At 61.8% G+C, this 57,026-nt stretch carries 53 protein-coding genes and 1 pseudogene (1 of these 54 running past the window's edge); 32 read left to right on the forward strand and 22 right to left on the reverse strand.

What is annotated here, in order from left to right; genetic code table 11:
- The 4 genes and pseudogenes from R6254_RS20915 to R6254_RS20930 all read right to left on the reverse strand — a co-directional run.
- A pseudogene (locus R6254_RS20915) lies at positions 1–111 on the reverse strand (IS110 family transposase); the annotation flags it as partial.
- 847 nt (positions 112–958) lie between these two features.
- The gene (locus tag R6254_RS20920) at positions 959–1,159 is read right to left on the reverse strand and encodes a carboxymuconolactone decarboxylase family protein (RefSeq protein ID WP_318409618.1); all 201 of its coding nucleotides are present in this window, start codon (positions 1,157–1,159) and stop codon (positions 959–961) included.
- A gap of 118 nt (positions 1,160–1,277) precedes the next feature.
- A complete protein-coding gene (locus R6254_RS20925; protein WP_318409619.1) occupies positions 1,278–2,567 on the reverse strand; it encodes a lytic murein transglycosylase in 1,290 nt (429 codons plus the stop codon).
- A gap of 79 nt (positions 2,568–2,646) precedes the next feature.
- Positions 2,647–3,198: a carboxymuconolactone decarboxylase family protein gene (locus R6254_RS20930; protein WP_318409620.1), complete on the reverse strand. Its 552-nt coding sequence runs from the start codon at positions 3,196–3,198 to the stop codon at positions 2,647–2,649.
- Positions 3,199–3,270: 72 nt separating this feature from the next.
- Between R6254_RS20930 and dapF the strand changes: the two genes are divergently transcribed.
- The 3 genes from dapF to R6254_RS20945 are packed head-to-tail and all read left to right on the forward strand — an operon-like array spanning position 3,271 to position 5,900.
- Complete coding sequence (gene dapF / locus R6254_RS20935) at positions 3,271–4,158, forward strand: diaminopimelate epimerase (protein WP_318409621.1); 888 nt, start codon at positions 3,271–3,273, stop codon at positions 4,156–4,158.
- 45 nt (positions 4,159–4,203) lie between these two features.
- A complete protein-coding gene (locus tag R6254_RS20940) occupies positions 4,204–4,902 on the forward strand; it encodes a DUF484 family protein (RefSeq protein ID WP_318409622.1) in 699 nt (232 codons plus the stop codon).
- A 14-nt stretch (positions 4,903–4,916) separates the two neighbouring features.
- Positions 4,917–5,900 (forward strand): tyrosine recombinase XerC, encoded by a 984-nt coding sequence (locus R6254_RS20945; protein ID WP_318409623.1) that lies wholly within the window; start codon positions 4,917–4,919, stop codon positions 5,898–5,900.
- Between the two features lie 31 nt (positions 5,901–5,931).
- Here R6254_RS20945 and R6254_RS20950 read toward each other — a convergent pair whose 3' ends face one another.
- Entirely contained in the window at positions 5,932–7,704 is a 1,773-nt protein-coding gene (locus R6254_RS20950; RefSeq protein WP_318409624.1) for a sensor domain-containing diguanylate cyclase, read from the reverse strand.
- A gap of 65 nt (positions 7,705–7,769) precedes the next feature.
- Here R6254_RS20950 and R6254_RS20955 point away from each other — a divergent pair, with 65 nt between their 5' ends.
- The 21 genes from R6254_RS20955 (at position 7,770) to R6254_RS21055 (ending at position 32,567) form a co-directional block, all read left to right on the forward strand.
- Complete coding sequence (locus tag R6254_RS20955; RefSeq protein WP_318409625.1) at positions 7,770–8,951, forward strand: class I SAM-dependent rRNA methyltransferase; 1,182 nt, start codon at positions 7,770–7,772, stop codon at positions 8,949–8,951.
- 235 nt (positions 8,952–9,186) lie between these two features.
- Positions 9,187–10,236 (forward strand): CobW family GTP-binding protein, encoded by a 1,050-nt coding sequence (locus R6254_RS20960; RefSeq protein ID WP_318409626.1) that lies wholly within the window; start codon positions 9,187–9,189, stop codon positions 10,234–10,236.
- Positions 10,237–10,548: 312 nt separating this feature from the next.
- Positions 10,549–11,661, forward strand: coding sequence for an RNA polymerase-binding protein DksA (dksA, locus tag R6254_RS21990; RefSeq protein WP_412103205.1), 1,113 nt, complete (start codon positions 10,549–10,551; stop codon positions 11,659–11,661).
- Between the two features lie 32 nt (positions 11,662–11,693).
- Positions 11,694–13,481, forward strand: coding sequence for an STAS domain-containing protein (locus R6254_RS20970; RefSeq protein WP_412103206.1), 1,788 nt, complete (start codon positions 11,694–11,696; stop codon positions 13,479–13,481).
- 440 nt (positions 13,482–13,921) lie between these two features.
- Complete coding sequence (gene mraZ, locus R6254_RS20975; RefSeq protein ID WP_318409628.1) at positions 13,922–14,350, forward strand: division/cell wall cluster transcriptional repressor MraZ; 429 nt, start codon at positions 13,922–13,924, stop codon at positions 14,348–14,350.
- Between the two features lie 9 nt (positions 14,351–14,359).
- The gene (gene rsmH, locus R6254_RS20980) at positions 14,360–15,313 is read left to right on the forward strand and encodes a 16S rRNA (cytosine(1402)-N(4))-methyltransferase RsmH (RefSeq protein WP_318409629.1); all 954 of its coding nucleotides are present in this window, start codon (positions 14,360–14,362) and stop codon (positions 15,311–15,313) included.
- On the forward strand, positions 15,310–15,603 hold the full coding sequence (gene ftsL, locus R6254_RS20985) for a cell division protein FtsL (RefSeq protein ID WP_318409630.1): 294 nt from the start codon (positions 15,310–15,312) through the stop codon (positions 15,601–15,603). Before rsmH ends, ftsL begins: the two co-directional genes overlap by 4 nt.
- The gene (locus tag R6254_RS20990) at positions 15,596–17,329 is read left to right on the forward strand and encodes a peptidoglycan D,D-transpeptidase FtsI family protein (protein ID WP_318409631.1); all 1,734 of its coding nucleotides are present in this window, start codon (positions 15,596–15,598) and stop codon (positions 17,327–17,329) included. Before ftsL ends, R6254_RS20990 begins: the two co-directional genes overlap by 8 nt.
- Complete coding sequence (locus R6254_RS20995) at positions 17,329–18,798, forward strand: UDP-N-acetylmuramoyl-L-alanyl-D-glutamate--2,6-diaminopimelate ligase (protein ID WP_318409632.1); 1,470 nt, start codon at positions 17,329–17,331, stop codon at positions 18,796–18,798. The genes R6254_RS20990 and R6254_RS20995 overlap by 1 nt, the downstream gene beginning before the upstream one ends.
- Entirely contained in the window at positions 18,795–20,186 is a 1,392-nt protein-coding gene (locus R6254_RS21000; protein ID WP_318409633.1) for a UDP-N-acetylmuramoyl-tripeptide--D-alanyl-D-alanine ligase, read from the forward strand. The genes R6254_RS20995 and R6254_RS21000 overlap by 4 nt, the downstream gene beginning before the upstream one ends.
- Entirely contained in the window at positions 20,176–21,354 is a 1,179-nt protein-coding gene (gene mraY / locus R6254_RS21005) for a phospho-N-acetylmuramoyl-pentapeptide-transferase (RefSeq protein ID WP_318409634.1), read from the forward strand. Before R6254_RS21000 ends, mraY begins: the two co-directional genes overlap by 11 nt.
- A complete protein-coding gene (murD, locus tag R6254_RS21010) occupies positions 21,351–23,126 on the forward strand; it encodes a UDP-N-acetylmuramoyl-L-alanine--D-glutamate ligase (RefSeq protein WP_318409635.1) in 1,776 nt (591 codons plus the stop codon). Before mraY ends, murD begins: the two co-directional genes overlap by 4 nt.
- Positions 23,123–24,379, forward strand: a complete 1,257-nt coding sequence (gene ftsW / locus R6254_RS21015) for a putative lipid II flippase FtsW (protein ID WP_318409636.1) — start codon at positions 23,123–23,125, stop codon at positions 24,377–24,379. Before murD ends, ftsW begins: the two co-directional genes overlap by 4 nt.
- Positions 24,376–25,452, forward strand: a complete 1,077-nt coding sequence (murG, locus tag R6254_RS21020; RefSeq protein ID WP_318409637.1) for an undecaprenyldiphospho-muramoylpentapeptide beta-N-acetylglucosaminyltransferase — start codon at positions 24,376–24,378, stop codon at positions 25,450–25,452. Before ftsW ends, murG begins: the two co-directional genes overlap by 4 nt.
- Positions 25,449–26,885 carry a UDP-N-acetylmuramate--L-alanine ligase gene (gene murC / locus R6254_RS21025; RefSeq protein ID WP_318409638.1) on the forward strand — a complete coding sequence of 479 codons (1,437 nt, stop codon included), beginning with the start codon at positions 25,449–25,451 and terminating at the stop codon, positions 26,883–26,885. Before murG ends, murC begins: the two co-directional genes overlap by 4 nt.
- A 5-nt stretch (positions 26,886–26,890) precedes the next feature.
- Entirely contained in the window at positions 26,891–27,859 is a 969-nt protein-coding gene (locus tag R6254_RS21030) for a D-alanine--D-alanine ligase (RefSeq protein ID WP_318409639.1), read from the forward strand.
- Positions 27,860–27,867: 8 nt separating this feature from the next.
- Positions 27,868–28,641, forward strand: coding sequence for a cell division protein FtsQ/DivIB (locus tag R6254_RS21035; RefSeq protein ID WP_318409687.1), 774 nt, complete (start codon positions 27,868–27,870; stop codon positions 28,639–28,641).
- Between the two features lie 4 nt (positions 28,642–28,645).
- Positions 28,646–29,875, forward strand: a complete 1,230-nt coding sequence (ftsA, locus tag R6254_RS21040) for a cell division protein FtsA (protein WP_318409640.1) — start codon at positions 28,646–28,648, stop codon at positions 29,873–29,875.
- A 144-nt stretch (positions 29,876–30,019) separates the two neighbouring features.
- On the forward strand, positions 30,020–31,255 hold the full coding sequence (gene ftsZ / locus R6254_RS21045) for a cell division protein FtsZ (protein ID WP_318409641.1): 1,236 nt from the start codon (positions 30,020–30,022) through the stop codon (positions 31,253–31,255).
- A 145-nt stretch (positions 31,256–31,400) separates the two neighbouring features.
- Positions 31,401–32,324, forward strand: coding sequence for a UDP-3-O-acyl-N-acetylglucosamine deacetylase (lpxC, locus tag R6254_RS21050; RefSeq protein ID WP_318409642.1), 924 nt, complete (start codon positions 31,401–31,403; stop codon positions 32,322–32,324).
- A 66-nt stretch (positions 32,325–32,390) separates the two neighbouring features.
- A complete protein-coding gene (locus tag R6254_RS21055; RefSeq protein WP_318409643.1) occupies positions 32,391–32,567 on the forward strand; it encodes a hypothetical protein in 177 nt (58 codons plus the stop codon).
- A gap of 27 nt (positions 32,568–32,594) precedes the next feature.
- Here R6254_RS21055 and R6254_RS21060 read toward each other — a convergent pair whose 3' ends face one another.
- The 5 genes from R6254_RS21060 to R6254_RS21080 all read right to left on the reverse strand — a co-directional run bounded on the left by R6254_RS21060 (position 32,595) and on the right by R6254_RS21080 (position 36,142).
- Entirely contained in the window at positions 32,595–32,897 is a 303-nt protein-coding gene (locus R6254_RS21060; RefSeq protein WP_318409644.1) for a putative quinol monooxygenase, read from the reverse strand.
- Positions 32,898–33,068: 171 nt separating this feature from the next.
- On the reverse strand, positions 33,069–33,617 hold the full coding sequence (gene ruvC, locus R6254_RS21065) for a crossover junction endodeoxyribonuclease RuvC (protein ID WP_318409645.1): 549 nt from the start codon (positions 33,615–33,617) through the stop codon (positions 33,069–33,071).
- A gap of 42 nt (positions 33,618–33,659) precedes the next feature.
- Positions 33,660–34,640 (reverse strand): phosphatidate cytidylyltransferase, encoded by a 981-nt coding sequence (locus R6254_RS21070; protein ID WP_318409646.1) that lies wholly within the window; start codon positions 34,638–34,640, stop codon positions 33,660–33,662.
- Positions 34,640–35,251, reverse strand: coding sequence for a lysophospholipid acyltransferase family protein (locus R6254_RS21075; protein ID WP_318409647.1), 612 nt, complete (start codon positions 35,249–35,251; stop codon positions 34,640–34,642). The genes R6254_RS21070 and R6254_RS21075 overlap by 1 nt, the downstream gene beginning before the upstream one ends.
- Positions 35,252–35,299: 48 nt before the next feature.
- Positions 35,300–36,142, reverse strand: a complete 843-nt coding sequence (locus R6254_RS21080; protein ID WP_318409648.1) for an IclR family transcriptional regulator — start codon at positions 36,140–36,142, stop codon at positions 35,300–35,302.
- Between the two features lie 107 nt (positions 36,143–36,249).
- Here R6254_RS21080 and R6254_RS21085 point away from each other — a divergent pair, with 107 nt between their 5' ends.
- Genes R6254_RS21085 through R6254_RS21100 form a run of 4 tightly spaced genes read left to right on the forward strand, consistent with a single transcriptional unit; the run spans position 36,250 to position 39,982 of the window.
- Complete coding sequence (locus tag R6254_RS21085) at positions 36,250–37,050, forward strand: enoyl-CoA hydratase-related protein (RefSeq protein ID WP_318409649.1); 801 nt, start codon at positions 36,250–36,252, stop codon at positions 37,048–37,050.
- Between the two features lie 2 nt (positions 37,051–37,052).
- Positions 37,053–38,204 carry a CaiB/BaiF CoA transferase family protein gene (locus tag R6254_RS21090; RefSeq protein WP_318409650.1) on the forward strand — a complete coding sequence of 384 codons (1,152 nt, stop codon included), beginning with the start codon at positions 37,053–37,055 and terminating at the stop codon, positions 38,202–38,204.
- Between the two features lie 27 nt (positions 38,205–38,231).
- Entirely contained in the window at positions 38,232–39,197 is a 966-nt protein-coding gene (locus R6254_RS21095) for a Bug family tripartite tricarboxylate transporter substrate binding protein (RefSeq protein ID WP_318409651.1), read from the forward strand.
- The gene (locus R6254_RS21100; protein WP_412103207.1) at positions 39,194–39,982 is read left to right on the forward strand and encodes an enoyl-CoA hydratase/isomerase family protein; all 789 of its coding nucleotides are present in this window, start codon (positions 39,194–39,196) and stop codon (positions 39,980–39,982) included. Before R6254_RS21095 ends, R6254_RS21100 begins: the two co-directional genes overlap by 4 nt.
- Here R6254_RS21100 and R6254_RS21105 read toward each other — a convergent pair whose 3' ends face one another.
- From R6254_RS21105 to cyoA, 12 genes are all read right to left on the reverse strand, one after another.
- On the reverse strand, positions 39,983–40,732 hold the full coding sequence (locus R6254_RS21105) for a transglycosylase domain-containing protein (protein ID WP_318409652.1): 750 nt from the start codon (positions 40,730–40,732) through the stop codon (positions 39,983–39,985).
- Positions 40,729–41,571: a shikimate dehydrogenase gene (aroE, locus tag R6254_RS21110; RefSeq protein WP_318409653.1), complete on the reverse strand. Its 843-nt coding sequence runs from the start codon at positions 41,569–41,571 to the stop codon at positions 40,729–40,731. The genes R6254_RS21105 and aroE overlap by 4 nt, the downstream gene beginning before the upstream one ends.
- Before the next feature lie 6 nt (positions 41,572–41,577).
- Positions 41,578–42,429, reverse strand: coding sequence for an energy transducer TonB (locus R6254_RS21115; protein ID WP_318409654.1), 852 nt, complete (start codon positions 42,427–42,429; stop codon positions 41,578–41,580).
- A 16-nt stretch (positions 42,430–42,445) separates the two neighbouring features.
- The gene (locus R6254_RS21120) at positions 42,446–44,509 is read right to left on the reverse strand and encodes a ribonuclease catalytic domain-containing protein (protein ID WP_318409655.1); all 2,064 of its coding nucleotides are present in this window, start codon (positions 44,507–44,509) and stop codon (positions 42,446–42,448) included.
- 80 nt (positions 44,510–44,589) lie between these two features.
- Positions 44,590–45,174: a YqiA/YcfP family alpha/beta fold hydrolase gene (locus tag R6254_RS21125; RefSeq protein WP_318409656.1), complete on the reverse strand. Its 585-nt coding sequence runs from the start codon at positions 45,172–45,174 to the stop codon at positions 44,590–44,592.
- A 139-nt stretch (positions 45,175–45,313) separates the two neighbouring features.
- Positions 45,314–45,850, reverse strand: coding sequence for a response regulator transcription factor (locus R6254_RS21130; RefSeq protein WP_318409657.1), 537 nt, complete (start codon positions 45,848–45,850; stop codon positions 45,314–45,316).
- A complete protein-coding gene (locus R6254_RS21135) occupies positions 45,840–47,177 on the reverse strand; it encodes an ATP-binding protein (protein ID WP_318409689.1) in 1,338 nt (445 codons plus the stop codon). Before R6254_RS21135 ends, R6254_RS21130 begins: the two co-directional genes overlap by 11 nt.
- Positions 47,161–47,970: an SURF1 family protein gene (locus R6254_RS21140; protein WP_318409658.1), complete on the reverse strand. Its 810-nt coding sequence runs from the start codon at positions 47,968–47,970 to the stop codon at positions 47,161–47,163. Before R6254_RS21140 ends, R6254_RS21135 begins: the two co-directional genes overlap by 17 nt.
- 187 nt (positions 47,971–48,157) lie before the next feature.
- Positions 48,158–48,583 (reverse strand): cytochrome o ubiquinol oxidase subunit IV, encoded by a 426-nt coding sequence (gene cyoD / locus R6254_RS21145; protein WP_318409659.1) that lies wholly within the window; start codon positions 48,581–48,583, stop codon positions 48,158–48,160.
- Positions 48,580–49,242, reverse strand: a complete 663-nt coding sequence (gene cyoC, locus R6254_RS21150; RefSeq protein ID WP_318409660.1) for a cytochrome o ubiquinol oxidase subunit III — start codon at positions 49,240–49,242, stop codon at positions 48,580–48,582. The genes cyoD and cyoC overlap by 4 nt, the downstream gene beginning before the upstream one ends.
- Entirely contained in the window at positions 49,235–51,238 is a 2,004-nt protein-coding gene (gene cyoB / locus R6254_RS21155) for a cytochrome o ubiquinol oxidase subunit I (protein ID WP_318409661.1), read from the reverse strand. The genes cyoC and cyoB overlap by 8 nt, the downstream gene beginning before the upstream one ends.
- 50 nt (positions 51,239–51,288) lie before the next feature.
- A complete protein-coding gene (gene cyoA / locus R6254_RS21160) occupies positions 51,289–52,368 on the reverse strand; it encodes a ubiquinol oxidase subunit II (RefSeq protein WP_318409662.1) in 1,080 nt (359 codons plus the stop codon).
- A gap of 153 nt (positions 52,369–52,521) precedes the next feature.
- Here cyoA and R6254_RS21165 point away from each other — a divergent pair, with 153 nt between their 5' ends.
- The 4 genes from R6254_RS21165 to R6254_RS21180 form a co-directional block, all read left to right on the forward strand.
- A complete protein-coding gene (locus R6254_RS21165; protein ID WP_318409663.1) occupies positions 52,522–53,862 on the forward strand; it encodes an MFS transporter in 1,341 nt (446 codons plus the stop codon).
- Positions 53,863–53,935: 73 nt separating this feature from the next.
- Positions 53,936–55,090 (forward strand): rod shape-determining protein RodA, encoded by a 1,155-nt coding sequence (rodA, locus tag R6254_RS21170; RefSeq protein WP_318409664.1) that lies wholly within the window; start codon positions 53,936–53,938, stop codon positions 55,088–55,090.
- Between the two features lie 96 nt (positions 55,091–55,186).
- Positions 55,187–56,722 carry a metalloprotease TldD gene (gene tldD, locus R6254_RS21175; RefSeq protein ID WP_318409665.1) on the forward strand — a complete coding sequence of 512 codons (1,536 nt, stop codon included), beginning with the start codon at positions 55,187–55,189 and terminating at the stop codon, positions 56,720–56,722.
- 11 nt (positions 56,723–56,733) lie between these two features.
- Positions 56,734–57,026, forward strand: the 5' portion of a protein-coding gene (locus tag R6254_RS21180; RefSeq protein ID WP_318409666.1) for a hypothetical protein. Its footprint extends 289 nt past the window's final position; the window shows 293 of its 582 coding nt (coding positions 1–293); it begins with the start codon at positions 56,734–56,736; its stop codon lies off the right edge, out of view.

The raw sequence follows: 57,026 nt of genomic DNA on the forward strand, positions 1-57,026 counted from the left end.
GAACTGGGCGCGAGTGAGGCGATGCGTTTCAAGGATGCGCCAGTGTTCATCGGCCACGGCCAGTTGAAAAACGGATTTTGCGAGATCGACGGCAACGGTAGTAGCATTCATGTCGGACTCCTTACGTTTGAAAGACCTGATCCCCATGCCCATGACGACCAGAGCGCCACTGTCGCGCAAACAAACGGGGGAGTCCATCCCATCATTCAAGCGGACCTGCCTTCTGCAGTTCGCTTAAGTCAAACGTTAGGCAGCAGACACCTAGATGGCCAGCGAACTGACGGTTACGATCTCAGTCGGTTTGAACCAGGGCAGAGCGTGGCCGAATGGGAAGCCAGTTAAGTCTGAGTCGATGAGCGACGGTCGCATGCGCCACATCTTGGAGGACGGTCGAGTTATGACCGTTGGCTCCGCTAACTACTGCTTGGATTACTTGTCCACTTGGGTAGACGCAGAGGAGGGCGAAACGTACGACATACGGATAGCAATTGCCGGCCTGTCTTCCATTAAAGGCTTCTTCGAGGCTTGGAACTTCGACATTGGGGAAGTGCGCAACTACGCTTTCGCAAAGACGGTCCGAATAACTCACCTTCAGACCGGTGAGATTTTCACTGGGGCAGAGTTGGAAGCTTCACTAAGATCGAAAGGCATAGATGAAGCTGAATAACAGGTTGCTCGACACGGAAACACAACTGCAGGCTGCGGCTCCGCCGCGTGGGTTGTGTTCTGGTCAGCTCCGACAAGGGATGACTGCTTTCATAGTCTGCTACCACTGCTCTGGGCACTGAATAGACAAGTACCGGTCCCAAAACAGGTTGATGCGTTCGCCATTGACCCAATGTCCGCTGGATATCCGGGCAATCGTGTTTCTGCATGGATGCCTCTACGCTTCCGGCGACACGCCCTGCGCCACCAGAAAACGCGCGACCATGTTGTAGGTGGCGATGGCGCTTGTCAGCTACACCAATTCGGTGATGTCGAAGTGCTGGCGCAGCGCCTCGAAAACCTCGTCGCTGACCTTGACGTCCAGCGTCATCTGCGCGGCGTACTGAATCACCAGTTGCTCGACGGCGCCCAGCGCCGGGTGGGTGGCGGTTTGCCGCGCATCGTCTTTCATCAGATCATCCAGTGCATCCAGCTCGGCCTGGATGCCCCGCAATCAGGAAGTCCGACGCGTGGTTTTTGTCTCCCCAGGCCCTGGTGGTCAGTGGTGCGATGAGCCGGGTTCATCTTTTGCAACCTGCGACGTGACTTGGCAAGGCCAGAGGCCCGCACCCTCACTGCAGCCGCTGCAGCAACTCCAGCGTTGGATACCCATCCGCCGGCAGCCCCACGCTGCCCTGATAACGGCGAATACCGCTTTGCGTGGCTGGGCCCATCATGCCGTCGGGCGTGCCGCTGTCGAAGCCGCGCGCATTCAGCGCCGTCTGCAGCGCCAGCAACTGGCTGCGGGACAGCGGCTGCATCTCACGCGGCCAGGATGCCTGCACCACCGGGCCGCCGGCCAGTGCCTGCGACAGCAGGCCGACGGCGAGTGCATAACTGGTTGAGTTGTTGTAGCGCAGGATGGTGCGGAAGTTGGCACCGACGATGAAAGCCGGCCCGCGCGCGCCGGCCGGCAGCAGGATGGCGCTGTCATGCAGCGCGGGCAAGGGCGCGCCGTCCACAGAGCGCACGCCCAGCTCCGACCAGGCCGAGGCCGGCTGCCGCGTGGCCGCATCGGCGAGCGCGTAATCGAAGCCCGGCGGCAAACGTACTTCCATGCCCCAGGGCTGGCCGGCCTGCCAGCCGGAGCGTGCCAGGAAGTTGGCGGTCGAGGCCATCACGTCGGGCAGGCTGCCCCAGATGTCGCGTCGGCCGTCGCCGTCGGCATCGACCGCATAGGCCAGAAAGTTAGAGGGCAGGAATTGCGTCTGGCCCATGGCGCCGGCCCACGACCCGATCATCTGCGCGCGGTCAATGTCCCCGTTCTGCAGGATCTTCAGTGCGGCGATCAGCTGGGTGCGCGCCCAGGCCTCGCGCCGGCCTTCGAAACCAAGCGTTGCCAGGGCGTCGATGGTCGGGATGTTGCCGACATGGCTGCCGTAGTTGCTCTCCATGCCCCAGATCGCCGCCAGAATTTCTGCCGGCACACCGTAGCGCGCTGCAGCGGCATCGACTGCGGGCCGCGATTGCAACAGTTTGTCCTGACCACGGACGATGCGCTGTGCCGACACCGCGCTGTCGAGGTAGTCCCAGACGGCGCGGGTGAACTCGGGTTGTGCGCTGTCGAGCTCGGTGACGCGCGGAATGAAATGGATGTCGTCGAAGGCGAGCCGCAGCGTTTCATCACTGATGCCGGCCGCGCGGGCAGTGGCGCTGAATTCGCTGACCCAGCGCGCAAATCGCTGGCCGGTGTCCGGCTCGACGGCGGCGGCGGGTGCAGGACGGGTCGCCACCGTGACGGTGGCGGGCGCGCCTGATTCCCGCACGGGTGCGACAGTGCACGCTGTCAGCGCCAAAACGGCCAGCAGCGCTGGAATGAGCTTGAGGCCCTTGGGCACAGGTAAACGGAGCAATGTTGGCATGTGTTTCATTTTCGGCCTTTCAGGGCCGATGGATGATCTGGGAGATTTAAGACCCCCGCCTTTACTGCGCGTTATTTGTCTATGCCTGTTCCTCGGGCGACACGCCCAACGCGACCAGAAACCGCGCGACCATGTTGTAGGTGGCGATGGCGCTGGTCAGTTCCACCAGTTCGGTGGTGTCGAAGTGCTGGCGCAGCGCCTCGAAGACCGCGTCGCTGACCTTCACGTCCAGCGTCATCTGCGCGGCGTACTGAATCACAAGTTGCTCGACGGCGCCCAGCGCCGGGTGGGTGGCGGCTTGCCGTGCATCGTTTTTCACCAGCTCATCCAGCGCATCCAGCTCGGCCTGGGTGCCGCCTGCGACCAGGAAGTCGGGCGCATGGTGTTTGTATTCGTAGGTGGCGCCGGTCAGCAGGGCCACCGTGCAAATACCCAGTTCGCGCAGCTTGCGGCTGGTCGGCAGGCCGGTGCGCACCGCGCCCAGGTAGACGTTCCAGGCGCGTGCCAGGGGCTCGCTCCAGAGCAGGGCCTTGTCCAGGTTGATCAGCGTGCCGCCGCGGCGTTTCAGGATGGCGTCCACCAGGTCCTGCGGTTGGGTCTTGAGGGCGGGGCTCCAGTCGGCGATACGCATGAATTGTCTTTCTCGGGTGAGTTAGGGTGAAGAGGAGGGCGGCGAGGTGAGGCCTCAGCGGATAATGCCCAGATGCTAATCCGATTTACCAAAATGCAGGGCGCGGGCAACGATTTTGTGATGCTCGACGAGACCCGGAAACGCCTGAACCTCACGCCCGGTCAGTACCGTTTTCTGGCCGACCGCCACTTCGGTGTGGGTGCGGACCAGATTCTGTCGGTGCGGCCGGCGAGCGATCCCGGCATCGACTTTGAATACGTGATCCACAACGCCGACGGCGGCGAGGTCGAACAATGCGGCAATGGCGCGCGTTGTTTTGTGCGTTTTGTGCGCGAGCAGGGCCTGACCACGAAAGACAAGGTGCGTGTCAAAACCCTGAGTGGTGTGATCGAGCCACGTCTGCAGCCTGACGGCCGCGTCACGGTGGACATGGGCGCGCCCATCTTCGATTTGCCGCGTGTGCCTTTTGACGACGCCGGTTTGACGCCCCAAGCCGTTCATTCATGGCATAAATGGCCTCTAGCCCTTGAGGGGCGGGCGCAAGCAGCTCCTGTTTTTGTAGCGGTTCTGTCCATGGGCAATCCGCATGCGGTGCAACTGGTGGACGATGTGGACACCGCGCCCGTGCTTGAAGTCGGGCCGCTGATAGAAAACCACGCACGTTTCCCGCGCCGCGTGAACGCCGGTTTCATGCAGGTGGTGTCGCGCAGCCAGATCCGCCTGCGGGTTTATGAACGCGGCGCCGGTGAAACCCTGGCCTGCGGCAGCGGGGCTTGCGCGGCGGTGGTCGCTGGCATACGCTTGGGCCTGCTGGACGCGCGAGTCGACGTGTGGACACGTGGCGGCACCTTGACCATCGAGTGGCAGGGCGGGCTGGACGCCAGCGCCGCACCGGTCTTGATGACCGGGCCGGCCACCACCGTGTTTGAAGCCGAGATCAACGTCCCCGACCATTTGTAGACTTGCCCGAACCGACGCACCTGATTTACTGGAAACCACAACAACATGAATCCAAGCGAACACTCCATCCAGAACCCGATCACCGAAGAAGACATTGCCAACTTCCTGGCCAACACGCCCGATTTTTTTGAACGCCATGCGGAGCTGCTGGCCACGGTTCAGCTCTCCAGCGGCCATGGCGGCCGGGCGGTGAGCCTGCAAGAGCGCCAGGCCGGCATGTTGCGCGACAAGATCAAGGGCCTGGAAGGCAAGATCGTCGAGATGATCCGTTACGGCCAGGAAAACGTGGGCATTGCCGACAAGCTGCAGCAATGCACGCTGAACCTGCTGCTGACCGCCCATGCGCGTGATTTGCCGGACACCATCGTGAATGAACTCAAGGCGGAGTTTTCGGTGCCGCAGGCGGCGATCAAGGTCTGGCACGTCAATGGCATTTTTTCTGACGAAAACTTTTCCACCGGTGTCAGCGAAGACACGCAAACCTTTGCCTCCTCGCTGAGCACGCCTTATTGCGGCGTCAACTCCGGCTTCGAGGCCGTCAACTGGCTGCCCGAGCCGGCGCAGGCGATGTCGGTGGCGCTGATTCCCTTGCGTCCCGGCAAGTCGCCGCAGGCGTTTGGCATGCTGGTGCTGGCCTCGCCCGATCCCGAACGTTTCAGCAGCAGCATGGGCACGGATTTCCTGGAACGTATTGGTGAACTCGCCGGCGCCGCCTTGTCGCGCCTGCGGCCCCAGGCCAGCTAGGTTTCACCGCCGCCATGGCCGAGCACGCCCCACCCGGACCGGTGCCCGACACCGACCCGCTGGTCGAGCGTTACCTTGAACATGTGCGTGTCGAAAAACGCCTGGCCCCGCGCACGGTCGAGCTGTATGCGCTGGACTTGCACAAGCTGCAGGCGCATTGCCTGCAGGCCGGCGTGGTACTGACTGGCGTACAAAACCAACACATGCGGCGCTGGGTGGCGCAAATGCACAGCGGCGGCCGCAGTGGCCGCGGCATCGCCCTGATCTTGTCGGGCTGGCGCGGCTTTTACACCTGGCTGGGGCGTGAAGGCCTGGTGGCCAGCAACCCGGTGCAGGACTTGCGCGCGCCCAAAGCCGCCAAGCCGCTGCCCAAGGCGCTGAGTGTGGACGAGGCGGTGCAACTGGCGGCCTACCAGGGCGATGAGGCATCCGATGACCCGGCCTTGCAGGCGCGGGACAGCTGTATCACCGAATTGTTGTACGGCTGCGGCCTGCGTATCGGCGAGCTGATCGGCCTGGATGCCGTCGCCGGCCCGCGGGCGCGTGGCTGGATCGATGTGCAGGCGGCCGAGGCGCATGTACTCGGCAAGGGTTCCAAGCGGCGCAGCGTGCCGGTGGGCAGCAAGGCGCTGCAGGCGCTGCAGGCCTGGCTGGCGTTGCGCAGCGCCTGGGCCAGGGACGATGCGGCCTTGTTCATAGGCCAGCGCGGCACACGCCTGACGCCACAGCACATCCGTGTGCGCCTGAAACAGCGGTCGCTGCAGGCCGGGCTGGCCACACCGGTGCATCCGCACATGTTGCGGCATTCGTTTGCCAGCCATGTGTTGCAGTCCAGCGGCGATTTGCGTGCGGTGCAGGAGTTGCTGGGCCACGCCAACATCAGCACCACGCAGGTTTACACCCGGCTTGATTTTCAGCACCTGGCCAAGGTTTACGATGCCGCCCATCCGCGCGCAACGCTGGACCGTGGCAAGCCGACGGACAAGCGTAAAGGCTGAGGGACTGGCGCAGGGACGGCTGCCCCTGCGTTCAGGCTGTAGCCAGGTAGTCCGGCACCATGAACACCGCGCGTTTGCTCGCGGCCGGTGTGCCGGCCAGGCGCTGCGCCAGCCGGCCCAGCACGATCTCGGCGTTAGGCCCCTGACGCGGCACCAGCGCATAGGCCACACGCACCTGGGCCACACAATCCACCGGCAGGCCTTGGTAAGGCATCAGGCAACGCGCGACGATGCGCGGCCCCAGGGAGGCGGCCTCTTCGGCCGAAAACGGGCCTTCCACCAGCATGCCAAAACGCTGCTCCGACAGGCGCGCCGCGCTGTCGATGTCGCGAGCCGTCGACAAGAGGCGTTCGGCCACACGCAGCGGCAAGTCCTGGGCGGCCTTGCGGCCAAAGTCGCGCTGGATTTGTTCGGTGTTGACCAGGTCGATCATCAGCACCGCGCCCTGGTGTTTGAATCGGCCCGAGCGCGCAATCATGCGTTCCATACGTTCGGCAAACACCGAGTCGTTGATCAGGCCGGTGGACGGGTCCACCCGGTCCAAGCCCTGGATGCGGCGCTTGTTTTCACGCTGCTGCTGGCTGCGCACCATCAGCACGACCAGCATGGCGGGCATTTGCAGCGCCATGCAGGCCAGGGCGGCCTGTTCGGTCAGCACACTCAGCGGCAGCCATTGCAGGTAACGACCTATGGCCAGTGCCAGGCTGAGGACAAACGGCAGGCTGCAAAGCAGCAGCCAGCCGCCAAAACGATCGCCGCGGCGCCAGGCCCAGAGGTTGACCCCCAGCATCAGCAACTGCGCCAGCACCAGGTAAGGCACGACCAGCGGGATGCGCAATTCGCTGTCGGTGATCAGCAGCGCCACCGACAAGGCGGCGCCGGCCAGCACGGCGGCCCAGACCAGGTGGTGGAGAAAGCGGGAGCGCTGAGCCAGCGACACCAGGGAGGCATTCAGCAGCAACAGCGCCATCAGCATCCAGGTGCCCAACACCACCAGCGAGCGGTCGGCCCAGCCCGGCGCGTCCGGCCACAGGTGCAGGGCCGCGACGCCGGTGATGGCGGCCTGTGTCAGGCCGATCAAGGTGGCGCAGAGGGCGTAATACAGATAAGCCCGGTCGCGCAGCCAGAGCGCGCCGGCCAGACCCACGGCGCAGCCCAGCAAGGCCAGGCCGAAATAAACCCCGAGAAACAGCGACACCTGCTGCTCGCCGCGCAAGACATGGCCGGAGCTGACAAAACGGATGGGCGCGCTAAAACCCTGGACGTTTTCCAGGCGCAACATGTATTGCGTCGGCTCCTCGGCATTGAATTCGACGGTCAGCAGCGGGTGGCGATGCGGCGTCGGCCACTGGTCGACCGCCGTCAGGTCGCCGGCACGTTGCTCGCGCCACAGGTCGGCGCGGTCCAGGCTGTAGAGCGAGGCCCGGTCCAGCGCCGGGTAGGGGATTTCAAGCAGCCAGCGTTCCGCGTCGGGCGCCGGCGGCACGGTAAAACGAATCCATAACGCCTGCCCGGGCTGCAGCGGGTAAATGCCCTTGAGCAAGGTGGGTTGCCAGTCCCGTTGCGGCTTGCTGGCGACCTGTTCGGCTGTCAGCGTGGCCTGCGTATCGATCCAGTAATCGCCCCAGTCCGCCAGGGCCACGGGCTGGGTTTTCGCGTCGAACTCCAGCACCTGGCGGGACTGGGCCGTCGGGCTCAGCAGGCCCAGCACCAAGCCCAGGCAGAAGCCGGTCAGCAAGCTGCGGGGCGACACCAGCCAGGCCCTGATGTTTGCAAGATGTGCTGAAAAGTGGCTAAAAATCATCAACTTATTGTCGCAAAATTCCTGGCTGTGACCACTGGCGGAGCGCCAGCCGCGACAATAGGGCCATGAAATCAATAAGCTTAAGAGAAGGCAAGGAGCGCTCCTTGCTGCGCCGCCACCCCTGGATTTTTGATGGGGCGATTGCCAAAGGCGGCGCCGACGCCGGTGAAACCGTGCGCGTCGAAGCGCATGACGGCCGGTTTCTTGGCTGGGCCGCGTTCAGCCCCAGCTCCAAAATCCGCGCCCGGGTCTGGAGTTTTGACGAGGCGGAACGTATCGACGCTTCATTTTTTTCAGCGCGTATCGCTCAAGCCATCAAGGCCAGGGGCTTGTTTGACATACAAAGCAATGGCCTGCGCCTGATCCACGGGGAGTCTGATGGCTTGCCCGGCCTGGTGGTAGACCGTTATGCCGACACCCTGGTGGCGCAGTTTTCCAGCTGCGGCACCGAGCGCTGGAAAAGCGTGATTGTCGAGGCCTTGTTGGCGCAAACCGGGCTCACACGCTTGTATGAGCGCTCCGACGCCAGCGTGCGTTCACTCGAAGGTTTGCCCGAAGCGACCGGCTGGCTGGCCGGCTCGGGGGGTACAGCCATCACACTCACCGAACACGACTGGCAACTGAGCCTGGATGTGGCAGAAGGCCACAAAACCGGTTTTTACCTGGACCAGCGCGACAGCCGTCGCAAGTTTGCCGACTACACACGTCGCCTGAAATTTCAGCGGGTGCTCAACTGTTATTGCTACACCGGTGGTTTCACGGTGGCGGCGCTGGCCGGCGGCGCGGCGCACGTGACCTCGATTGATTCCTCCGGCCCGGCGATAGAGCGGGCCAAAGAAAACGTGGCGCTCAATGGTTTTGATGCAGACCGAACCACCATGCTGGACGCCGACGTTAATGCGTCGCTGCGCCGGTTTCTGGCCGAAGGCAAAACCTTCGACGCCATCGTGCTCGACCCGCCCAAGTTTGCGCCGACGGTGGCCCATGCCGAACGTGCCGCCCGTGCCTACAAGGACATCAATCGCATCGCCCTGTCCATCCTGGCGCCGGGCGGCGTCTTGTTCACGTGTTCGTGTTCGGGCGGCATCAGCGCTGATTTGTTCCACAAAATTGTGGCCTCGGCGGGTATGGATGCGGGCGTGGATGCCTTTATCACCGAACGTCTGGGCGGTGCCCCGGACCACCCGATGACCGTGACTTTCCCGGAAGGGGAGTACCTGAAGGGCCTGGTCTTGCTCAGGAAGTGAATTTATTAAGAAAAAAAGGCCTGTAGCCCAGAAGGGGCGGGCGCAAGCAGCTATAAAAACAGGAGCGACGAGAGTGCTGGCAGCGCCGCCGGGCTTGACAGCGCCTGTAAAGTGCCGGATGTCAGGGGCGCCTATTCATGTCTTCGCATCAGGGCCTTGACTTGACCGCTAAACTCCCCACCTTTGGCAAGGCGCCACGGCGGTTTTTTCACCTGTTTTTCTTGAGGCAGACACCATGAGTTTGATTCCCGTAACCATCCTGACCGGCTTTCTGGGTTCCGGCAAAACCACGCTGCTCAAGCGTATCCTGACCGAGGCCCATGGCCAGAAAATTGCCGTGATCGAGAACGAGTTCGGTGAAGAAAACATCGACAACGAGATCCTGGTCAACGACACCCAGGAAAACATCATCCAGATGAACAACGGTTGCATCTGCTGCTCCATCCGTGAAGACCTGCGCGACACCTTGCAGTTGCTGGCCGAGAAAAAACGCAAGGGTCTGCTGGACTTCGACCGTGTGGTGATTGAAACCACGGGCCTGGCCGACCCCGGCCCGGTGGCGCAGACCTTTTTCATGGACGAAGAAATCGCCGAGCAATACCTGCTGGACTCGATTTTGACCCTGGTGGACGCCAAACACGCGGAAGGCCAGCTCAACGACCGCCAGGAGGCGCGTCGCCAGGTTGGGTTTGCCGACCAGATTTTCATCAGCAAGTCGGACCTGGTGGCCGAGGACGACGTCAAGGCGCTGATGCACCGCCTGACCCATATGAACCCGCGCGCGCCGCAAAAAACCGTGCATTTCGGCGAGGTGGCGCTGGCCGAGGTGTTTGACCTGCGCGGTTTCAACCTCAACGCCAAGCTCGACATCGACCCGGACTTCCTCAAGGCCGACGAACATGACCACGCCGGGCACGACCATGAACATGGCGAGCACTGTGACCACCCGTCGCATGCGCCTGAGCAAGGCCATCACCATCACCACGATGACGACGTCAAGAGCTTTGTGTTTCGCTCCGAGCGTGCTTTTGACCCGGCCAAGCTGGAGGACTTCCTGGGCGCCGTCGTCAACATTTACGGCCCGCGCATGTTGCGCTACAAAGGGGTGTTGAACATGGAAGGCACCGAGCGCAAAGTGATTTTCCAGGGCGTGCACCAATTGATGGGCAGCGATCTGGGGCCGGCCTGGGCCGAGGGCGAGATAAAAAACAGCAAGATGGTGTTTATTGGCATCGATTTGCCGAAAGATATTTTTCTCCAGGGTCTGGAGCAGTGCCTGGTTTGAGGTAGGCTGTCCGCACATTGCCTTTGAAAGGCGGGAGGGTCCTATGTTTGTCTCCATTCTCCAACGTTTAGACCTGCGAGCGTCACCGCACCCCGGTGTGCCGCTACAATCGCGCGCCGACTCCAATCCCAGGACGTCCCCATCAGGACGTCAGGGAGGAAAAGTCAGGGTAAGTACTGGCCTTGAAACTGCAGGGACGGCGGCAGACAAACCAGGCTATCAGGTAAAAGACAAGGCGGGGCCGACGAAAATCGGCCCAGTCCGGGGCCAGCATAAGGGCCATCCCGAAGCGGCCTCCCGAGGAGACACGAAGTGAAAGCTCAAGCCAAGAAGTCCAAGCTACCGGTCAAAGCCGCTGGAAAATCCGCCAGCAAAGCCAAAACCATGGTGAAAGCCGTGGCCAAGCCCGCGGCCTCAAAACCTGCTGTTAAAAAGCCGGCGTCGCCTGTAGCAAAAGCCAAAGTGAAGGTGGCGGTCAAGCCGGTGGCAAAACCACAGGCCAAACCCGTCGCCAAGTCCGCACCCGCTAAAAAAGCCCCGCCTGCCGCCAAAAAACTGGCGCCCCCCCAAGCGGCTAAAAGTCGTCCGGTCGCTCAACCTTTAAAAGTTGATAAATCGACCCGACCTGTTGTTAAACCCGCGGCAAAAGCCGCCAAGCCTGTCGCCAAACCAGTCGTCCTGAAACCGGCTGCGGCAGGCAAGGCCACCGCAAAATCTAAAGAAGTCATCATCAAAACGAGCAACACCCCGGCTGCCGGCAAAGCGGCGCCCAGCCCTGTAACCATCGCCGCAGCGCCAGCGCCGCTTCAGACCCCGGCGCTCAAGCCGGGACGCCGGGCTTCCCTGAGAAGTTCGTCGTTTGCCCCGCCGCCGGCGCCCATGGTGCCCACCCATTCACCGGATGCCGCCAAAGCCAGCTACTCGACCATTGCCGAACGTGTGATCGCGCCGCCTCCCCACGTGGCGGCCAAAAAAGATCCCAAGCTCGCCAACAACTGGAAGACCACGCCGGCCGAAGCCTTGACCGACGAAGAAGTCAAGGCCATGCCTGATTCGGAATACATGAACGAAAAGCAGCTGGCGTTTTTCCGTCACAAGCTGTCGCTTCTGAAGCAGGACATCCACAACAGCGCCGGTGAAACCACCGAACATCTGCGTGAAGACACCGTGGTGGTGCCGGATCCGGCAGACCGCGCGACCATCGAGGAAGAACACGCGCTTGAGTTGCGGACCCGCGATCGTGAGCGCAAGCTGCTCAAGAAAATCGAGCAGTCGATTGCACGCATCGACTCCGGCGACTACGGTTACTGTGACGAAACCGGCGAAGCCATCGGGGTGGGGCGTTTGATTGCCCGTCCCACGGCCAATCTGTCGCTGGAAGCGCAGCAGCGCCGCGAACTCAAGCAAAAAATGTTTGGTGACTGATTCTTTTCACCACCCGTTCTGACGCTTCACTCATGGCCAAAGAAGACACCACACCAGGCTTGCTTTCAAAAGTCGTGAAATTCGTTCGCAATCCAGCGACGAACTGGTCGGATCTCGATAGCAAAGGGGCCGATCGTGAAGATGCCTTGAGCAAACAATTGCTCAAGGAAATGATTGAGCGCAAACGCCGCAATGACTTCGTGCGCAAGCGTGAATTCGACATGTTGCGGAAAATGCGCAAACGTGAAGCCCTGACCGGGCAGGATCCGGCAGGCAGGCCGTCCTTCTTTCAGAGCAGCATGCCGTCCAAGCCGGACGACCGTGCCGTGACCCTGAAGAAAATCGACGAAATTGAAGCCCAGATGTCCATGCAATGGTGGAAAACCAAACATGGCGCCAGCTCTTCCATCAGTTCGGTTTCCTCATCCCTTCCTACATCCCGCAGTGCGCATGTGCCGCTGCTGGACAACGCCTTGCCGACCAACTATGCGCCTACAGCGCCTAGCGAGTTGACGGCGGCGCTGTCCAAGGTGAGGACGGTGCAGGTCGCGCCTGCTGCACCACTGAATCCGCCACTGAGTCCTTTGCCGGACCTGCCGGCCATCAAGCCGGCCGAAGTCGCCAAGCCCCTGGCCAGCCTGGGCATGCCCGCCATTTCCCTGGACAGCATTTCTTCGGGGTTTTCAGCCTCCAAATTTTCCGTGGTGGATGGCGCCGAAGTGGCGCATGACCCCGAGCTGGAAGAAGCGTCCATCCGTTTTGCCAATGGTGATGACGCAGGCGCAGAGTCTGGTCTGCTTGACACGCTGGGGCCGCAGGGCAGCCGGGCGCAGCATGCGGACACCTGGCTGGCGCTGTTCGATTTGTACCGCGCGACCGGCCAGCAGGAAAAATTCGAAAACCTGGCGATTGAGTTTGTGGGCCGTTTTGACCGTTCTGCGCCGCAGTGGTTTTCCATGCCGGACATGATGCAGCAGTTGTCCCGGCCGGCCGGCCAGAGCCCGGGCAATGGTCCTGCGGCCGACTGGATCTGTCCTTCTGTCCTGGGCATCCAGACTGTCGCGGCGCTGAGTGCCGCCTTGACCCGTGCGCCCATGCCGTGGCGTCTGGACTGGCACAACCTGAAATCGATCGATGCCAATGCCGTCGAGCCCCTGTGCAAGGTGTTTGGCGGCTGGTCCGCGCAGCCTGTGCAGCTGCGTTTCATCGGTGAGTCGCAGTTGCAGCAGGTGCTGCTGGACGCAACGCCCTCCGGTGTGCGCGATACGCCCCAGGCGTGGTGGCAGTTGCGCATGGAGGCTTTGCGGGTGGCGCACCAGCCCGACGCGTTTGAATTGACGGCACTCGATTTCTGCGTGACCTACGAGGTGTCGCCGCCGGCCTGGGACAGTGCACGCTGCGAATACAAGTCACTGGACCTTCATGGCGATGCGGTCACCGGGCACATCATCATTGGCGATGTCTACCGCGACTCCGCACCGTCCAGCCTCAGCGGGATGGAGGGCGACACCCAGATGGACGGCAATTCGCAAATGACCAATCTGTTCGCGGTGGAGCTGGCCGGTCAGATCCAGGGGGATGCCATCGAGGTGCTGGACAAGCTGGAGGCCAAGCTGATGGGTGCGGACATCATGGTTATCTCCTGCGCCAAATTGATCCGTGTTGATTTTTCTGCCGCAGGCACCTTGCTCAATTGGGTCTCGGCCCGCGAAGCAGAGCACCGGGCCGTGCAGTTCACCGAGGTGCATCGCCTGGTGGCCGCATTTTTCAATGTGATTGGCATCACGGAACACGCCAGGGTGTTGACGCGCATCGATTAAATGTCGATGCCTGCCGATTCGCCCTCCCTAACTTCTTTAAACTCGATCAGCCTGGGGCAACATGCCTCGTTGTGAAGGTATTGCCTGTCTCCACGAAGGCTGCCCCTAGCGCATCTGCCTCATTTAATCTCCAGCTGGGCTAGCTTGCTGCTGTCGCGCCTTGAATCCCAGAGAATTCCCTGCTTTCCCCCGTCCCGCCTGCGTCAACGGCGAGCTGACTGCTTTTGCAATGCAAATGGCTTAAGGCAACACTTTCATTAAGCAGGCTAAGTGCTTAATCTACAACGTCTTTTAACATTGAAATGCTTTGAAATAGCTTTCTAAGTACTTGATTTCATTGAAAAAATTTGTTGCAAAGCCCTTGCATGACAAAACTTTCCTGATAAAGTGGGAAAAAGTGCAATTTAGTGGTGAAAAGTAGTCCTTAAAGGTTTATCGCAGTGTTTCAAGGCGCGTCTTCTGTAGCTCTCGATACCAAAGGTCGGCTTTCTGTGCCGACCCGGCATCGTGACGTGCTCAGCGCCACTGCGGCCAGCCAACTGACCATCACCAAACACCCGCACGGCTGCCTGATGGTATTCCCTCGCAACGAGTGGGAGAAATTTCGCGAGCGCATCGCCTCGCTGCCCATGCAGGCACAGTGGTGGAAGCGGATTTTTCTCGGTAATGCCATGGACGTCGATATGGATGCGTCCGGCCGCGTGCTGGTGGCGCCCGAGCTGCGTGCAGCCGCGGGTCTCAGCAAGGACACGGTGCTGCTCGGCATGGGCAGCTATTTTGAGCTGTGGGATGCAGCGACCTACGCGGCCCAAGAGGCCGAGCAGATGAAGGGCGAGATGCCCGATGTGTTTAGAGATTTTTCATTCTGAAAGACGACGGTGCAAGATACATGGACACATCGCACCGTCTTGTTGAACGAAGCCATCGAAGCGCTTCACATCAAGCCGGACGGACACTACATCGACGCGACCTTTGGGCGTGGCGGTCACTCTCGCCTGATTCTTTCCCGCCTGTCGGCCCAGGGCCGTCTCACAGCCTTCGACAAGGACCTCGAAGCCATTGCCGAGGCCAACACCCTGGCCGACCCCCGCTTTGTGATTCGCCACGAAGGTTTCAGCCAACTGGGCGAGTTGCCGGCAGCCAGCGCGACCGGCATCCTGATGGATCTGGGCATCAGCTCGCCGCAGATCGACAACCCGGCGCGCGGTTTTTCATTTCGTGGCGACGGTCCGCTGGACATGCGCATGGATACCACGCGTGGCCAAAGTGTGGCCGAGTGGTTGGCCGATGCCGAGGTCGACACCATAACGGAGGTCATTCGTGACTATGGCGAAGAACGGTTTGCTGGGCAGATTGCAAAGGCGATTGATCGTCGTAGGCAAGAGGGAGGCGCTTTCAGAACCACAGCTGAGCTGGCCGAAGTCGTGGCTGGCGCGGTCAAAACCCGCGAGCCGGGCAAGGACCCTGCAACGCGTACCTTTCAGGCTTTTCGGATTTTCATCAACGCCGAGCTTGAAGAGCTGCAACAGGCGTTAGAGGCGTCGCTCAAAGTCCTGCAACCGGGAGGGCGTTTGGTGGTGATCAGTTTCCATTCCCTGGAAGATCGCATCGTCAAGCAGTTCATTGCCGAACATTCGCGCGAGGTGTATGACCGCCGAGCACCTTTTGCAGCGCCCAAGGCCATGCGCCTCAAGGCGTTGGAGCGTGTCAAGCCAAGCGCCGAAGAAGTGGCCGCCAACCCGCGTTCGCGCAGCGCCGTCATGCGGGTCGCCGAACGGACCGAGGTGCCGGTTCAGGTGGTTTCCCAGCGTTATCCGGGGGCTTCCCCGTGACTCGACTGAACCTGGTGCTCCTCATCGCCGTGCTGTTCAGCGCGTTGTATCTGGTGCGTACCCAGTACGAGTCGCGCCGTCTGTACGTTGAGCTCGAAAAAACAGCGGCACTCAGCCGCAAGCTTGAATCCGACAAGGATCGCCTGCAGGTCGAGAAACGTGCCCAGGCCACGCCGCTACGGGTGGAGAAAATTTCCAAGGAGCGCCTGCAGATGCGCACGGCCACGCCGGCCATCACGCAGTACGTGAATTACAAGAATGAAGCCGTGGCGGAGGGCGCGCGTGAGTAAAAGCGTTCTTTACTCCTCCAGCCCGCTGCTGGCCAGCAAAACACCGGTCTGGCGCAGCAAGCTGATCGTGGCCGGCATTGCGCTGGCCTTTGCCGGTTTGGCCGGCCGTGCCGCCTACGTCCAGGTGTTTGGCAATGCTTTTTTCCAGCGGCAAGGCCAGGTGCGTTTTGCCCGCACCCTGGAGTTGCCGGCCAACCGTGGTCGCATCCTGGACCGCAACGGGATACTTTTGGCCTCCAGCGTGCCAGCGCCCAGCATCTGGGCCATTCCGGAAGACGTGGACGCGACCAAGGCGCAACTCGCCGAGCTGGCCAAGTTGCTGGAGATGGCGCCTGCCGATCTGAACAAGAAACTGGCTGACGAGGACAAGACCTTTGTCTGGATCAAGCGGCAGGTCGACGAGCCCATCGCACAAAAAATCCACGCCTTGGGCATCAAGGGCATTTACCAGCGCAAGGAATACAAGCGCCAGTACCCCGAAGGCGAGACGGCGGCCCATGTAGTGGGATTCACCAATGTGGAAGACCACGGCCAGGAGGGCATAGAGTTGGCCTTCGACAAGGACCTGGGCGGTAAGGCGGGTTCGCGTCGGGTGATCAAAGATCGGCTCGGCCGCGTGGTTGAAGACGTGGGTGAGCAGGTGCCCCCGCAGGACGGCAAGGACATCCAGCTCAGCCTGGACAGCAAGGTGCAGTTTTTTGCCTACCAGAAGCTGCGTGATGCGGTGATTGAGCGCAAGGCCAAAGCCGGCAGCGTGGTGGTGCTCGACTCGATCACTGGCGAAGTGCTGGCGCTGGCTAACTATCCGAGTTACGTGCCCAACAAACGGCAAAACCTGACCGGTGAGCAGTTGCGCAACCGTGCCATGACCGACACCTTCGAGCCTGGTTCGACCATGAAACCGATCACGGTGGCGATGGCCCTCGAAGCCGGCCGCATCAAGCCGCAGACCCTGATCGAAACCGGACCCGGCCGTTTCAGCATAGGTGGCTTCACCATCAGTGACACCCATAACTACGGCACGCTGACGGTGGAGGGTGTGATTCAAAAGTCAAGCAACGTAGGCGCGCTCAAGATCGCGCAGAAGATGAGTCCGCACGAAATGTGGGACACCTACACCGCGCTTGGTTACGGCCAGAAGCCGCAGATCCAGTTTCCCGGCGCGGTGACGGGTCGGCTGCGTCCCTGGAAAAACTGGCGGCCGGTCGAGCAGGCCACCATGGCTTACGGCTACGGGCTGTCGGCCTCGCTGTTCCAGATGGCGCACTCCTACACGTCCTTCGCACACGATGGGCAGATCATCCCGGTCACCATGCTCAAGAGCAGTGAGCCCGCTGTCGGCATCAAGGTGTTTTCCGCCGAGAACGCACACGCCGTGCGCAAAATGCTTCAGATGGCCGCCGCCCCGGGCGGTACCGGACAGCTCGCGCAGACCATTGGTTATTCGGTCGGCGGCAAATCGGGAACCGCACATAAGCAGGTTGGCAAAGGTTATGCCAGCAACAAATATCGCGCCTGGTTCACCGGCATGGCGCCTATCGAGAAGCCGCGCATCATCGTGGCAGTGATGATTGACGAGCCCAGCGATGGCAAATATTACGGCGGCCTCGCCGCGGCGCCTGTTTTCAGTGAAGTGGTGCAGCAGACCTTGCGCATGATGGGCGTGCAGCCCGACATGAGCGTCAAGCCGCAAATCGTCACCAACCCGGTCGAGGAGTCGTTTTGATGGAGCGGCTGCACACCCCCGAGCAGGCCGCACACTGGTTGCGCCAACGCGTCACGGGCAACCTGTCGACCGACAGCCGCAAGGTTGGTGCCGGCGATGGTTTTATTGCCTGGCCGGGGGCGGCCACCGACGGGCGCAAGTATGTGGCCGAGGTGCTGGCTGCCGGCGCGCAGGCTTGTCTGGTGGAGCAGGACGGTGCCGATGCTTATGGTTTTGCCGACAGCCGGGTCGCCACCTACCCTGGCTTGAAAATCGCCACGGCACCGATTGCGGCGGCTTATTTTGACCATCCCAGCCAACAGCTCGACGTGCTGGCGGTGACCGGTACCAATGGCAAAACCTCGACGGCCTGGTGGCTGGCCCAGGCGTTGGGCAAGCTGGGTCGGCCTTGCGGCGTGGTCGGCACCCTGGGGGTTGGCCAGCCGGAGGCCATGGTCTTCAACGGCCTGACAACCCCCGATCCAGTCTTGTTGCAGCAGCAGCTCAGGCGCTGGGTGGATGACGGTTTCTCTGCCTGTGCGCTGGAGGCTTCTTCGATTGGTATTGCGGAACACCGCCTGGACGCCACCGATATACGGGTGGCCATTTTTACCAACCTCACGCAGGACCATCTCGACTACCACCTCAGCATGCAGTCCTACTGGGCCGCCAAAGCCAAGTTGTTTGGCTGGTCGGGTTTGAAGGCCGCGGTGCTCAATATCGATGATGCCAAAGGGGCTGAGTTGGCCTTGTCGCTGCGTGATTCGGCGCTCGATGTCTGGACCGTGTCCTGTGCCGGGCCTGCACGTTTGCAGGCCCAAGCCATCCACCATGGCCTGGGCATCTTGAGTTTTGATGTGGTGGAAGGCGAAGTGCGTCAACGCATCTCGACCGGCCTGGTCGGGCAGTACAACGTGTCGAATTTGCTGGGCGTGATGGCGGCCTTGCGCGCCCTCGGCCTGCCCTTGCCCTCTGTGCTTGAGGCCTGCGCCAACTTGTTGCCGGTGCCCGGACGCATGGATGTGATGGCGGTGCCGGACCGACCCCTGGTGGTGGTGGACTATGCCCACACGCCCGATGCACTCGACAAGACGCTGGGCGCGCTCAAACCCCTGCTCGGCCAAGCCGGCAAACTGTGGTGTGTTTTTGGCTGTGGCGGTGAACGCGATGCGGGCAAACGACCCTTGATGGCCGCTGTTGCGGAGAAACACGCGGACCACGTGGTGGTGACCAGTGATAATCCGCGCAGCGAAAATCCGGACCTCATCATCCGCCAGATCGTGGCCGGCTTCGGTAATCCGACAGGCGTTTACATCCAGGCGGACCGCGCCGTGGCGATTGCACATGCGATCGGCCAGGCGCAGGCTGGCGATGTGATTTTGATCGCCGGCAAGGGGCATGAAAACTACCAGGAGATCGCGGGTGTCAAGCGGCCGTTCTCCGACAAGGCTCAGGCCGAAGTGGCGCTGAATCAGGGAGCCGCGGCATGATGAGCTTGCAACAAGCCCTGCGCTGCTTGCCTTCGGCCCAGTTGGTCGGCGACGGCACGCTGCAGTTCAAGCGTGTACACACGGACACGCGCAGCCTGCTGCCTGGCGACTTGTTTGTGGCGCTCAAAGGCGAGCGTTTTGACGCGCATGATTTCCTGGCCCAGGCGTACAGCCAGGGCGCAGTAGCGGCTTTGGCGCAGCAAGGCCTGTCAGCCGAAATGCCTGGTTTGCTGGTGGACGATTCCCGCTTGGCGCTGGGTCAGTTGGCCGCGGGCTGGCGTTCGCAATTTGTCTTGCCGCTGATCGCCGTCACAGGCAGCAATGGCAAGACCACGGTGACACAAATGGTCGCCGCCATCCTGCGTGCGTGGAAGCAAGAAGCCGCTTTTGCGACTGAAGGCAATCTCAACAACGACATTGGCGTGCCCTTGACCCTGTTGCGTTTGCGTGCCAGCCACCAGGTCGGCGTGGTCGAGCTGGGCATGAACCACCCCGGTGAGATCGCTTATCTGGCTGGATTGACCCAGGCCACGGTGGCCCTGGTCAACAATGCACAGCGCGAACACCTGGAGTTCATGGCCACCGTGGAAGCGGTGGCCCACGAAAATGGCGCCGTGATCGACGCACTGCCGGCCTCGGGTGTGGCGGTTTTTCCGGCCGATGAGTTGTACACGCCAATCTGGAAAGCTTTGGCGGGCGCACGCCGCGTACTGACTTTTGCGGAAGAAGGTGCGGCCGATGTGACGGCGACCTTCCACTGGACCGGTGGCGCCTGGCAGGTGAAGGCCAACACGCCTAGTGGCGCGCTGGATTTCTCCTTGCAGATCGCCGGTCGCCACAACGTCAAAAACGCTTTGGCCGCGACAGCTTGTGCCCTGGCCGCCGGTGTGCCGCTGGCCACGATTGCTGCGGGTTTGTCGTCTTTTTCCCCGGTCAAAGGCCGATCGCGGGCCTTGCAACTGCAAATAACCGGCAAGGCGATCACGTTGATTGACGACAGTTACAACGCCAACCCGGATTCCGTACATGCAGCTATTGATGTGTTGGCCGAGTTGCCAGGACCCCGCCTGCTGGTGATGGGTGACATGGGCGAGGTGGGCGACCAGGGGCCAGCCTTCCACGCCGAGGCCGGTGTTTATGCCCGCGAACGCGGCATTGAGCAGCTGTTCACCCTGGGTGTGCAGTCGGCCGGCACAGCGCAGGCATTTGGCCGCGGGCAACACTTTGGCGACGACCTGGCCGCCTTGCAGGCGGCGGTCAGCGCGGTCCTGCCGGAGGTGGCCAGCGTGCTGGTCAAGGGCTCGCGCTTCATGAAGATGGAACGTGTGGTCCAGGCGATCACCGAGCGTGCACAAGAAAAAAATCAGGAGAAAATAAATGCTGCTTAGCCTGGCCCAATGGCTGCAAACCATGTCGCCGGATTTTGGCTATCTCCGGGTGTTCCAGTACCTGACGTTTCGCGCCGTCATGGCGGCGCTGACCGCCTTGCTGATTGGTTTGCTGGCGGGACCGTTTGTGATTCGCCGCTTGATCCATCTCAAGATCGGTCAACCCATACGCGAATACGCGATGCAAACCCATTTGAGCAAAAGCGGCACACCCACCATGGGCGGTGTGTTGATTCTTCTGGCCATTGGTATTTCAACCTTGTTGTGGTTTGACCTGAGCAACCGTTTTGTCTGGATTGTGCTGATTGTCACGCTGGGATTTGGCGCCATTGGCTGGGCCGATGACTGGCGCAAAGTCGTGCACAAAGACCCCGAAGGCATGCGCTCGCGGGAAAAATACCTGTGGCAGTCGGTCATTGGCCTGCTGGCCGCTTTGTACCTGGTGTTCAGCATTTCGGAGAGTTCCAACATGCGGGTGCTGGAGCTGTTCTTCAGCTGGGTGCAATCGGGGTTTGACGTGAACCTGCCGCCCAAAGCCGGTCTGCAATTACCTTTCTTCAAGGAAGTCAGTTATCCGCTGGGCGTGTTCGGCTTTGTTCTGATGACTTACCTGGTGATCGTCGGTTCCAGCAATGCCGTGAACCTGACCGACGGCCTGGATGGGTTGGCCATCATGCCGGTGGTGATGGTGGGCTCGGCGTTGGGAGTGTTTGCCTACGTGACCGGCAGCGCCGTGTATTCCAAGTACCTGTTTTTCCCGCATATTCCCGGTTCGGGCGAGTTGCTGATTTTCTGCTCGGCCATGGCGGGCGCCGGTCTTGCCTTTTTGTGGTTCAACACCCACCCCGCGCAGGTGTTTATGGGCGACGTGGGCGCCTTGGCCCTGGGTGCTGCGCTGGGCACGATCGCAGTCATCGTGCGTCAGGAAATCGTGTTGGCCATCATGGGCGGCATTTTTGTCGTGGAAGCCCTCTCGGTGATGCTGCAGGTGATGTATTTCAAATACACCCGCGCCCGTTACGGCGCAGGCCGGCGCCTTTTCAAGATGGCGCCCTTGCACCATCATTTTGAAAAAAATGGCTGGAAGGAAACCCAGGTTGTGGTGCGCTTCTGGATCATCACCATGCTGCTGTGCCTGATCGGCCTGTCAACCCTCAAGCTGAGATGAAACACCTGGCGCAACAACATGTACTGATCCTGGGGCTGGGCTTGTCCGGCCTGGCGCTGGCGCGCTGGTGCGCGCGTTGCGGCGCTCAGGTGACGGTGGTCGATACCCGTGCCGCGCCGCCCCAACTTCAGGCCTTGCGCGAAACTGTGCCTTCCGCGCGGTTTGTTACCAGCGAGATGGTGGCCGACCTGGTGCTGGGCAGCGACATCCGCATGGTGCTCAAGAGCCCTGGCCTGACGCCAGCGGCTGTGGCGCCTGTGATAGAGGCCGCGCAAGCCCAGGGTCTGCCCTGCGGCAACGAACTCAGCCTGTTTGCGCAGGCCTTGGCGGACCTGAAGGAAACGCGTGGCTACGCGCCCCAGGTGATAGGTATCACCGGTACCAACGGCAAAACAACGGTCACCTCGCTGGCTGGCCAACTGGTGCAGCGCGCCGGCAAGTCGGTGGCTGTGGCCGGAAACATTGGCCCGACCTTGCTGGACACGCTGGCTGAAAAGCTGGACCAGGAACCAGAACCGGAAGCTGTTTCTGACGCTGAGCCAGTGCCGTCGAACGAACCTGTCGATGCCGCTGACATGTCAGCGCAGCCTCCCCTGGACGAACAGTCCGCAGGCGAAGACGCTGACAGCGCCTCTGTCCATGAACAAGATCCCGATCACGAGAGTGAGGGCTCGACAGCCGAACTCGCTGAAGACGCGCTGAGCGCACTGGTAGCGCCTGCTGACGATGAAACCGCTGTTATCCTGCCATCTGCACCGCCAGCTGTGACCGTGTTTCACGCCTTGCCGGAGGTGTGGGTGCTGGAGTTATCAAGCTTTCAGCTCGACGGCGTCAGCAACTTCGAGCCGACCGTGGCCACGGTGCTGAATGTGACGCAAGACCATCTGGATTGGCACGGCAGCCTGGCCACTTACGCTGCCGCAAAGGCCCGGGTCTACGGCCACGGTCTCATGCTGCTCAACCGTGACGATCCGTTGGTGATGGCCGCCATGCCGGCGCCGCTGCCGCTGGTCCGGGGCAAGCAGCCACGCGGCCGTGCCTATATGACCTTTGGCAGCGATGCCCCGCAGCGTCCCGGCGACTACGGCATTGAGACCGTCAATGGCATGGCCTGGCTGGTACGTGCGGCCGAGGCCGATGAAACCATCAAGCGCCGCAAGGGCGAAGAAATTGAGTTGCATGTACAGCGCCTGATGCCGGTGGAGGCCTTGCGCATCCACGGTCGCCACAATGCCACCAACGCGCTGGCCGCCTTGGCGCTGGCCGGCGCTGCAGGCTGCGGCATGGCCGCCATGTTGCATGGCTTGCGTGAATACACCGGCGAGCCGCACCGTGTGGCCTCTGTCGCGGTGATCCGCGATGTCGAATATTTCGACGACAGCAAAGGCACCAACGTGGGCGCCACGGTGGCCGCGCTGGTTGGCTTGGGCGCCGAACGCAAGCTGGTGCTGATTGCCGGCGGTGACGGCAAGGGACAGGACTTTTCTCCGCTGGCCGAGCCGGTGCGCCAGCATGCACGCGCGGTCATCCTGATTGGGCGCGACGCGCCTGCCCTTCGTGCCGCGCTCGAAGCGACCGGTGTGCCCCTGCTGGATGCCGCTTCCATGGAGGCCGCCGTCGCGATGGCGGCCCATCATGCGCAAACCGGCGATGCTGTGCTGATGTCGCCGGCCTGTGCCAGTTTTGACATGTTTGACAATTACGAACACCGGGCCCAGGTGTTTTGCCAGGCGGTCGATGCCCTGGCGCTCGACGCGGGAGACATGGCATGAGCACCCTGAGCGGGCGTCTGGCTGGCTGGTTTTCCGGCCTGGGCGGAGCGGCCTCCGACAGCCTGCCGGTGCGGCTGGGCGGCCAGGGCGCATCACGTTCGGCATCGGCGCCGGTGCGCCTGTCGGGTGTTGACCAGTCGCTGATATGGGTCACCGTGGCCCTGCTGGTGTGGGGCCTGGTCATGGTGTATTCCGCCTCGGTGGCCATGCCTGACAACCCCAAGTTCGCGCGTTATGCCCACACCCATTTCTTGCTGCGCCATGCCTTGTCTCTGGGCGTGGCGTTTGCCGTTGCCTTGCTGACTTTCCAGGTGCCGATTGCGACCTGGGAAAAACTGGCGCCCTGGCTGTTTATTGCCTCCTTGTTGCTGCTGATGCTGGTGCTGATTCCCTTCATTGGCAAAGGGGTCAACGGCGCACGCCGCTGGATTTCCCTGGGCTTCATGAACTTCCAGCCCTCGGAATTGGCCAAGTTTGCGGTGTTGCTGTATGCCGCCGACTACATGGTGCGCAAGATGGAAGTCAAGGAGCGCTTCTTTCGTGCCGTCATGCCGATGGCGGTGGCCATTGGTGTCGTCGGCCTTTTGTTGCTGGCCGAGCCCGACATGGGCGCCTTCATGGTTATCTCGGTGATCGCGATGGGCATTCTTTTCCTGGGCGGTGTCAATGCCCGCATGTTCTTCGTCATTGCCACGGTGGTGGTGATTGCTTTTGCGCTGATGGTGATGCTCAGCGACTGGCGTCGCGAGCGGATTTTTGCCTACCTGGATCCCTGGAGCGACAAATATTCGATGGGCAAGGGTTACCAGTTGTCGCACTCGCTGATTGCTTTTGGGCGCGGCGAAATTTTTGGCGTGGGGCTGGGCGGCAGCATCGAAAAACTGCACTGGCTGCCGGAAGCCCATACCGACTTTTTGCTGGCGGTGATTGGCGAAGAATTCGGTCTGCTGGGTGTTTTGTGTGTGATCGGTGCGTTTGTCTGGATGACACGCCGCATCATGCATATCGGCCGCCAGTCGATTGCGCTGGATCGTTTGTTTGCCGGCCTGGTCGCGCAAGGCGTGGGCATCTGGATTGGTTTCCAGGCTTTTATCAACATGGGTGTGAACCTGGGCGCTTTGCCGACCAAAGGTTTGACGCTTCCTCTCATGAGTTATGGCGGCTCGGCGATTTTGATGAACCTGATTTCACTGGCCGTGGTGCTGCGGATTGATTATGAAAACAGGCTTTTAATGCGCGGAGGCCGCGCATGAGCAAATGTGCCCTCATCATGGCCGGCGGTACCGGTGGCCACATCTTCCCAGGTCTGGCCGTGGCAGAAGCCCTGCGTGAGCGCGGCTGGCGTGTGCACTGGCTGGGTGGCACGGGCACGGCGGATCGCCCCAGCATGGAAAGCCAGCTGGTGCCACCGCGCGGCTTTGTTTTTGAGAGCATCGACTTTTCCGGTGTGCGCGGCAAAGGGCTCGTTACCTTGGCGCTGCTGCCGATGCGCTTGCTCAAAGCTTTCTGGCAGAGCATTGTGGTGGTGCGCCGCGTCAAGCCCGATGTGGTGGTGGGCCTGGGTGGCTACATTGCCTTCCCGGCCGGCATGATGAGTGTGTTGCTGGGCAAACCGCTGGTCTTGCATGAGCAGAACTCGGTGGCGGGCATGGTCAACAAGGTACTGGCCGGCGTCGCCGACCGGGTCTTCACGGCGTTCCCCAACGTGTTGAAAAACGCGCAGTGGATAGGCAACCCCTTGCGCCCGGCCTTCACACAGCAACCCGATCCCGCCGTCCGGTTTGCCGGTCGGAGTGGGCCTTTGAAGTTGCTGGTGGTAGGCGGCAGCCTGGGTGCCCAGGCCTTGAACCGCATCGTGCCGCAGGCGCTGGCCCTGATTCCGCAGGCGCAGCGCCCCAGCGTCGTGCATCAAAGCGGTGCCCGGCAGATCGACGAGTTGCGCGAGAACTACCGCGCCGCTGGGGTGGAGGCTGAACTCATCCCATTTATTGACGACACAGCCCAGGCTTTCGCCGAGGCCGACCTGGTGATTTGCCGCGCAGGCGCCAGCACCGTGACTGAAATTGCCGCTGTCGGCGCTGCCGCCTTGTTTGTGCCTTTTCCGGCTGCGGTGGACGACCACCAGACCAGCAATGCGGCCTTCCTGGTGGCGGCTGGCGGTGGCTGGCTGGTCCAGCAAGCCGACTTGACACCGGCCTTTCTGGTAGAGATGCTACAAAAAACAGAGCGACCTGCGCTTATGCAGCGGGCGCTAGAGGCCAAAAAGATGCAAAAAATCAATGCCACCACCGAAGTGGTGGCTGCTTGCGAGGAGCTCGCGACATGAAACACGCGATCAAACATATTCACTTCATTGGCCTGGGCGGCTCCGGCATGTCCGGCATTGCCGAGGTGCTGCACAACTTGGGCTACGTGATCTCCGGTTCCGATTTGTCCGACAGCGCGACCTTGCAACGCCTGGCCGGCCTGGGCATCCAGACCTTTGTTGGCCATGCGGCCGCCAACCTGGCCAGCGTGGATGCGGTGGTCACGTCAACGGCCGTGCAGGCCGACAACCCGGAGGTGCTGGCCGCCCGCGAAAAACGCATTCCAGTGGTACCGCGTGCGCTGATGCTGGCCGAGTTGATGCGTCTGAAACAAGGCATCGCGATTGCCGGCACCCACGGCAAAACCACCACCACCAGCCTGGTTGCCAGCGTGTTGGCCGAAGGCGGGCTGGACCCGACTTTTGTGATCGGCGGTCGGCTGAACAGCGCCGGCGCCAATGCCAAGCTGGGCTCGGGCGACTACATCGTGGTCGAGGCCGACGAATCGGACGCCTCCTTCCTCAACCTGTTGCCGGTGATGGCGGTGGTCACCAACATCGATGCCGACCACATGGAGACCTACGGCCACGACTTCAACCGGCTCAAGGCGGCGTTTATTGATTTTCTGCACCGCATGCCGTTTTACGGCACGGCGATTTTGTGCACAGACGACGCCGCAGTGCGCGACATCGTGCCGCAAATGTCCTGCCCCATCACCAGCTATGGCTTTAACGAAGACGCACAGGTACGCGCCATCGACGTGAAGGCGGTGGGCGGCCAGATGCACTTCACGGTACAGCGGCGCAACGGCGTGACCTTGCCCGACCTGGCGGTGGTGCTGAACCTGCCCGGCCTGCACAACGTGCTGAATGCGCTGTCGGCGATTGCGGTGGCGGTGGAACTGAATGTGCCCGACGCCGCCGTGCTGAAGGCCCTGGCCGAATTCAAGGGTGTGGGCCGGCGCTTCCAGCATTACGGCGATGTCGCCGCACCGGCAGGCGGCAGCTTCACGGTGATTGATGACTACGGCCACCACCCGGTCGAGATGGCCGCCACCCTGGCGGCGGCGCGTGGCGCTTTTCCGGGCCGGCGTCTGGTGCTGGCCTTTCAGCCGCATCGTTACACCCGCACGCGGGATTGTTTCGAGGATTTCGTCAAGGTCATTGGCCAGGCCGACAGCGTGTTGCTGTCCGAGGTCTACGCCGCCGGTGAAGCGCCGATTGTGGCGGCCGACGGCCGTTCGCTGACCCGTGCATTACGTGTGGCCGGCAAGGTGGAGCCGGTGTTTGTCGACGACATCGAGGCCATGCCGCAGGCGATTATCGACAACGCGCTGGATGGCGACGTGGTGATGTGTATGGGCGCAGGCACCATGGGCCAGGTGCCCGGCAAGGTGCTTGAGCTGTTAAAAGCAAAAGAACATTCAACAACAAAAGAAGGAAAAGGGCTGTGAGCCAGATGACATCCGAATTTGGCAAAGTCGCCGTACTGATGGGTGGCCGCTCGGCCGAGCGCGAGATATCCTTGATGTCGGGTCAGGGTGTGCTGGAGGCGTTACGTTCACGCGGCGTGGATGCCCATGCGTTTGACCCTGCAGAGCGAGACATTGGCGATCTCAAGCGCGAAAAATTTGAGCGCTGCTTCATCGCCCTGCACGGTCGTTTTGGCGAAGACGGCACGATCCAGGGCGCACTGGAGTTGATGGGTATTCCTTACACCGGTTCCGGTGTGATGGCCTCCAGCATCTCGATTGACAAGGTCACGACCAAACGCATCTGGCTGGCCGATGGCCTAGCGACCCCGAAATACATCCTGCTGCGCCGCGGCGCTTTTGATCGCCAGCAGGTTATCGCCGTGCCCGACGAGCTGGGTTTGCCGCTGATCGTCAAGCCGGCGCGCGAAGGTTCCTCTATCGGTGTGGTGAAGGTGGAGGGTTATTCCGGCATGACCGACGCGGTGGAGCAGGCTGCGCAACTTGATGCTGACGTGTTGTGTGAGCAGTTCATCAGCGGTGACGAGGTGACCTGCCCGGTGCTGGGCACAGGCGACAACGCACGGGCCTTGCCGGTGATTCGTATCGTGGCGCCTGAGGGCAATTACGATTACCAGAACAAATATTTCACCAACACCACGCAATACCTGGTGCCTTGCGGCCTGCCGGCTGGCGAAGAAACCGCGATCCAGGCCATGGTGCTCCAGGCTTACCGCGTCTTGGGCTGCCGCGGCTGGGGCCGCCTCGACGTGATGATCGACGCGAAGACCCGCCAGCCTTACCTGCTGGAAATCAACACCTCTCCCGGCATGACCAGCCATTCGCTGGTGCCCATGTCGGCGCGTGCCGTCGGCATCGCGTATGAAGACCTGTGCCTTGAAGTGCTGCGTACGGCCAGCCTGGACCACAACCCTACACCGGAAGGCGCTGCGTGAACCAGGCCATGCCCATGGACGTCAAGCTGATGAATGCGGCAGCCTTGCTGCTCGGGCTGGCGTTTGCGGGTATGGCAGCGGTCTTGCTGGCGTCGTGGCTGATGCAGCAAAACCTGTTCAGGCTGACAAGCATCAAGGTGCGCGGGGACGTGGATCACAACAACGCGGTCACCTTGCGTGCCAATGTGGTGCCCAAGTTGTCCGGCAATTTTTTCACCCTGGATTTGGCCAAAGCCCAATCGGCCTTCGAGACCGTGCCCTGGGTGCGCAAGGCCGTGGTGCAGCGCGAGTTTCCGAACCGCCTGCGGGTGGTCTTGCAGGAACACCAGGCCATCGCCTACTGGGGCCAGGAGGGTGATGCCCACATGGTCAACAGTTTCGGCGAAGTGTTTGAGGCCAACCAGGGCGACGTCGAATCCGACGATTTGCCGCTGCTGTACGGCCCCGCCGGCCAGGCCGGCCAGGTGCTGGACGCTTACCGCCGACTGGCCCCGGTGTTCGAAAAAATAGACGCCAGGCTGGAGCACCTGGAACTGACCAGCCGCGGCAGCTGGCGTGCCCGCCTCGACGATGGCGCGACGCTTGAACTGGGCCATGGTTCTTTGGAAGAGATTCAAAGCCGTGCAGAACGGTTTGCCGCCACCTTGACGCAGGTGTCCAGCAAATTCGGCAGAAATCTGGAATCAGCAGATTTGCGTTACGGCAACGGTTATGCCATCAAGCTGCGCGGTGTCACCACCACAGTGCTGGGTGACAAAGAAAAAAGACAAGCAAAAAGGTAAAGATATGGCCAAAGAATACAAAGATCTGGTGGTGGGGTTGGACATCGGGACCAGCAAGGTCATGGCGGTGGTGGCCGAGGTCTTGCCTGGCGGCGAACTCAAGCTGGCCGGCCTGGGCATTGCGTACAGCAATGGCCTCAAGCGTGGCGTGGTGGTCAACATCGATGCGACGGTGCAAAGCATCCAGCAGGCGCTCAAGGAAGCCGAGCTGATGGCCGACTGCAAGATCGCCCGTGTCTACACCGGTATCACCGGCAGCCATATCCGCGGCATCAACTCCAGCGGCATGGTGGCGGTCAAGGACAAGGAAGTCACACAGGCCGACGTGGCCCGTGTCATCGAGACCGCCAAGGCCATCAATATTTCCACCGACCAGCGTTTGCTGCTGGTCGAGCCGCAGGAGTTTGTGATCGACGGCCAGGACGTGCGCGAACCCATCGGCATGAGCGGTATCCGGTTGGAAGCCAAGGTGCACATCGTGACCGGTGCGCAAAGTGCGGCGGAAAACATCATCAAGTGTGTACGGCGCTGCGGCCTGGAAGTGGATCAGCTGATGCTCAATCCACTCGCCTCCAGCCTGTCCATCCTCAGCCGTGACGAGCAGGAGCTGGGTGTCGCGCTGATCGACATAGGCGCAGGTACCACGGACGTGGCGATTTTTACCGGCGGTGCGATTCGTCACACGGCCGTGATCCCGATTGCCGGCGACCTGATCACCAGCGACATCGCCATGGCCTTGCGCACCCCAACCAAGGACGCGGAAGACATCAAGGTCGAAAGCGGCTTTGCGAAACAGTTGCTGGCCGACCCGGATACGCAGGTCGAAGTTCCGGGCCTGGGTGACCGCGGTCCGCGCATGTTGAGCAAGCAGGCGCTGGCCGGCGTGATCGAACCGCGCATCGAAGAGATTTTTTCGCTGGTGCAGCAGGTGATTCGCGAGTCGGGTTACGAAGAGGTCTTGTCCTCCGGCATCGTGATCACCGGCGGCAGTGCCGTCATGCCGGGCATGGTCGAGCTGGGCGAGGACATCTTCCTCAAGCCGGTGCGCCGCGGTATTCCCCGTTATTCAAGTGCGCTGTCGGACATGGTGGCTCAGCCGCGTGCCGCCACCGTGATGGGTTTGCTCGAGGAGGCCAGGCTGGCGCGTATGCGCGGGCACCGCGTCGCGCAAAAAGCAGGCAGCGTTCACAACGCATTTGGTCGGATCAAAGACTTTTTTGTGGGGAATTTCTGATGAAAAGATTTCCAGCTTTTATCCATCGGGCCTCGCGTTGTCGGCACACGGGGGGCGCTGATCCCCCTGCATGACAGGCTTTTTTCCAAAGAACATTAAAAACAATTTTGGCAACTGCAATTAGTTTATTGATAGGAGGCTCACATGAGCATCGAAATGATTGAAATCGAAGAATTCAACCAGGGCACGCAAATCAAGGTGATCGGCGTCGGTGGTGGCGGCGGCAATGCGGTGGAACACATGATTGAACGCAGCGTCCAGGGCGTTGAGTTCATTTGTGCCAATACCGATGCACAGGCTCTGAGCCGCGGCAGCGCGCACAAACAGATCCAGCTGGGTGGCAGCGGCCTGGGTGCGGGCAGCAAACCGGAAAAAGGCCGTGACGCGGCCGAAATGGCGGTGGACGACATCCGTGCCGCCATCGCCGGCGCACACATGCTGTTTATCACGGCCGGCATGGGCGGCGGCACCGGCACCGGCGCCGCTCCCGTGATCGCACGTATCGCCAAGGAGATGGGCATTCTCACCGTCGGTGTGGTGACCAAACCTTTCGAGTTTGAAGGTGGCCGCCGCATGACCAATGCCGACCTGGGCCTGGCCGAGCTGGAAGCCAATGTCGATTCGCTGATCGTGGTGCTCAACGAAAAGCTGCTCGAAGTGCTGGGCGACGACGTCACGCAGGACGAAGCTTTTGCGCATGCCAACGACGTGCTGAAAAACGCGGTCGGCGGCATTGCCGAAATCATCAATGTGCCCGGCCACGTGAACGTCGACTTTGAAGACGTGCGCACCGTGATGGGTGAGCCCGGCAAGGCCATGATGGGCACGGCGCGGGCCAGCGGCCCTGACCGTGCGCGTATCGCGGCCGAGCAGGCGGTGGCTTGCCCACTGCTGGAAGGCATTGACCTGTCGGGCGCCAAAGGTGTGCTGGTGCTGATCAGCGCGGCCAAGGGTTCGCTCAAGCTCAATGAGTCCAAGCTGGCGATGAACACCATCCGTGCCTACGCATCGCCCGATGCCCATGTGATCTACGGCACGGCCTACGACGACGAGCTGGGCGAAGACATTCGCGTCACGGTGGTGGCCACCGGTCTGAGCCGTCAGGGCGTGCGCCGTCATGCACCACCGCTGCAAGTTCTGCGCACAGGCACCGACAACATGCCGGTGCTGAACATGGCCGTCGGCGGTGGCGGCAGTGTGGGCAGCGCCCATGTGGTGAGCGGCGGCATGGGTTCGGCCCAGCCCGACTACGGCAACATGTCGGTCCCCAGCGTCTGGCGCACCAACCGTACACAGGCGGCGGCCAAGGTGGATGCGTTGGCGTCCGGTGGCATGGATGATTTCGAAATCCCGGCCTTCCTGCGCAAGCAGGCGGACTGATTCGAGTCCCTTGCACCGCGGTTGCCTGTGGGCAGTCGCGGTGCGCCCTGCCAGCCGCGAAGAAAACGCCGCAGATAGGCAATATCAACCGCGGCGATAAAAATCCTGGCATGCACAGTCAGGCTTACGAAAGTAAAATCTAACTGTGCTCCAACAAAGAACCATCAAATCCATCACCAAGGCCGTCGGCGTGGGCCTGCACAGCGGCCAACGCGTGGAACTGACCTTGCGGCCGGCGGCGCCGGATACCGGCATCGTTTTCAGGCGCGTGGATTTGCCCCAGCCGGTGGACATCGCCATCTCTGCGCAGGCGGTCACGGATACACGCCTGGCCTCGACCATTTCCAGCGGCCAGGCCAAGGTGCACACGGTGGAACACCTGATGTCGGCTTGTGCCGGCCTGGGCATAGACAACCTGATCATCGACATCACGGCCGAAGAGGTGCCCATCCTCGACGGCTCTGCCTCTTCCTTTGTGTTCCTGTTGCAATCGGTTGGTATCCAGTTGCAGGACGCCCCGAAAAAGTTTGTTCGTGTCCTGAAGACCGTCGAGGTGCGTGAGGGCCAGGGGCCGACTGAAAAATGGGCGCGCCTGTCGCCTTACAACGGCTACAAGCTGGGGTTCGAGATCGACTTTGACCATCCGGCGGTGGACTCCACCGGCCAACGTGTCGAGTTTGACCAGGGCACGGGCTCCTACAGCCGCGACATTGCGCGTGCGCGCACCTTCGGTTTCACCAAGGACGTGGAGATGATGCGCGCCAACGGGCTGGCCTTGGGTGGCGGCCTGGACAACGCCATCGTGATGGACGACTACAAGGTGCTCAACACAGACGGCCTGCGTTACAACGACGAGTTCGTCAAACACAAAATTCTCGATGCCATGGGCGACCTGTATTTGCTTGGCAAACCGCTGCTGGCCGCCTACAGCGCCTTCCGTTCCGGCCATGCGCTGAACAACAAGCTGCTGCGCGAGTTGCTGTCACATCCGGACGCGTATGAAATCGTCACCTTTGACGACGAGAAACAGGCGCCACAAGGTTTTGCGACGCTGGCGCGGGCCTGGTAAGAGGCAGCGCGAAGGGCGAGGGTGTCGGGCTTTGTGCCTGAAGCGCGCGTACAAGGAACACAAACAATGCTTTTATTTCGCTGGGCCATTCTTCTTTTGCTGCTCAGTGCCGTGGTGTCTTTCATGTTTTATGCAGGAACAGGGCAGGCCCGCTTCAAACGGTATGGCCTGACCATCCTCAAATGGACGCTGATCGCCGCATTCGGTTTTTTTGCCGTCCTCATTCTTGAGAACCTGGCCTGAGGCCGTGGCGGTTGGCGCCGATTCGCCTCAGCCTGGCAGTTTTGCTGCCAGCACGTCAACCTGTTCGATGACCGGCGCCTTGGCCAGCAGTTCTGGTGCCCTGGCCATCAGTGCGGCCGCGATCTGGCCGCCTAAGTGCTCCTGACGCCCTGCGTTGTCGGCAAAGGCGTCAAAAATCCCGAAAGAGGAGGGGCCGAACTTCAGCGCAAACCAGACCGGTGTGCCGGCTTCCTGGTTGGCCAGCGGTAGTGCACTTTCCAGGAAAGCGGCAACTTCAGCTTCTTTTCCGGGCTTGGCCTCAAGGCGAACCGCCAATGCGACACGTACCATGATGAACTCCTTGGGGGATGTACAGACGGGTCATTGTGGTCAGCCGTGGGCTTTTTAAACAGCGGCAGGCAGGGTATTTTTTGATATCAATGTCACAAGACGTATTCATATCCTCAACGTCTTGACCGCATGTTGAACGCCAGCTTGTCCAGGGCCTGAGCGTGGGAGGGCTCAGTAGTGGCGGCCATCCTTGAACGACGCCGTTGGTTTGCGCTGCAGCGTTGCGGCACGCGCCAGAATCGCAGCCGAGCCGCCCACATGGGCGTGGGTGATGGCCAGGGCCAGCGCATCGGCGGCGTCCTTGCCGGGCAGGGATGGTAGCTTCAGCAGGCGTTTGACCATCTCCTGCACCTCGGGCTTGCCGGCTTTGCCATAACCGGCCACGGCTTTTTTCATCTGCAGCGCCGTGTATTCGCCCACTTCCAATTGGCAAGACACCAGCGCCGTGAGGCAGGCGCCGCGCGCCTGGCCCAGCAGCAGCGTGGCTTGCGGGTTGACGTTGACAAACACGATCTCGCAGGCCGAGCAGTCGGGGCTGTAGCGGGCGCTGATTTCACAAATACCGTCAAACAACACCTTGAGCCGCGCCGGCAGGTTGCCTTTCGCCAACTGGGTGGTCTTGATGGTTCCGCTGGCCACGTAAGTCAGCGCGTGGCCCTCCACATCGATCACGCCGAAGCCGGTGATCTGCAGGCCGGGGTCAATGCCGAGAATTCTCATTCGCTCTTCTTTTGATAGCTTCTTGCGCCCGTACCATATGGGCTAGAGGCCAAAATACCATCGAACCGAGTGAAAAAACACGGGGGCGGCAAAACATAAGGCGTCGACCCGGTCCAGCAGGCCGCTGGCGCCTGTGACCGATTTTCCTTCGCTGCCCCAGTTGGTGATGCCGCGGTCGCGCTTGAGCGCCTTCATCACCAGGTGGCCGAGCGAGCCGGCCACACAGGCGATCAACGCCATGGCCACGGCCTGCGCCGGCTTGAAGGGCGTCAGCGCCGACATCAGCCCGCCGACAAAAGCACCCGTCGCAATACCGATCAGCCAGCTGGTCCAGTTGAAACTTCGGCTGACCTGGGGTGCGGTCGGTGGGCGCGGCCATCGGCGGTTGACCAGGTGTTGCACCAGCATGCCGGTCTGCACCACAAACACCAGGAAAAAAACCAGGAAAGCGTTTTTACCGCTGTAGTTTGGAAAGCTCAGCAGCAACAGGGCCGGCACATGGCTGATGCCGTAGACGCAGACCATGATGCCCCACTGCAGCTTGGCGTTGCGCTCCAGAAAACGCTGCGGGTCGTTGGCCAGGGCGCTGACCACAGGAATCGCCAGGAAGACATAGACCGGGATAAACACCGTCACCAGGTCAAAACGTTTGGTGATGACCAGCCAGAACTGCACCGGCAACACCACAAAAAAAGCCAGCACCAGGCTGCGGTGGTCACCGTGGCGTGTGGGGGACAAGGTGATGAATTCACGCAGGGCAAAAAAGGCCACCAGCGCAAACAGCAGCGTCGCCACGGTCTCTCCAGAGGCCCAGCCCAGCCAGAACACGGTACACATCGCCCATGAGGTGTTGAGCAGGCTGCTGAGCTCCTTGATGTCCTGGGTGCGTATCTCGTCTTCGCCGTCGTCACGCAGCGACATGATGAGAGCTGCGCTGCCGGCGATGATCAAGAGGCCGAAGACCATGACAAACAGCAAGCCGACCTGGTGCGTGGGGCTCAGGTTGCGTAAAAAACTGTTCATCAACTGTCTTTCAGCGCGATCACGGCTTGCCGAGCGCGGGCCAGGAAGCTACCTCGGTCTTCGCCGGCTTGCAGGGCCAGCGGCGCGCCGAAGGTGACCGAACACAAGATAGGCACGGGCACCACTTCACCCTTGGGCATCACACGTTGCACATTGTTGATCCAGGCAGGTACCAGCACGACCTGCGGGAATTTTTGCGCGAGGTTGTACAAGCCCGACTTGAAAGCTTGCGGCTCTTCCTGGTTGCCGCGTGTGCCTTCGGGAAACAGGATGATGGAGTCACCGCTGTCCAGCGCATCGATCAACGGCTCCAGCGGGTCTTGGTCCGTGGTTTTGGTGCGGTCCACGTAAATCGCGTTGAACACCGCCGTGGTGAGCCATTGCTTGAACGGTGTTTTGGTCCAGTAGTCCTTGGCCGCGATGGGGCGCGTGATGCTGCGCAACTCGCTGGGCAGGGCGGCCCAGATCAGCACCAGGTCGGCATGGCTTTGGTGGTTGGCAAAATAAATGCGCTGTTCGGCCTTGGGCGGGCAACCCTGCCAACGGGCCTGTGCGCCTGTCAGTACGCGGATCAGGGCCAACAGGAACAGACTCATCAACTTGGCTAGCATGGGGCGATGATACAAGCGAAGTTGTGCCGCCTGACGGTGGGCGCATGCTTACTCGGCCGCGCTCACCAGTTCATGGCGCCAGGTGGTGTGGATCTTGTCAACCAATTCCAGCAGCAGTGCTGAATAGGTCTTGACCTGAGCCATGCGATTATCCTCATCGAGCGGAAAGCTGATGTTTACCGCATGCACCTTGCCTTCGGGCGTCGTGACAGGTGCCGCAATGGCTACCATGCCCACTTGCCACGTTGCGTGGCAATAGCCGAGTTTGTTCACGTCTGTGATCGCGCGCTGAATCTGCAGCAGCAGCGCGGGCCATGCCCGGCCGTGGTCGGCCGCCAGGCGCTCCAGCAGTGCGCGCCGTTCGATGTCGTCCATGGCGGCCAGGTAGGCGTGCCCCAAGGAAGTCAGCTCCATGGGGATGCGTGAGCCGGGCACGATGCGGCGGAACACGCCAAGGCGGCTTTGCCGGACCGAGTCGAGGTAGACCATCTCGCCCTGATCGGCAAGTGCCAGGCCTACATTGATTCTTTGGCCTTCGGCGACGCTGCGCATCAGCGGCAGGGCCAGATCGAGGGCACGTTGTTCGCTCCGGAACGTCAGGGCGAGGCTCAGGCAGACCGCCGTCAATCGGTAGCCAGCTTGTTCGACGTCATACGCAAGAAACCCGGCATCGACGAGTGAGCGTGTCAGCCGGCTGACCGTCGGCCGGGGAAGGCCCGTTCGATACGCCAGTTGTGCATTGCTCAGGACCGCCACCCCTGGACGGAAAACCCGAAGCAGTTGAAGGCCGCGTTCGAGCGACTGGCTGCCGGGTGTCGCGCGGGTGAAACGGCCTGTTTCCCGGGTGGTACGGCGTGTCGAAACGGGCGTGGTGATGGCTTTCTTTGGCATTCTGATAATTTCATTAAGCGAAATTGTAGTCTTGCAGAAGAAACACCCCAAAGCAATACTCGGTTTCTACAAAGGAGACAAGGGCCGCCTCCGTGGCCTGCCTACATATGCAATTCGAAGAGCTTGTTTATGGCGTGCGTGATCGCGTTGCCACCATCACTTTCAACCGCGCCGAGCGCCTGAATGCGTGGACCCCCACGCTGGAAAAGGAGTTGCGCGAAGCCGTCGCTCAGGCCTCTGCGGATGACGGGGTGCGCAGCATCGTGTTGACCGGTGCCGGCCGCGCTTTCTGTGCCGGTGCCGACATGAGCCGTCTTTCGGCCAGTGCCGAGGGTGCTCCTCAAACAGCGTCAAGCGAGCACGTGTTGAGCCACAAGGATCTGGAGCAACGCTACGGCTACCTGCTGGGGGTTCACAAACCCATCATTGCGGGCATCAATGGCGCGATTGCAGGGGTGGGTGTTTGTATCGCGCTTTATTGCGATTTACGCTACATGGCTGCCGGGGCGAAACTAACCACACCGTATGCGCGCCGGGGCCTTGTTGCCGAACACGGCATCGCATGGATGCTCCCCAGACTCATCGGGCCCATGCATGCGTCAGACCTTTTGTTGTCCGGGCGCGCCGTTCAGGCGGAGGAGGCGGCGCAGATGGGCCTGGTCAAGCTGCTGCCGGCGGAAGACTTCGCCGAGGCGGTGCATCAGCGTGCTGCTGACCTGGCCAATTTGTCCTCGCCCCGTTCCGTTCGCGTGATGAAGGCGCAGCTGCTGGCGGCCCGCCACCAGACACTGGCCGAGGCCACCCAGCTCGCGGATGCCGAAATGGCGCTTTGCCGCGGGACCGAAGACCTTCGGGAAGGCGTCGCGCATTTTGTCGAAAAACGCGCACCGAAATTCACAGGACGTTGAAGATGCAAACTTTTCCTAACAATGCACTGCCTTTGAAAGGTATCAAGGTCGTCGAGATTGGACAGAACATCGCCGGGCCTTATGCGAGTGAAATTCTTTCCTCCCTGGGTGCGGACGTGGTCAAGATCGAACGCCCCGAGGGGGGTGACGATGCGCGTGGCTGGGGCCCGCCGTTCTGGCGCGGTACGGCAACCACCTTCCAGGCCATGAACCATGGCAAGCGGAGTCTTGCCCTCGATCTCAAAGACGCCGAATCGGTGGCCTGGCTCAAGTCCTATATCGGGGAGGCGGATGTCCTGATCCAGAACCTTCGGCCGGGCGTCCTGGAGGACCTGGGGCTGGGCCCGACGGCCTTGTGCGCCGCCAACCCGCGGCTGATTTATTGTTCGTTGTGGGCGTTTGGCCACAAGGGGCCCATGCATCTGCATCCAGGCTACGAGCCGATGATCCAGGCCTTCGCCGGCATGTTCAGCGTCAATGGCGCGGAAGATGGCCCGTCTTCCCGTGTCGGGATGCAGGTGCTGGACCTGGGCACCGGCATCTGGGCGGCGCTGGGTTGTCTGGCGGCCCTGTTCCAGCGCCAGGCGACGGGCACCGGTTGTGTTGTTGATACCTCGCTTTTTGAAACCGCGATGGGATGGTTGCAGGTGATGATGGCTGGGTTCAAGGCGACCGGCCAGCAGCCGGAGCGCCACCGCAGTGGTAATCCGCGGGTGGTGGTTTTTCAGGCATTTCAGGCAAGTGACGGGGAAGTCGTGATCGCCGCCGCCAACGACCGCTTGTTCGCCAAGTTGGTCAAGGCCCTGGGTCATCCGGAATGGGCGTCCGACCCACGTTACGCCAGCAATGCGCTGCGCGTTGAGCACAAGAGCGACATCGTGCCGGCCATCCAGGCCATCCTGGCGACCCGCCCCATGAACCACTGGATCGATTTGCTGGAAGCCGTCGGCATTCCCTGTGCGCCCATCCATGATTTCCAGCAGGTGATCGATCAGCCCCAGACCCAGGCCATCGGCATCTTTCAGGACGTACCGGAGATCGACCTGCAACTGGTCGGGCTCCCCGTTTCGTTCAACGGGGTACGGCCTGCGATCCGGCACCGTGCGCCTGAGATCGGCGAACACAACGCATCCATTCGACCCGCCCGCTCCTGACGAGCGGCAACCACCAAGGAGACACACATGCAACGGCGTCAATTTGTTCAAGTGCTTGCAGCCCTGCCGCTCGGTTCGTCGGCGTTAACGGGCATGGCCCAGATCGTGGGCGACAAGCCCCTGCAAATCATCGTGCCCTTTGGCCCGGGTGGATCCGGCGACATCACGGCGCGCATGCTCGCCGAGTTCATCACCAAGAAGACCGGTAGGCCGGCCATGGTGGACAACCGGCCGGGGGCCAACGGCATTGTGGGCGTCGAAGCGGTCCGGAAAAGCCCGTCCGACGGATCGGTGGTGCTGCTGGCCACCACGTCCACCCATTCGGCCAACCCCAGCCTTTACAAGAAATTGCCTTATGACCCCGAGCGGGACTTCACGCTGGTGGGGCATTTTGGCGGCTCGTCTTCCTACATGCTGGTGAAGCCGAATGCCCCTTACAAGACCCTGGCCGACTTCGTCCAGGCGGCAAAAGCGGCACCTGGCAAGTTGAACTACGGTTATTTCAATGCGTCGTCCCAAGTGCCGGGGGCCCTGCTGGGCCAAGTCGCGGGGATAGAGCTGACGGCGATTCCCTACAAACAGGTCAATACCGCCATGACGGAATTGATCGCAGGCCAGATTGACGTGATCTTTGTTGACAGTGTGGCCGGTGACAGCTTTGTGAGCTCCGGCCAATTGCGAGCGCTGGCGGCCCAGTCGGCCAAGCGTTTGGTGAAATATCCCTCGGTACCCTTGATTTCCGAAACCTACCCTTCCTACGGCGTCTCGGGCTTTCTGGGGATTGCGGTGCCGGCGGGTACACCGGCGACCACGCTGCAATTGCTGAATGACCTGATCAACGAGGCGATCACCACCGATCCCATGCGGGCAAGGCTGGAAGGGTTTGGTTTTTCTCCCAAAAAGATGAGCTTGTCGCAATTGGCAACCTTCGACAAGGAAGAGCGCGCCAAGTGGAAGAACTATGTGGCGATTGCCAGAATGGAGCCGCAATGACCCTCAGTACGCCAGCAATGACCGCGCCCGACGAACTACGTATCGAGCGCGACGGCCATGTGGCCCTGGTCGAGATTCGTCGCGGCCCGCACAACCATGTGGATGCCCGTTTCATGGGCCTCCTGGCCGATGCCTTCGAGCAACTCGACCGCGAACCCGATTGCCGCTGCATCGTGCTCGCCTCGGAGGGCCGCGCCTTCTGCGCTGGTGCGGACTTCAATTCTGCCGGTGCCAAGGAAGATCGCGATCCTTCGGCTTTTTATGTGCAGGCAATGCGGCTGTTTCGCGGCAGCAAACCGGTGGTGGCGGCCGTCCACGGCGCGGCGGTGGGGGCTGGCCTGGGGCTGGCGCTGGCTGCCGACTTCCGGGTGACCTGTCCAGAGGCCCGTTTCAGCGCCAACTTCAACCGCCTGGGTTTTCACCCCGGGTTCGGCCTGAGCCTGACCCTGGCGCAACTGGTGGGGCGGCAGCAGGCGGCGTTGCTTTTCTACACCGGCCGGCGTATCGGCGGCGAGGAGGCGGTCCGGATAGGGCTGGCCGATGTTCTGGCGGACGAAGCCGGGGTGCGTGCCCAGGCACTCGCTCTGGCGCAAGAGATTGCTGCATCGGCGCCCCTGGCTGTGGAGTCCACGCGGGCAGCGTTGCGCCAGGGCCTGGCTGACGAGGTGTATGCGGCGAACCAGCGTGAACTGGTTATCCAGCGGGAGCAGTTCCGAAGCGTCGACTTTCGCGAGGGCATTGCGGCCATGGCCGCGCGACGCACGCCGGTTTTTGACCGGCGCTGATCAGGGCAGCTCCACGCCGCCCATGCGCGCAACAATCGTCGACGCGCGTGAGGCCAGGTAGCTGGAGCCGGGCCGGGTTTCGAAATATTTGGGGCGCGGCAACATGACGGCCAGGCGTGCGGCTTCGTAGGCGCTTAACTTGGCGGCGGGCTTTTTGTAATAGTGCTGGGCCGCGGCTTCTGCGCCAAACACACCTTCGCCCCATTCGATGCTGTTGAGGTAAATCTCCAGGATGCGTTGTTTGCTCAGCAGGGCTTCCAGCATCAGGGTCAGCAGCAGTTCCTGGCCCTTGCGCATCAGGGTGCGTTCGCCGGAGAGGAACAGGTTTTTCGCCAGTTGCTGCGTGATGGTGGAGCCGCCCACAATCTTGGGCGGCTTGGCGGCGCCTGCGGGCGCGGCCTTGCTGATCAGCTTGCTGGCGGATTTTTCGGCGCGCTGCTCGGCCTTGGTGTTTTTCTCCCAGGCTTTTTCCAGGGCCTCGACATCCACCCCTTCATGTTCGACAAAGGTGGCGTCTTCGGACGCGATCACCGCACGTTTGAGGTTGTCGGACAGTGCGTTATAGGGCACCCATTGCTGGCGCCATTTCAGCGAACCTTGTTCGACCGCCAGGCGGTAAATCTCGGAGCGCTGAAAGGCCGTGGACTGCGGATCGACCACCGCCATCAAGGCGATGCGGCCGACAAAATACAGCTGCAGGGCCAGGCCGGCGAGCAGCACCAGGAGCACCCAGCGCAGCAAGGCTTTCATGACAAGGCCTGGCGCAATTCCTGAAGCACCTGGGCCGAAGGCGGGCGCACGCCGCGCCAGAACAAAAAGGACTCCGCCGCTTGCTCCACCAACATGCCCAGCCCGTCGCGCGGAACCGCGCCATGTTCCCGTGCCCAATCGGCAAAGCCTTGCGCCGCAGCGCCGTACATCATGTCGTAGGCGAGTGCGCCCGGCTTGAGCACGCGGGCATGCACCGGAATGGCGCCGCCGCCCAGGCTGCTCGCGGTGGCGTTGATGATCACATCAAAATCAGCCTCCAGACCTTGCTGCTCCTGCGCAAGCAGCTCTGTTTTTTGTAGCAAGTGCTGCATTGCCGGATGGCTGGCGTGGCGCGCCACCAAGTCAATCGCTTTACCCGGTGTGCGGTTGACCACCACCAGACGGCGCGGCCCGGCGGCCAGCAGCGGACCCAACACACCGGCCGCGGCGCCGCCGGCGCCTATCAGCAGCAGGTCGCGCCCGGCCAGGCTGAGGCCGGCGTTGTGCTGGATGTCGTTGACCAGGCCGATGCCGTCGGTGTTGTCGGCTTCCACGTGGCCCTGCGCATCAAACTTCAGGGTGTTGGCGGCCTGCGCCAGTTGCGCGCGTTCGCTGGCGGTGTTGGCCCGCTGGAAGGCCTCGAACTTGAAAGGCACGGTCACGTTGCAGCCACGTCCGCCGCCGTTCATCCATTGCTGCAGCGTGGCGGAAAAGCCGTCCAGCGGTGCCAGCTGTTTGCTGTAATCCATGACCTGGCCGGTCAGCGCGGCAAAACGCGCGTGGATGGCCGGCGACTTGCTGTGTTCAACCGGGTTGCCGAGGACGCAGTAGTGATCCATAACCGCCTAGTGACGCTCGGTGAGCTTGGTTTCCAGGGTTTCGTCGCGCGTGAACTTGAAGCGCGAGACCACCACGATTTGTTCGGCTTCGCGGCGCATGGCCTGGCTGAAGCGGCCGAAAGGGCCGGTGCTGCGGGCAATGTTTTGCGAGCGCCGGTCCAGCGTCAGGTTGCCTGAGGTCTCGACCACCTCGGTGGAGAGCACGCGCCCGTCAAAATTAATCGTCAGCACCATGGTCAGTTCGCCATACAGTTTTTTGCCGGCCATCTCGGGGAAGTTGACCGTGCCTTTTTCTTCGATTTTGCGCCGCAACTCGTCGTAATACACCGCATAGACCTCTTCGCGGGTCGCCGGGCTGATGTAGCGCTTTTTTGGCCTGGCGTTTTCTTCGTTGATACGCCGCTCGATCTCGGCCAGTATCTTGATCAGCTGTTTGCGTTTTTCCTCGCGCTCGGCCTGGGCCGCATCCCGCGCCGTCACTTTGGGATCGGGTGGCGGCATGGAGGCCAGTTCTTTTTTAATCTGCGCCAGCAGCAGGGTTTGCTGCTCCTGCATGGCGTCTATCTTGCGCTGCGCGTCTTCGCTGGCATCACCCAGGTCGGTCAGCGCCGAGGGCGGCAGCGGGCTGGTGGCCCGGCCTTTTTCAGCCTCGCCACCACCGGCCAGCGAGGCTTGGGCGATGGCTTTGGCCTTGTCCGGGCGTTCCTTGGACTTGGCATTGACCAGAATCACTTCCAGCGGCGTGTCCAGGAAAACGCGGTTGAAACGTTCCGGGTCGACAAAACGCACGGTCAGCACGACCACATGCAGGGCGATCGACACGCCCAGGGCGATTTGCAGGGTGCTGAGTGACTTCACAGAAGGGGATTATCTGTTAAGCCGCCTGGCCGACTGCTGTCGCTGCATCGGGCTCGTTCAGATCGACGGCGATCGAAATCGGGCCGGCGGCGAGTTCCGAGTCGTTGTCTTCTTCGTCGACCTGCTCGGCGGCGGCTTCATCCACCACGGTATCGAGGCGCTCGATCACGGTGCCCGACACGTCGAGTGTGATCTCGTCGATCTCGCCGAGCCGGATGCGTACCTTGGCGCCGCGCGGCAGGCCTTGCGCGCCCATGGCCGGCAGCACCAGCGGCAGGTCGTCGGCACGCACCAGGTTGTCCTTGAAGGAGGTGGCGGTGAGTTCGGTGATGCCGTTTTGCTGGAGGTATTTGAGCGTCCAGTAACGTTCGATGCCGGCCTGGAAACCGTTGTAAGCGCTGTAGGCGCCGTCAAAGCCCGAGATGATGGAAAACAGTTCCGCATCCTTGGGTTTGAACGGTGCGGCCAGCGCGGCCGTGCGGCCATGTTTGGTGCAGGCGATGATTTGCCATTGGTTGACCAGGTCGGTGTAGCGGCGTAGCGGTGAGGTGCTCCACGCGTAGCTTTTGACGCCCAGGCCGGCGTGCGGCAGCGACTTGGTGCCCATGCGCACTTTCACGCCGGGCGCCATGCTGGCCTGGCTGCGGTAAATGCCGGGCACGCCGTGTTCGGCCAGCCATTCGCCCCAGGTGCTGTTGGCCAGGATCATGGCTTCGGCCACGATCAGGTCCAGCGGTGCACCGCGTTGGCGGATGCTGATACTCACCTTTTCGTTGCCCTCGGGCTCTTGGCCCGAGGGGTTGTCCAGGCTGAAGTTGTAGTCGGGCCGGTTGAAGTTTTCTGGCTTGCCGCGCACCACTTCACGCAAAGCCTTGAGGTGTTTGGCCAGGCGGTGCAAAAAGCTCAACTCCACACCCCAGGCCACGTCGGCCGGCGGCGCGCTGGCGGCCGCGGCTTCAAAAAAGGCTTCGGTGAACACCCCGTCCAGTTTGTCGTGGCGCAGGTTGCTGCTTATCGGCACCAGCTCCAGCTTGGTCTGGGTGTCCTGGATGGCCAGGGTGGTTTCGTCGAAGGTCACATACAGCGACAGGGCCGGGCAGTTGCGCCCTTCCTGCAGGGTGTAAGTTTGCACCACCTCGTCGGGCAACATGGTCAGCTTGTAACCCGGCATGTAGACGGTGGACAGGCGCGCACGCCCCAGCGCATCAATCGGGCTGCCCGGCAACACGGCCAGGCCGGGCGCGGCAATATGGATGCCCAGTATGACCGTGCCGCTGCCCAGGCCTTGGACCGACAGCGCATCGTCGATTTCGGTGGTGCTGGAGTCGTCGATCGAAAACGCCTGCACCTTGGCCAACGGCAACTCGTCCTTGATCGCCGGTGCCTGCACCGCGGGGAAAGCCGTGCCTTTGGGGAAGTTCTCGAACAGGAAACGTTTCCAGTGGAACTGGTAGGGCGAGGCAATCGCGCCGGCTTGCTGCAGCAGGTCCAGCGGCGCCTTGTGGGCGCTCCGCGACGCCTCGACCACGGCCTTGTATTCGGGGCTGTTTTTGTCGGGCTTGAACAGGATTTTGTAAAGCTGCTCGCGCACCGGTGCCGGGCACTGGCCCTGGGCCAGCTCTTCGGCCCAGGCCGTGATTTGGGCAACAACCTGTTTTTTCTTCTCGATGGCCAGCAGCGCCAGCTGAAGAATGTCGGCCGGTGCTTTCCTGAAACGGCCCTTGCCGGCGCGCCTGAAATAATGCGGCGCTTCAAACAGGCGGAACAGCGCGGCGGCCTGCTGCTCGGTGCTGGCGGGTTTGCTGGGGTCGGCGCTGAAATAATCACGCGCCAGGTCGGCGAAGCTGAATTCTTCGTCGCTGGCGAATTCCCAGGCCAGGTCCAGCTCGATTTCTTCGCTCAGCTTCTGTCCGACGGCGATCAGCTCGGCGGGGGACGGTTTTTCAAACTTCAGCAAGGCGTTGGCGGTCTTGAGCTTGACCCGTTTGCCCGAGTCCAGTTCGACCTGCAGCGAGCTGTCGGCCTCGGACAAAATACGACCTGCCAGGAACTTCCCGGCTTCTTCAAACAATACAAACAAAACGCTATCCTTCAAACGCTGGCCGGGCTGGTGCCCGGCGATTGCAGCTAGTGTAATCAGGCGGCCGGTGGCCGCGGCCTTCACACCCCGGCCAGAAAATCCATCACCTCGGGCAGGTGGGCTTCAAAATCGCTGAGCGCGTGGTCGCCGCCTTCCAGCAGCTTGAAACGTACGCCCGGGTAACGGCCCGTCATTTCACGCCAGTCCAGCACTTCATCCCCCTTGGCAATGATCGCGAAATAGTGGCCAGGGTTTGCCACCGGCCCGTGTGCCAGTGCCCGCAACTCGTCCACAAAGCCTGGCTCAAAGAAAAAGCGCTCGTTCGGGTCGTGCCAGGCGCTTTGTTCGCCTATGTATTTGGCCAGGTCGCGTGCCGGGTTCACGGCTGGGTTGAGCAACACGGCCTTGCAGCCGCAGGTTTCTGCCACGTGGGTGGCATAAAAACCACCTAAGGAGGAGCCCATCACCGCCATGGAGCTACGTGGCCAGCCGGCGATGCCTTCGCTCAGCATCTGTGCGGCTTCGCGCGGCGACGGCGGCAACTGCGGGCACCACCAGACCACATCGGGGTGTTGGTTTTTCACCCAAGCCGCGACCTGTTGGGCCTTGGTGGACTGCGGGGAGGAGCGAAAGCCGTGGAGGTAGAGCAGGTGGGTGGTGGGCATGGGTCCATGGTAAAGGCCAGTTTGCTGGCTTCAGCCTTGTCAGGTCAAAAATTTATAAGAAATAGGGCTATAACCCAATCAGAATGGGCTTTAATAGCTATTAAAAGAGTAGCGTCTGGCGGCGGCAGGCCGGCGCGGCCTACTTGACCTGCTGTTTTTCGAGCTTGCGTGCCAGCGTGCGCCTGTGCATGCCCAGCCGGCGCGCGGCTTCGGAGATGTTGAAGTCAGTCTCCACCAGGGTCTGGTGGATACGTTCCCACTCCAAGGTCTTGATCGACGAGGAGCGGTTGGTGAGCTTCACCTCGGTGTTGCCCGTGACCCGGCCGAACGCGGCCTCGATGTCGTCGGTGTTGGATGGTTTCGCCAGGTAATGGCAGGCGCCCAGCTTGATGGCCTCGACCGCCGTCGCGATGCTGGCGAAGCCGGTCAGGACCACGATCAGCATCTCAGCATCGTGCGCGTGCAGGGCCTGCACACAGGCCAGGCCCGAGGCGTCGCCGTTGAGTTTCAGGTCGACCACCGCGTAAGCCGGTGAATGGCTGTGCAGCAGGGTGGCAACCTCGTCCAGGCTGGCTGCGAGCTGCACTGCGTAGCCCCGGCGTTCGAAGGAACGGCCCAGGGTGCGGGCGAAGGCCGCATCGTCCTCGACGATGAGCAAGGGGCGGTCAACCGGCATGGGCACCGTCCTTTCCCAGCGTGATGGCCGTGAGGGGCAGGGTGATGGTCACGACGGCGCCGCCTTCGGGGCGGTTGCGCGCAGCGACGCTGCCACCCAAGGTGCGCGCCACATTGACCACCAGAAACAGGCCGAGGCCGCCGCCCAGGCGCCCCTTGCTGGACTGGTAAGGTTTGCCGAGTTGCGCCAGCATCGCCGGGGCAAAGCCGGGACCCCGGTCCGTGACCGTCAGCGTCAGGGTGTCGGCATCACGTGCCGCTGCAAGACCGACCCAGGCTGGCGAGGCCTCGAGTGCGTTGTCCAGCACATTGCAGAGCATTTGTTGGAGGGTCGAGTCGGAGACCATGGGCAAATCCTGGTCCACCTGGTTCTTGTAGAAAAAAGAGAGCACCGGGCGTGTGCTGCGCCATTCCTCCGCCAGATCGTCGAGAAAGGTGCAGATCGACGTTTTTTCCGACGATTCGCCCCGGGTCTCGCCGGCCGACAGCAGGATGCCGCTGACGATGGTTTTGCAGCGCAGGACCTGGGCCTGCATCTCGCCGATTTCCTGCTGCAGGTCGGGGTCGGCTGTGAAGGTCGGCATGTGTTTCCAGTCGCCCAGGATGACGGCCAGCGTCGAGAGCGGTGTGCCCAGCTCATGTGCCGCGCCCGAGGCCAGCAGACCCATGCGCACGATGTGTTCTTCCTCGGCTGCGCGCTGGCGCAGGCTGGCCAGGCGCGCATCGCGCTCCTGCAGGTTGCGGCTGATACGCATGATGAAGGTCACCAGCAGGCCCGCATTGAGGACGAAGCAGACCAGGATGCCTTGCATGTAGGGGCTGGTGAGTCCGTTTTCGAGATCCAGCGGCAGCGGCAGCGGACGGCCGAAAACAGTCAGGCCAACGAGGCAGGCCGTGGTGATGGCGACCATGGTCCAGACCGACCAGGCCTGCAGCAGCACCGCGCCCAAGGCGATCTGCAACAGGTACAAAAAAGTAAAGGGATTGGTCGCGCCGCCGCTGAGGAACAGCTGCGCCGTCAGCATGGCCACGTCCACCAGCAAGGCCAGGAACAACTCGTTGTTGCTGACCCTGCGCCGGGTGCGCCAGCGCAACTGGCTGATGAGGTTGAAGAGCACCAGACCGCTCAGCACCACCAGCATCTGCTGCAGCGGCAGTGCGATGCCAAAGCCGAAGTTCACGACGGCGATGGTGGCGAGTTGGCCGATCACCGCGATCCAGCGCAGCTGGATCAGCTGCAGCAGGTTTTTCAGGCCGGTGGCATCGTCCAGACGTTCGAGCCCGCCTGGCACGGTCGGTGGGCCGTCGGCCTCAGTCTGGCGTGGCATGGTCGGTTTCGCGGTCGACATGGCGGGTATTGTCCTCCAGGCGCTCGCGGCGGCGCTGGCGCTCTTCGCGTATCACCACGGCGCTGCCGCCTATCACCATCAGTACCAGGCCAAACCAGGTGAGCGCGTACATCAGATGATGGTTTTTGAAGGTGATGACGGTCAAGCCACCGAGCGGCCAGGTCGGGGCGGCGCTGGCGCTGCTCCGGGGCTGTGCGTCGGCGTCGAGAAAGAAGGGGGCGACCTGGTTCAGGCCGCGTGCCTGGGCGATGGCCACCACATCGCGCGAGTACCAGCGGTCACCGACGGGGTCGTTATGGCGCAGAAAGCCGCCGACCGGCTCGCTCAGGCGCAGCAGGCCGACGACGGTGACTTCTGCATCGCTTTCGGTCGCATGGCGCGTGGCGCGTGATCGGGCCTCGGGCGGCACAAAACCGCGGTTGATCAGCAGCGTGGACCCGTCCGTCACCTGCAGCGGCGTCAGGACCCAGAAGCCGGCGCCTTGGGTGGTGACGGCCTGGACCAGGGTTTCACGGTCATGGAGAAAGCGGCCGCTGACCTGCACGTGGCGGTATTCGTCGCTGGCGGCCGTGATTTGCGGCCATTCGGCCATGGGCGGGAGCGGCGTTGCCGGCGCATGTACACGCTCTGCCACGCGCTCCATCAGGTCCAGCTTCCAGGCGCGGCGCTCGATTTGCCAGATGCCTAGCGCCAGAAAACCGGTAAACAGCAGGATGGCGCAAGCGGCCAGCGCGAGACAGGCTGCCGTGGAGCGCGGCGCGCGGCTGGCCATGGGTGTGATCAAACCTGGTGCGGGCTCAGAGCTTGAGAGTTTTTCGGGCGTGTCCGAGCAGCGCGCCCAAACGTGCCCGGTCTAGGCGCAAAGCACAGCCATAGCTCGGGCTATGGCGCGCATTTGCAACAACGAGCGGGTGTGTTTGGGTGTGATGAGCGGGCATGAGTGAAAGACTCTCAAGCTCTTAGGGCATGTTTTTCATGTCGTGGATAGACATGGGCATCATGTTGGCGTTCATGTGGTACATGACCCACAGCGAACCGGCCAGCGCAATCCCGACGATCAGCAAGGTGAACAGCAAGGCCAGGAAGGACCAGCCACCCTCGGAGCGGGTGTTCATGTGCAGGAAATAAATCATGTGCACCACGATCTGCACCGCCGCAAAGGCCATCAGCACCAGGGCGGTGGTGCTGGAGCTCTCGAAGACCTTGCCCATGACCAGCCAGAAGGGAATGGCCGTCAGCACCACGGCGAGGATGAAACCCGTCATATAACCCTTGAGGGTGCTGTGGCTGGCGCCGCTGTCGTCGTGATCATGGCCGTCGGCGTGGTGCTCGTGGCCGTGCGCATCTGCTGCGCCATGTGGTGTGTGCTCGGTATGCGCGCTCATGGCAGAGCTCCCATCAGGTAAACAAAGGTGAAGACACCAATCCAGACCACGTCCAGAAAGTGCCAGAACATCGACAGACACATCAGGCGCCGGCGATTCTCGGCACCGAGGCCGTGGTGCTTGATCTGGAACATCAGGGTGATCAGCCAGATGATGCCGAAGAAAACATGCAGGCCGTGGGTGCCGACCAGCGCAAAAAAGGACGAGAGGAAGGCGCTGCGTTGCGGTCCTGCGCCCTGGTGAATGAGGTGCATGAATTCATACATCTCCAGCGCCAGGAAGCCCGCGCCCAGCAGGCCGGTGATGCCCAGCCAGACGAGCACGGCCTTGAGCTTTTTCTTCTGCATCTCCAGCATGGCAAAACCATAGGTGATGGAGGACAGCAGCAGCAGCGCGGTGTTCATCGCCACCAGCGGCAGGTCGAACAGGTCGGCGCCCGAAGGCCCGGCCGCATAACTTCGGCCCAGCACCGCATAGCAGGCAAACAGACAGGCAAAGATGAGGCAGTCGCTCATCAGGTAGAGCCAGAAGCCGAGCAGGGTGCCGTTGGCCGGGTGATGCTCGCGGCGCAGGAAGAACCGTTCGCTCAGCGTGTTGGGGCTTTGCGGCGCCGTAGCGCCGGCCGAAGGGGAGGTCAAGGTTGCGGTGGTATCAAGCATGGCTGGCCAGCAAACGGGTGCGGTCGTTTTCGATGCGGGTCACTTCATCCGCAGGGATGTAGTAGTCGCGTTTGTAGTTGAACGAGTGGTAGATGGCTGCGCCGACGATGGCCACGAAGGACAGCACCGCCAGCAACCACATCTGCCAGATCAGGGCAAAGCCGCAAACCGTGCAGATGGCGGCAATGATGACGCCGGCGGCCGTGTTCTTGGGCATGTGCACGGGGATGAAACCATCCACCGGACGCACATAGCCGTGCTTTTTCATATCCCACCAGGCATCGATTTCATGCACCACGGGGGTGAAGGCGAAGTTGTAGGCCGGCGGCGGCGACGACGTGGACCACTCCAGCGTGCGGCCATCCCATGGGTCGCCGGTGGTGTCGCGCAACGAGTCGCGGCGTATGTAGCTGACCACGAACTGGATCAGCATGGAGGCAATGCCCAGCGCGATCAGCACGGCACCCAAGGCCGCGATCTGGAACCAGATTTGCAGCGAAGGATCGTCGAAGTGGCTGGCGCGGCGTGTCACACCCATGAAACCGAGCACGTACAGCGGCATGAAGGCCAGGTAGAAGCCCACCAGCCAGAACCAGAACGAACATTTGCCCCAGAACGGATCGAGCTTGTAGCCAAAGGCCTTGGGATACCAGTAGGTGATGCCGGCGAACAGGCCGAACAACACGCCGCCAATGATCACGTTGTGGAAGTGGGCGATCAGGAACAGGCTGTTGTGTAGCACGAAGTCGGCCGGGGGCACGGCCAGCAGCACGCCGGTCATGCCGCCTATGGCAAAGGTCACCATGAAGCCGATCGTCCACATCATGGGCAGGTCAAAGGTGATGCGGCCGCGGTACATGGTAAACAGCCAGTTGAAAATCTTCGCTCCGGTCGGGATGGAGATGATCATGGTCGTGATGCCGAAAAAGGCGTTGACGCTGGCACCCGAGCCCATGGTGAAGAAGTGATGCAGCCACACCAGGTAGGACAGGATGGTGATGGCAAAGGTCGCGTAAACCATGGACGAATAACCGAACAGGCGCTTGCGGCTGTAGGTGGCGACCACTTCAGAAAAAACGCCGAACAGCGGCAGGATCAGGATGTAGACCTCGGGGTGGCCCCAGATCCAGATCAGGTTCACGTACATCATGGCGTTGCCGCCGAATTCCGTCGTGAAGAAGTTGGTGCCGGCGTAACGGTCCAGGCCCAGCAGGCCCAGCACGGCGGTCAGCACCGGGAAGGCTGCGACGATCAGGATGTTGGTGCAGAGGGCGGTCCAGGTGAAGACGGGCATCTTCATCAGGGTCATGCCGGGCGCACGCATCTTGATGATGGTGGCCAGCAGGTTGATGCCTGATAAAAGCGTTCCAACCCCCGCCAGTTGTAGCGACCAGATGTAGTAGTCCACCCCCACGTCCGGGCTGTTGATGATGCCCGACAGCGGCGGATAGGCCAGCCAGCCGGTCTTGGCAAACTCGCCGACAAACAGCGAGACCATGACAAGGGCGGCGCCGCTGGCCGTCATCCAGAAGCTGAAGTTATTGAGGAAGGGGAAGGCCACATCGCGTGCACCGATCTGCAGCGGCACGACGTAGTTCATCAGGCCGGTGACCAGCGGCATAGCGACGAAGAAGATCATGATCACGCCGTGCGCGGTAAAAATCTGGTCGTAGTGGTGCGGCGGCAGCACGCCCAGGTTGTCGCCGAAGGCGATGGCCTGCTGCAGCCGCATCATCAGCGCATCGGAGAAGCCACGCAGCAGCATCACCAGGCCCAGCACCACGTACATGATGCCTATCTTCTTGTGGTCGATGCTGGTGAACCAGTCACGCCACAAGGGCCCCCACAGGCGGAATTTGGTCAGTGCCGCCAGGATGGCCAGCCCGCCCAGCATGACGGCCGCAAAGGTCACCAGCAGGATGGGTTCGTGGAGTGGAATCGCCTCCCAGGAGAGGCGGCCGAAGATGAGCTTCGTTAAATCAATATGGTCGAACATCGTGGGTGCGTAAGGAGAAAAAAGAGGGTGCGACGAGGGGAGCTGCGGCGTCAGATCGGGCGAGTGCCCGGCTCGGTCGCAGGCAGCGGCAAACCCAGGGGATTGCCGGGACTGCACATGGCGCCGACATAGCTGCGCACGGGCTGGTCGTCCAGGCCCAGGCGGACGCGCGTTGCATTGTCCAGGGAGGCGATGTTGACGGTGCCGGGCAGGCCGAGGCCGCCGTTGGCGTCAATCGCCATCATGTCGTGCATACACATCTTGTTGTCTTCGACGCAGCGGTTCAGGATGGCCTCGTAAAGCGTGGGGGCCACCGTGGCGTAGTGCTGGACGGGGTTGCGTTCGCTCGGTTTTTCGAGCTGCAGGTAGGTGTCGCGGTCCAGCGACTGGCTGCCGGACTTGACCTTTTGGACCCACTGCTCGAAGTCGCCATCGTTCAGGCCATGGAACTTGAAACGCATGCCGGAAAAACCCGCGCCGCTGTAATTGGCTGACAGACCATCAAATTCGCCCGGCTTGTTGATGATCGCGTGCAACTGGGTCTGCATGCCGGGCATGGCGTAGATCTGGCCGGCCATGGCGGGAATGAAGAAGGAGTTCATGACCGAGGAGGCGGTAATCTTGAACTGGATGGGGCGGTCGACCGGTGCCGCCATCTCGTTGACCATGGCAATGCCCTGCTCGGGGTAGATGAACAGCCATTTCCAGTCCAGCGCCACGACTTCGACGACCAGGGGTTTTGTGCCCTCGGGAATGGCGCGTTGCGCATCAATACGGTCCAGCGGCCGGTAAGGGTCCAGTTTGTGGGTGCTGATCCAGGTGATCGCGCCCAGCACGATGATGATCAGCAGCGGAACCGCCCAGATCACCAGCTCCAGCTGCGTGGAGTGGTGCCATTCAGGGTCGTAATCGCTGCGGTTGTTGGACTTGCGGTAGCGCCACGCGAACAGAAAGGTCAACGCAATGACGGGAACAATGACCAGCAACATCAAGGCCGTCGAGATATAGATCAGATTGCGTTGTTGCAGGGCGATATCGCCAGAGGGGCTCAGGAGCACCGCATTGCAGCCGCCTAGCAAGGCGAGGGCTGGAACAAGGAACAGGCCGAAAAGCTTTTTTTTGGAGGGCATGCCGGGCAGGAGGAGGTTGTCAATAGGGGAATTACTGAATCTACCTTTTGATCCATATCAAGGCAATTGGACATTTTGTCCATGGCATGATGGATCCCGGAGGAGCGCCTGCTGGCGCCCTTGTTGTCACTTTTCGCATCGTGAGAGAACCACATGTCAAGCCTGAGTCACAGCCAGCCCGAGTCCTTGTTGCCAAGCCCCTTGTCACCGCGCACGGATCGCCAGACCGACGATGCGTCCACGGTCGCGCCCAGTGAGATCGCCGTCGGCGTGATCATTGGCCGGGCGTCCGAATATTTCGATTTTTTTGTTTACGGCATTGCGTCGGCACTGGTGTTTCCGGCGGTTTTCTTTCCCTTTGTGGGCAGGCTGGAGGGCACGCTGTATGCCTTCGTCATCTTTTCTTTTGCCTTTTTGGCCAGGCCGCTGGGAACCACCTTGTTCATGCTGATCCAGCGCCGCTGGGGACGCGGTGTGAAGCTAGGTATCGCGCTGTTTTTGCTGGGCGTGTCCACGGTGGGCATGGCTTTTTTGCCGGGTTATGCCAGTTTGGGTGTCGCCTCCATCGTGTTGCTCTCGATATTCCGGTTTTTCCAGGGCATTGCGCTGGGCGGCTCCTGGGACGGCCTGCCGTCACTGCTGGCGCTGAGCGCGCCGCCCCGGCGCCGCGGCTGGTACGCGATGATTCCGCAAATTGGTGCGCCGGTTGGCTTCATCGTGGCCAGTGGGCTGTTCCTGTATCTGCACTCCCAGCTGTCCAACGCCGACTTTCTGGACTGGGGCTGGCGTTATCCCTTTTATGTGGCGTTTGCCATCAATGTTGTGGCGCTGTTCGCCCGTTTGCGGCTGGTCGTGACCGACGAGTACGAGCGGCTGCTCAAAAAACATGGGCTGGAGCCGGCCCCGGTGCTCGAGTTGGTTCGGGCACGCGGGAGCAACCTGCTGATTGGTGCTTTTGCGGCCTTGGCGAGTTATGCGCTGTTTCACCTCGTGACGGTGTTTCCCCTGTCCTGGATCAGCCTGCAGTCCACGCAGCCCATCAACGATGTCCTGACTATTCAACTGGTGGGTGCCGTGATTGCGATTCCCTGTGTGGTCGCCTCCGGCTGGATTGCGGATCGCATTGGCCGGCGCAGCACGCTGGGCATCCTCGCCGGCCTGATCGCGGTGTTCAGCCTGTTCGCGCCTCTGTTGCTCAATGGTGGCGCACTGGGCCAGAAGGTGTTCATCCTGCTCGGTTTTGCGCTCTTGGGGCTGTCTTACGGCCAGGCCGCCGGTGCGGTGACCGCCAACTTCGAGGCGCGCTACCGTTATACCGGCGCCGCACTCACCTCCGACCTGGCCTGGCTGATCGGGGCCGCCTTCGCGCCCCTGGTGGCACTCGGCTTGTCGGTGCACTTCGGGCTGGCCGCCGTCAGTGTGTATCTGCTTTCCGGCGCTGTCTGCACGCTGGTGGCGTTGCATATCAACCGGGCACGGGAACTTCGGGGCTGACGCTCCCGGGCACGCTGGCGGGGCATTCAAGCCGGCACGGCCGGCAGCGCATGGCTGGCAGATAATCTCCGCCATGGCTGCAGTTTTCGACAAACCCTCTTTTTTCCAGCGTGCCGCCCCGATGTTTCAGGGGTTTGACGGCTTGCTGGCTTTTGCTGTTTTTCTGCTGGCCGGTGCGGGCCTGCTGATCATGTATTCCTCCGGTTATGACCATGGCAGCCGGTTTATGGACCATGGCCGCAACATGTTGATTGCCGGTTTCATCATGTTTGTTGTGGCGCAGATTCCGCCGCAGCGCCTGATGGCTTTTGCCGTGCCCATGTATGTGGTGGGCGTGGCCTTGCTGGTGGCGGTGGCGATTTTCGGCATCACCAAAAAGGGCGCAAAACGCTGGATCAACCTGGGCATCGTCATCCAGCCCAGCGAAATTTTGAAGATTGCGATGCCGCTGATGCTGGCCTGGTGGTTCCAGAAACGCGAGGGCCAGTTGCGGCCGCTGGACTTTCTGATGGCGGGTTTGCTGCTTTTCGTGCCGGTGGGCCTGATCATGAAACAGCCCGACCTGGGTACTTCGCTGCTGGTGCTGGCGGCCGGGATGGCGGTGATTTTCTTCGCCGGCCTGAGCTGGAAGCTGATTGTTCCGCCGGTGTTGCTGGGGCTGGTGGGTATTTTGCTGGTGGTCTCGTTCGAGCCGCAACTGTGCGCCGATGGTATGCGCTGGCCAGTGTTGCACGATTACCAGCAGCAGCGCATTTGCACGCTGCTGGACCCGAGCCGGGACCCGCTGGGCAAGGGTTTTCACATTATCCAAGGCATGATCGCGATCGGCTCGGGCGGCATGTTCGGCAAAGGTTTTATGCAGGGCACACAAACCCATCTGGAATTTATTCCGGAGCGGACCACCGACTTTATTTTTGCCGCCTATTCCGAAGAGTTCGGCTTGATCGGCAACCTGGCGCTGATCGCCGGTTTTATTTTCCTGATCTTCCGGGGCCTGGCCATCGCACTGGACGCGCCCACGCTGTTCTCGCGCCTGCTGGCCGGGGCGGTCACCATGATCTTTTTTACCTATGCCTTCGTCAACATGGGCATGGTCAGCGGCATCTTGCCTGTGGTCGGTGTGCCTTTGCCCTTCATCAGCTACGGCGGCACCGCCATGGTGACCTTGGGGCTGGCAGTCGGGATCTTGATGTCGATCTCTAAAGCCAAAAGACTGGTGCAGTCCTGAGCCCCTGGTAGGGGCTTGATTTGGGGGTGGCTGGCCGTTTCGCGCGGCAGAAGCCTTGCCGGGAGGGGGTTGGGTCAGACTGCCTACAATGACCGCATGACCTCACTCAAATCTTCGCCGTCTTCTGCCCGCAAGCCAGCTTTCGCTTCTGTGTCCACCCGCCCGCGTGTTGATGCCACGTCAGAGCGTCTGGCGATTGCGCAAAAGCTGCTGCTCGCACCTTTCGGGCTGACCGAGGCGCATTTGAGTCGGGCACTGGGTGAAATCACCTCGCATGGCGTTGATGACGCCGACCTGTATTTCCAGTACACCCGCAGCGAAGGCTGGAGCCTGGAAGAGGGCATTGTCAAAACCGGCTCCTTCAGCATCGATCAGGGCGTGGGCGTGCGTGCCGTCAGTGGTGAAAAAACCGCGTTTGCCTATTCCGACGATATCTCTGAAGCCTCGCTGCTGGACGCGGCACGCACTGTACGCAGCATCTCGGCTGCCACGCGTGTGGGCCGGGCCAAGGTAGGCGCCCGAAAAGTGGCGCCCAGCCGTTCGCTGTACCAGGAGCTGGACCCGATTGCGACCCTGGACAGCACCGCCAAGGTCAAGCTGCTCGAAAAAGTGGAAAAATTGGCCAAGGCCAAAGACCCGCTCATCGTGCAGGTGATGGCCGGGCTGGCCAGCGAATACGACGTGGTGATGGTGGCGCGCGCCGATGGCACGCTGGCGGCCGACGTGCGCCCGCTGGTGCGCCTTTCCGTGACCGTGATTGCCGAGAAAAAAGTGGCCGGCGTGAGCCGCCGCGAAATGGGTTCGGGCGGCGGCGGTGGCCGCTTTGGCCTGGCTTATTTTGACGACGCGCAAATCAATCAATACGTCAACGAGGCGGTGGCCGCCGCCTTGTCCAACCTGGAAGCGCGTCCGGCACCGGCCGGCGAAATGACCGTGGTGCTTGGCCCCGGCTGGCCCGGTATCCTGCTGCACGAAGCGATTGGCCACGGCCTGGAAGGCGACTTCAACCGCAAGGGCTCCAGCGCGTTTGCGGGCCGCATCGGCGAACGTGTGGCGGCCAAGGGCGTCACGGTGCTGGACGATGGCACGATCGCCGATCGCCGCGGTTCGCTCAACGTTGATGACGAAGGCCATGCCAGCCAGCGCAATGTGCTGATCGAAGACGGCATCCTCAAGGGTTACATCCAGGACTCGATGAATGCGCGTCTCTCGGGTGTCAAGCCCACGGGCAACGGCCGGCGCGAAAGTTATGCCCATGTGCCCATGCCGCGCATGACCAACACCTACATGCTGGGTGGCGACAAACAGCCCGAAGAAATTGTCGCCAGCATCAAAAAAGGCCTGTATGCGACCAACTTCGGTGGTGGCCAGGTCGACATCACCTCGGGCAAGTTTGTGTTTTCCGCGAGCGAGGCTTTCTGGGTCGAAAACGGCAAAATTCTCTACCCCGTCAAGGGCGCGACGATTGTGGGCAACGGTCCCGATGCGCTGACCCGCGTCACCATGATTGCCAACGACATGCAACTGGACAGTGGCGTCGGCACCTGCGGCAAGGAAGGCCAGAGCGTGCCTGTGGGTGTCGGTCAGCCGACCCTGCGTATTGACGGCCTGACCGTGGGCGGCACCGCCTGATCCTGCCGGCCATGCCAAGCATGCAGCCAGCGCGGCTGCCGATTGATCCGTCGACCCAGCTTCCCCGCATCGAGAGTTTTGGCGAGCTCAGCCACTTTCTTCGCTCGGCCATGGCCGACGAAGAGTCGCTGCAACTGGCCGATGGCATGGGCGGCTTGGCCGTGGGCATTGAATCGGTGTTGTCCCGCCTCAAGCAGCAGCCCGACCCCGATCCGGCCCCACTGGCTGGGCCGCTGATGGACTTGATGAGCACCTTGCGTACGCACCGCACGCTGGTGATTGCCTTGTCACCGGCCTGGCGCGG

Origin of the sequence: Polaromonas potterensis, from assembly GCF_033446725.1 — a bacterium.
Lineage (GTDB): Bacteria > Pseudomonadota > Gammaproteobacteria > Burkholderiales > Burkholderiaceae_C > Polaromonas.

Coding starts and splice junctions, on each gene's coding strand:
- cyoB (WP_318409661.1), bottom strand. CDS start 51,238: ATGTTCGACCATATTGATTTAACGAAGCTCATCTTCGGCCGCCTCTCC.
- R6254_RS20945 (WP_318409623.1), top strand. CDS start 4,917: ATGGCCGAGCACGCCCCACCCGGACCGGTGCCCGACACCGACCCGCTG.
- ruvC (WP_318409645.1), bottom strand. CDS start 33,617: ATGAGAATTCTCGGCATTGACCCCGGCCTGCAGATCACCGGCTTCGGC.
- ftsA (WP_318409640.1), top strand. CDS start 28,646: ATGGCCAAAGAATACAAAGATCTGGTGGTGGGGTTGGACATCGGGACC.
- R6254_RS21165 (WP_318409663.1), top strand. CDS start 52,522: ATGTCAAGCCTGAGTCACAGCCAGCCCGAGTCCTTGTTGCCAAGCCCC.
- R6254_RS21085 (WP_318409649.1), top strand. CDS start 36,250: ATGCAATTCGAAGAGCTTGTTTATGGCGTGCGTGATCGCGTTGCCACC.
- R6254_RS21105 (WP_318409652.1), bottom strand. CDS start 40,732: ATGAAAGCCTTGCTGCGCTGGGTGCTCCTGGTGCTGCTCGCCGGCCTG.
- R6254_RS20955 (WP_318409625.1), top strand. CDS start 7,770: ATGAAATCAATAAGCTTAAGAGAAGGCAAGGAGCGCTCCTTGCTGCGC.
- murC (WP_318409638.1), top strand. CDS start 25,449: ATGAAACACGCGATCAAACATATTCACTTCATTGGCCTGGGCGGCTCC.
- mraY (WP_318409634.1), top strand. CDS start 20,176: ATGCTGCTTAGCCTGGCCCAATGGCTGCAAACCATGTCGCCGGATTTT.
- R6254_RS20950 (WP_318409624.1), bottom strand. CDS start 7,704: ATGATTTTTAGCCACTTTTCAGCACATCTTGCAAACATCAGGGCCTGG.
- R6254_RS21055 (WP_318409643.1), top strand. CDS start 32,391: ATGCTTTTATTTCGCTGGGCCATTCTTCTTTTGCTGCTCAGTGCCGTG.
- tldD (WP_318409665.1), top strand. CDS start 55,187: ATGACCTCACTCAAATCTTCGCCGTCTTCTGCCCGCAAGCCAGCTTTC.
- murG (WP_318409637.1), top strand. CDS start 24,376: ATGAGCAAATGTGCCCTCATCATGGCCGGCGGTACCGGTGGCCACATC.
- R6254_RS21080 (WP_318409648.1), bottom strand. CDS start 36,142: ATGCCAAAGAAAGCCATCACCACGCCCGTTTCGACACGCCGTACCACC.
- R6254_RS20970 (WP_412103206.1), top strand. CDS start 11,694: ATGGCCAAAGAAGACACCACACCAGGCTTGCTTTCAAAAGTCGTGAAA.
- R6254_RS20925 (WP_318409619.1), bottom strand. CDS start 2,567: ATGCCAACATTGCTCCGTTTACCTGTGCCCAAGGGCCTCAAGCTCATT.
- R6254_RS20960 (WP_318409626.1), top strand. CDS start 9,187: ATGAGTTTGATTCCCGTAACCATCCTGACCGGCTTTCTGGGTTCCGGC.
- cyoD (WP_318409659.1), bottom strand. CDS start 48,583: ATGAGCGCGCATACCGAGCACACACCACATGGCGCAGCAGATGCGCAC.
- cyoA (WP_318409662.1), bottom strand. CDS start 52,368: ATGCCCTCCAAAAAAAAGCTTTTCGGCCTGTTCCTTGTTCCAGCCCTC.
- R6254_RS21125 (WP_318409656.1), bottom strand. CDS start 45,174: ATGCCCACCACCCACCTGCTCTACCTCCACGGCTTTCGCTCCTCCCCG.
- ftsZ (WP_318409641.1), top strand. CDS start 30,020: ATGAGCATCGAAATGATTGAAATCGAAGAATTCAACCAGGGCACGCAA.
- R6254_RS21130 (WP_318409657.1), bottom strand. CDS start 45,850: ATGCCGGTTGACCGCCCCTTGCTCATCGTCGAGGACGATGCGGCCTTC.
- R6254_RS21060 (WP_318409644.1), bottom strand. CDS start 32,897: ATGGTACGTGTCGCATTGGCGGTTCGCCTTGAGGCCAAGCCCGGAAAA.
- cyoC (WP_318409660.1), bottom strand. CDS start 49,242: ATGCTTGATACCACCGCAACCTTGACCTCCCCTTCGGCCGGCGCTACG.
- R6254_RS21035 (WP_318409687.1), top strand. CDS start 27,868: ATGCCCATGGACGTCAAGCTGATGAATGCGGCAGCCTTGCTGCTCGGG.
- R6254_RS21000 (WP_318409633.1), top strand. CDS start 18,795: ATGATGAGCTTGCAACAAGCCCTGCGCTGCTTGCCTTCGGCCCAGTTG.
- R6254_RS21140 (WP_318409658.1), bottom strand. CDS start 47,970: ATGGCCAGCCGCGCGCCGCGCTCCACGGCAGCCTGTCTCGCGCTGGCC.
- ftsW (WP_318409636.1), top strand. CDS start 23,123: ATGAGCACCCTGAGCGGGCGTCTGGCTGGCTGGTTTTCCGGCCTGGGC.
- R6254_RS21030 (WP_318409639.1), top strand. CDS start 26,891: ATGACATCCGAATTTGGCAAAGTCGCCGTACTGATGGGTGGCCGCTCG.
- R6254_RS21095 (WP_318409651.1), top strand. CDS start 38,232: ATGCAACGGCGTCAATTTGTTCAAGTGCTTGCAGCCCTGCCGCTCGGT.
- rodA (WP_318409664.1), top strand. CDS start 53,936: ATGGCTGCAGTTTTCGACAAACCCTCTTTTTTCCAGCGTGCCGCCCCG.
- murD (WP_318409635.1), top strand. CDS start 21,351: ATGAAACACCTGGCGCAACAACATGTACTGATCCTGGGGCTGGGCTTG.
- R6254_RS20995 (WP_318409632.1), top strand. CDS start 17,329: ATGGAGCGGCTGCACACCCCCGAGCAGGCCGCACACTGGTTGCGCCAA.
- R6254_RS20930 (WP_318409620.1), bottom strand. CDS start 3,198: ATGCGTATCGCCGACTGGAGCCCCGCCCTCAAGACCCAACCGCAGGAC.
- R6254_RS21135 (WP_318409689.1), bottom strand. CDS start 47,177: ATGCCACGCCAGACTGAGGCCGACGGCCCACCGACCGTGCCAGGCGGG.
- dapF (WP_318409621.1), top strand. CDS start 3,271: ATGCTAATCCGATTTACCAAAATGCAGGGCGCGGGCAACGATTTTGTG.
- R6254_RS21090 (WP_318409650.1), top strand. CDS start 37,053: ATGCAAACTTTTCCTAACAATGCACTGCCTTTGAAAGGTATCAAGGTC.
- R6254_RS21075 (WP_318409647.1), bottom strand. CDS start 35,251: ATGCTAGCCAAGTTGATGAGTCTGTTCCTGTTGGCCCTGATCCGCGTA.
- R6254_RS20940 (WP_318409622.1), top strand. CDS start 4,204: ATGAATCCAAGCGAACACTCCATCCAGAACCCGATCACCGAAGAAGAC.
- aroE (WP_318409653.1), bottom strand. CDS start 41,571: ATGGATCACTACTGCGTCCTCGGCAACCCGGTTGAACACAGCAAGTCG.
- R6254_RS21100 (WP_412103207.1), top strand. CDS start 39,194: ATGACCCTCAGTACGCCAGCAATGACCGCGCCCGACGAACTACGTATC.
- R6254_RS21070 (WP_318409646.1), bottom strand. CDS start 34,640: ATGAACAGTTTTTTACGCAACCTGAGCCCCACGCACCAGGTCGGCTTG.